This window comes from Streptomyces sp. NPDC039430 (assembly GCF_055639435.1).
This window is the reverse complement of sequence record NZ_JBVKAK010000001.1, coordinates 1,004,988-1,060,533: the sequence shown is the minus strand read 5'-3', so window position 1 is coordinate 1,060,533 and position 55,546 is coordinate 1,004,988. Positions and strand designations below refer to the sequence as shown.

At 69.3% G+C, this 55,546-nt stretch carries 53 protein-coding genes, 2 tRNA genes and 2 riboswitches (1 of these 57 running past the window's edge); of the genes, 37 read left to right on the top strand and 18 right to left on the bottom strand.

The window, feature by feature from the left end; genetic code table 11:
• From ACZ7LS_RS04560 to ACZ7LS_RS04540, 5 genes are all read left to right on the top strand, one after another.
• Window positions 1-1,315, top strand: partial view of a (2Fe-2S)-binding protein gene (locus tag ACZ7LS_RS04560; RefSeq protein WP_385132407.1) — the 3' portion only. The gene continues 290 nt to the left of window position 1, outside the view; the window shows 1,315 of its 1,605 coding nt (coding positions 291-1,605); the start codon falls outside the window, past its left edge; its stop codon occupies window positions 1,313-1,315.
• The gene (locus ACZ7LS_RS04555; protein ID WP_382521149.1) at window positions 1,312-3,624 is read left to right on the top strand and encodes a xanthine dehydrogenase family protein molybdopterin-binding subunit; all 2,313 of its coding nucleotides are present in this window, start codon (window positions 1,312-1,314) and stop codon (window positions 3,622-3,624) included. Before ACZ7LS_RS04560 ends, ACZ7LS_RS04555 begins: the two co-directional genes overlap by 4 nt.
• 250 nt (window positions 3,625-3,874) lie before the next feature.
• Complete coding sequence (locus ACZ7LS_RS04550) at window positions 3,875-4,312, top strand: hypothetical protein (RefSeq protein ID WP_385132410.1); 438 nt, start codon at window positions 3,875-3,877, stop codon at window positions 4,310-4,312.
• 13 nt (window positions 4,313-4,325) lie between these two features.
• Window positions 4,326-6,698: a hypothetical protein gene (locus ACZ7LS_RS04545; protein ID WP_385132413.1), complete on the top strand. Its 2,373-nt coding sequence runs from the start codon at window positions 4,326-4,328 to the stop codon at window positions 6,696-6,698.
• A 16-nt stretch (window positions 6,699-6,714) separates the two neighbouring features.
• Complete coding sequence (locus tag ACZ7LS_RS04540) at window positions 6,715-7,404, top strand: hypothetical protein (RefSeq protein ID WP_385132415.1); 690 nt, start codon at window positions 6,715-6,717, stop codon at window positions 7,402-7,404.
• A gap of 920 nt (window positions 7,405-8,324) precedes the next feature.
• Here the strand turns inward: ACZ7LS_RS04540 and ACZ7LS_RS04535 are convergent.
• Window positions 8,325-8,639 carry a DUF6415 family natural product biosynthesis protein gene (locus ACZ7LS_RS04535; RefSeq protein WP_385132418.1) on the bottom strand — a complete coding sequence of 105 codons (315 nt, stop codon included), beginning with the start codon at window positions 8,637-8,639 and terminating at the stop codon, window positions 8,325-8,327.
• A gap of 154 nt (window positions 8,640-8,793) precedes the next feature.
• Here ACZ7LS_RS04535 and ACZ7LS_RS04530 point away from each other — a divergent pair, with 154 nt between their 5' ends.
• Together ACZ7LS_RS04530 and ACZ7LS_RS04525 are read left to right on the top strand one after the other, a co-directional pair.
• Window positions 8,794-9,588 (top strand): helix-turn-helix transcriptional regulator, encoded by a 795-nt coding sequence (locus ACZ7LS_RS04530; protein WP_385132421.1) that lies wholly within the window; start codon window positions 8,794-8,796, stop codon window positions 9,586-9,588.
• Between the two features lie 119 nt (window positions 9,589-9,707).
• Window positions 9,708-10,292 carry a hypothetical protein gene (locus ACZ7LS_RS04525; RefSeq protein ID WP_385132424.1) on the top strand — a complete coding sequence of 195 codons (585 nt, stop codon included), beginning with the start codon at window positions 9,708-9,710 and terminating at the stop codon, window positions 10,290-10,292.
• 999 nt (window positions 10,293-11,291) lie between these two features.
• On the opposite strand, the gene ACZ7LS_RS04520 is transcribed toward ACZ7LS_RS04525, so the two are convergent.
• The gene (locus ACZ7LS_RS04520; RefSeq protein ID WP_385132429.1) at window positions 11,292-12,005 is read right to left on the bottom strand and encodes a hypothetical protein; all 714 of its coding nucleotides are present in this window, start codon (window positions 12,003-12,005) and stop codon (window positions 11,292-11,294) included.
• A 136-nt stretch (window positions 12,006-12,141) separates the two neighbouring features.
• Window positions 12,142-12,216, bottom strand: a tRNA-Cys gene (locus ACZ7LS_RS04515).
• Window positions 12,217-12,423: 207 nt separating this feature from the next.
• Between ACZ7LS_RS04515 and ACZ7LS_RS04510 the strand changes: the two genes are divergently transcribed.
• The 5 genes from ACZ7LS_RS04510 (at window position 12,424) to ACZ7LS_RS04490 (ending at window position 19,169) form a co-directional block, all read left to right on the top strand.
• Window positions 12,424-13,923 (top strand): MFS transporter, encoded by a 1,500-nt coding sequence (locus tag ACZ7LS_RS04510; protein WP_382521156.1) that lies wholly within the window; start codon window positions 12,424-12,426, stop codon window positions 13,921-13,923.
• 154 nt (window positions 13,924-14,077) lie between these two features.
• Window positions 14,078-14,962 (top strand): aldo/keto reductase, encoded by an 885-nt coding sequence (locus ACZ7LS_RS04505; RefSeq protein ID WP_385132432.1) that lies wholly within the window; start codon window positions 14,078-14,080, stop codon window positions 14,960-14,962.
• 239 nt (window positions 14,963-15,201) lie between these two features.
• Window positions 15,202-16,989 carry a DEAD/DEAH box helicase gene (locus ACZ7LS_RS04500; protein ID WP_382521159.1) on the top strand — a complete coding sequence of 596 codons (1,788 nt, stop codon included), beginning with the start codon at window positions 15,202-15,204 and terminating at the stop codon, window positions 16,987-16,989.
• Between the two features lie 416 nt (window positions 16,990-17,405).
• Complete coding sequence (locus ACZ7LS_RS04495; protein WP_030355108.1) at window positions 17,406-18,047, top strand: IclR family transcriptional regulator; 642 nt, start codon at window positions 17,406-17,408, stop codon at window positions 18,045-18,047.
• Window positions 18,048-18,374: 327 nt separating this feature from the next.
• Complete coding sequence (locus ACZ7LS_RS04490; protein WP_382521161.1) at window positions 18,375-19,169, top strand: S16 family serine protease; 795 nt, start codon at window positions 18,375-18,377, stop codon at window positions 19,167-19,169.
• Here ACZ7LS_RS04490 and ACZ7LS_RS04485 read toward each other — a convergent pair.
• The 4 genes from ACZ7LS_RS04485 to ACZ7LS_RS04470 form a co-directional block, all read right to left on the bottom strand.
• On the bottom strand, window positions 19,123-20,451 hold the full coding sequence (locus tag ACZ7LS_RS04485) for an MFS transporter (RefSeq protein ID WP_385132436.1): 1,329 nt from the start codon (window positions 20,449-20,451) through the stop codon (window positions 19,123-19,125). The genes ACZ7LS_RS04490 and ACZ7LS_RS04485 overlap by 47 nt on opposite strands.
• Window positions 20,448-20,657: a hypothetical protein gene (locus ACZ7LS_RS04480; protein ID WP_382521165.1), complete on the bottom strand. Its 210-nt coding sequence runs from the start codon at window positions 20,655-20,657 to the stop codon at window positions 20,448-20,450. Before ACZ7LS_RS04480 ends, ACZ7LS_RS04485 begins: the two co-directional genes overlap by 4 nt.
• 13 nt (window positions 20,658-20,670) lie before the next feature.
• On the bottom strand, window positions 20,671-21,330 hold the full coding sequence (locus ACZ7LS_RS04475; RefSeq protein WP_385132439.1) for an ArsR/SmtB family transcription factor: 660 nt from the start codon (window positions 21,328-21,330) through the stop codon (window positions 20,671-20,673).
• Window positions 21,331-21,413: 83 nt separating this feature from the next.
• Window positions 21,414-22,355, bottom strand: a complete 942-nt coding sequence (locus tag ACZ7LS_RS04470) for an NAD(P)-dependent oxidoreductase (protein WP_469449097.1) — start codon at window positions 22,353-22,355, stop codon at window positions 21,414-21,416.
• Window positions 22,356-22,480: 125 nt separating this feature from the next.
• Here ACZ7LS_RS04470 and ACZ7LS_RS04465 point away from each other — a divergent pair, with 125 nt between their 5' ends.
• Complete coding sequence (locus tag ACZ7LS_RS04465) at window positions 22,481-22,861, top strand: winged helix-turn-helix transcriptional regulator (protein ID WP_382521171.1); 381 nt, start codon at window positions 22,481-22,483, stop codon at window positions 22,859-22,861.
• On the opposite strand, the gene ACZ7LS_RS04460 is transcribed toward ACZ7LS_RS04465, so the two are convergent.
• Window positions 22,848-23,381, bottom strand: coding sequence for an Lrp/AsnC family transcriptional regulator (locus ACZ7LS_RS04460; protein ID WP_382521173.1), 534 nt, complete (start codon window positions 23,379-23,381; stop codon window positions 22,848-22,850). The genes ACZ7LS_RS04465 and ACZ7LS_RS04460 overlap by 14 nt on opposite strands.
• 156 nt (window positions 23,382-23,537) lie before the next feature.
• On the opposite strand from ACZ7LS_RS04460, the gene hppD reads away from it, so the two are divergent.
• Window positions 23,538-24,677 (top strand): 4-hydroxyphenylpyruvate dioxygenase, encoded by a 1,140-nt coding sequence (hppD, locus tag ACZ7LS_RS04455; RefSeq protein ID WP_382521643.1) that lies wholly within the window; start codon window positions 23,538-23,540, stop codon window positions 24,675-24,677.
• A gap of 186 nt (window positions 24,678-24,863) precedes the next feature.
• Here hppD and ACZ7LS_RS04450 read toward each other — a convergent pair whose 3' ends face one another.
• Complete coding sequence (locus ACZ7LS_RS04450; protein ID WP_385132445.1) at window positions 24,864-26,405, bottom strand: tetratricopeptide repeat protein; 1,542 nt, start codon at window positions 26,403-26,405, stop codon at window positions 24,864-24,866.
• Window positions 26,406-26,503: 98 nt separating this feature from the next.
• Between ACZ7LS_RS04450 and ACZ7LS_RS04445 the strand changes: the two genes are divergently transcribed.
• Window positions 26,504-27,871, top strand: coding sequence for an FAD-binding oxidoreductase (locus tag ACZ7LS_RS04445; RefSeq protein ID WP_382521177.1), 1,368 nt, complete (start codon window positions 26,504-26,506; stop codon window positions 27,869-27,871).
• Window positions 27,872-27,931: 60 nt separating this feature from the next.
• Here the strand turns inward: ACZ7LS_RS04445 and ACZ7LS_RS04440 are convergent, their stop codons facing one another.
• A complete protein-coding gene (locus ACZ7LS_RS04440) occupies window positions 27,932-28,408 on the bottom strand; it encodes an SsgA family sporulation/cell division regulator (protein WP_382521179.1) in 477 nt (158 codons plus the stop codon).
• Between the two features lie 381 nt (window positions 28,409-28,789).
• Here ACZ7LS_RS04440 and ACZ7LS_RS04435 point away from each other — a divergent pair, with 381 nt between their 5' ends.
• Complete coding sequence (locus tag ACZ7LS_RS04435) at window positions 28,790-30,349, top strand: RDD family protein (protein WP_385132449.1); 1,560 nt, start codon at window positions 28,790-28,792, stop codon at window positions 30,347-30,349.
• Window positions 30,350-30,535: 186 nt separating this feature from the next.
• Window positions 30,536-31,276 carry an RDD family protein gene (locus ACZ7LS_RS04430; protein ID WP_382521183.1) on the top strand — a complete coding sequence of 247 codons (741 nt, stop codon included), beginning with the start codon at window positions 30,536-30,538 and terminating at the stop codon, window positions 31,274-31,276.
• Here ACZ7LS_RS04430 and ACZ7LS_RS04425 read toward each other — a convergent pair.
• Complete coding sequence (locus ACZ7LS_RS04425) at window positions 31,262-31,564, bottom strand: hypothetical protein (RefSeq protein ID WP_385132453.1); 303 nt, start codon at window positions 31,562-31,564, stop codon at window positions 31,262-31,264. The two genes, ACZ7LS_RS04430 and ACZ7LS_RS04425, sit on opposite strands and share 15 nt — an antisense overlap.
• A 415-nt stretch (window positions 31,565-31,979) precedes the next feature.
• Between ACZ7LS_RS04425 and ACZ7LS_RS04420 the strand changes: the two genes are divergently transcribed.
• On the top strand, window positions 31,980-34,394 hold the full coding sequence (locus tag ACZ7LS_RS04420; protein ID WP_385132456.1) for an immune inhibitor A domain-containing protein: 2,415 nt from the start codon (window positions 31,980-31,982) through the stop codon (window positions 34,392-34,394).
• 124 nt (window positions 34,395-34,518) lie between these two features.
• A complete protein-coding gene (locus tag ACZ7LS_RS04415; RefSeq protein ID WP_129769066.1) occupies window positions 34,519-34,839 on the top strand; it encodes a hypothetical protein in 321 nt (106 codons plus the stop codon).
• An 18-nt stretch (window positions 34,840-34,857) separates the two neighbouring features.
• Here ACZ7LS_RS04415 and ACZ7LS_RS04410 read toward each other — a convergent pair whose 3' ends face one another.
• Window positions 34,858-35,460 (bottom strand): isochorismatase family protein, encoded by a 603-nt coding sequence (locus ACZ7LS_RS04410; RefSeq protein WP_382521189.1) that lies wholly within the window; start codon window positions 35,458-35,460, stop codon window positions 34,858-34,860.
• Window positions 35,461-35,703: 243 nt separating this feature from the next.
• On the bottom strand, window positions 35,704-37,032 hold the full coding sequence (locus tag ACZ7LS_RS04405) for a nicotinate phosphoribosyltransferase (protein WP_382521191.1): 1,329 nt from the start codon (window positions 37,030-37,032) through the stop codon (window positions 35,704-35,706).
• Window positions 37,033-37,172: 140 nt separating this feature from the next.
• On the opposite strand from ACZ7LS_RS04405, the gene clpS reads away from it, so the two are divergent.
• The 11 genes from clpS (at window position 37,173) to ACZ7LS_RS04350 (ending at window position 46,284) form a co-directional block, all read left to right on the top strand.
• On the top strand, window positions 37,173-37,478 hold the full coding sequence (clpS, locus tag ACZ7LS_RS04400; RefSeq protein ID WP_030355090.1) for an ATP-dependent Clp protease adapter ClpS: 306 nt from the start codon (window positions 37,173-37,175) through the stop codon (window positions 37,476-37,478).
• Window positions 37,478-38,056, top strand: coding sequence for a DUF2017 domain-containing protein (locus ACZ7LS_RS04395; protein WP_129769063.1), 579 nt, complete (start codon window positions 37,478-37,480; stop codon window positions 38,054-38,056). The genes clpS and ACZ7LS_RS04395 overlap by 1 nt, the downstream gene beginning before the upstream one ends.
• Window positions 38,057-38,390: 334 nt before the next feature.
• Window positions 38,391-39,857 carry an amino acid permease gene (locus ACZ7LS_RS04390; RefSeq protein ID WP_382521193.1) on the top strand — a complete coding sequence of 489 codons (1,467 nt, stop codon included), beginning with the start codon at window positions 38,391-38,393 and terminating at the stop codon, window positions 39,855-39,857.
• A gap of 125 nt (window positions 39,858-39,982) precedes the next feature.
• Complete coding sequence (locus ACZ7LS_RS04385; protein ID WP_129769061.1) at window positions 39,983-40,396, top strand: M67 family metallopeptidase; 414 nt, start codon at window positions 39,983-39,985, stop codon at window positions 40,394-40,396.
• 21 nt (window positions 40,397-40,417) lie between these two features.
• Window positions 40,418-40,564: riboswitch (cobalamin riboswitch) on the top strand.
• A 49-nt stretch (window positions 40,565-40,613) separates the two neighbouring features.
• Window positions 40,614-41,612 carry an ABC transporter substrate-binding protein gene (locus tag ACZ7LS_RS04380; RefSeq protein ID WP_382675169.1) on the top strand — a complete coding sequence of 333 codons (999 nt, stop codon included), beginning with the start codon at window positions 40,614-40,616 and terminating at the stop codon, window positions 41,610-41,612.
• A gap of 8 nt (window positions 41,613-41,620) precedes the next feature.
• Window positions 41,621-42,661, top strand: coding sequence for a FecCD family ABC transporter permease (locus ACZ7LS_RS04375; RefSeq protein ID WP_382521196.1), 1,041 nt, complete (start codon window positions 41,621-41,623; stop codon window positions 42,659-42,661).
• Window positions 42,658-43,434, top strand: a complete 777-nt coding sequence (locus ACZ7LS_RS04370; protein WP_382521198.1) for an ABC transporter ATP-binding protein — start codon at window positions 42,658-42,660, stop codon at window positions 43,432-43,434. The genes ACZ7LS_RS04375 and ACZ7LS_RS04370 overlap by 4 nt, the downstream gene beginning before the upstream one ends.
• 69 nt (window positions 43,435-43,503) lie before the next feature.
• Window positions 43,504-43,617, top strand: a complete 114-nt coding sequence (locus ACZ7LS_RS04365; RefSeq protein WP_382521200.1) for a putative leader peptide — start codon at window positions 43,504-43,506, stop codon at window positions 43,615-43,617.
• A gap of 108 nt (window positions 43,618-43,725) precedes the next feature.
• Entirely contained in the window at window positions 43,726-44,028 is a 303-nt protein-coding gene (locus ACZ7LS_RS04360; RefSeq protein WP_382521202.1) for a MoaD/ThiS family protein, read from the top strand.
• A complete protein-coding gene (locus ACZ7LS_RS04355; protein WP_382521204.1) occupies window positions 44,028-44,978 on the top strand; it encodes a PLP-dependent cysteine synthase family protein in 951 nt (316 codons plus the stop codon). Before ACZ7LS_RS04360 ends, ACZ7LS_RS04355 begins: the two co-directional genes overlap by 1 nt.
• A 553-nt stretch (window positions 44,979-45,531) precedes the next feature.
• Window positions 45,532-46,284, top strand: coding sequence for an MBL fold metallo-hydrolase (locus ACZ7LS_RS04350; protein WP_356508654.1), 753 nt, complete (start codon window positions 45,532-45,534; stop codon window positions 46,282-46,284).
• 77 nt (window positions 46,285-46,361) lie between these two features.
• On the opposite strand, the gene ACZ7LS_RS04345 is transcribed toward ACZ7LS_RS04350, so the two are convergent.
• Window positions 46,362-47,645, bottom strand: coding sequence for a PTS transporter subunit EIIC (locus ACZ7LS_RS04345; RefSeq protein WP_382521206.1), 1,284 nt, complete (start codon window positions 47,643-47,645; stop codon window positions 46,362-46,364).
• Window positions 47,646-47,791: 146 nt separating this feature from the next.
• A complete protein-coding gene (locus tag ACZ7LS_RS04340; protein ID WP_385132466.1) occupies window positions 47,792-49,075 on the bottom strand; it encodes a PTS transporter subunit EIIC in 1,284 nt (427 codons plus the stop codon).
• Window positions 49,076-49,301: 226 nt separating this feature from the next.
• Here ACZ7LS_RS04340 and ACZ7LS_RS04335 point away from each other — a divergent pair, with 226 nt between their 5' ends.
• The 4 genes from ACZ7LS_RS04335 to rdgB all read left to right on the top strand — a co-directional run bounded on the left by ACZ7LS_RS04335 (window position 49,302) and on the right by rdgB (window position 51,533).
• Entirely contained in the window at window positions 49,302-49,535 is a 234-nt protein-coding gene (locus ACZ7LS_RS04335; RefSeq protein WP_385132469.1) for a PTS sugar transporter subunit IIB, read from the top strand.
• Window positions 49,536-49,624: 89 nt separating this feature from the next.
• Window positions 49,625-50,356 (top strand): ribonuclease PH, encoded by a 732-nt coding sequence (gene rph, locus ACZ7LS_RS04330; protein WP_030355077.1) that lies wholly within the window; start codon window positions 49,625-49,627, stop codon window positions 50,354-50,356.
• A gap of 126 nt (window positions 50,357-50,482) precedes the next feature.
• Window positions 50,483-50,881 (top strand): hypothetical protein, encoded by a 399-nt coding sequence (locus ACZ7LS_RS04325; protein WP_385132472.1) that lies wholly within the window; start codon window positions 50,483-50,485, stop codon window positions 50,879-50,881.
• Window positions 50,882-50,930: 49 nt separating this feature from the next.
• On the top strand, window positions 50,931-51,533 hold the full coding sequence (rdgB, locus tag ACZ7LS_RS04320) for an RdgB/HAM1 family non-canonical purine NTP pyrophosphatase (protein ID WP_382521213.1): 603 nt from the start codon (window positions 50,931-50,933) through the stop codon (window positions 51,531-51,533).
• Window positions 51,534-51,580: 47 nt separating this feature from the next.
• Here the strand turns inward: rdgB and ACZ7LS_RS04315 are convergent.
• The 3 genes from ACZ7LS_RS04315 to bcp all read right to left on the bottom strand — a co-directional run bounded on the left by ACZ7LS_RS04315 (window position 51,581) and on the right by bcp (window position 54,172).
• Window positions 51,581-51,661: transfer RNA gene (locus tag ACZ7LS_RS04315), tRNA-Leu, on the bottom strand.
• A 423-nt stretch (window positions 51,662-52,084) separates the two neighbouring features.
• Window positions 52,085-53,581, bottom strand: a complete 1,497-nt coding sequence (gene proP, locus ACZ7LS_RS04310; protein WP_382970121.1) for a glycine betaine/L-proline transporter ProP — start codon at window positions 53,579-53,581, stop codon at window positions 52,085-52,087.
• A 123-nt stretch (window positions 53,582-53,704) separates the two neighbouring features.
• The gene (gene bcp, locus ACZ7LS_RS04305; RefSeq protein ID WP_385132476.1) at window positions 53,705-54,172 is read right to left on the bottom strand and encodes a thioredoxin-dependent thiol peroxidase; all 468 of its coding nucleotides are present in this window, start codon (window positions 54,170-54,172) and stop codon (window positions 53,705-53,707) included.
• 138 nt (window positions 54,173-54,310) lie between these two features.
• On the opposite strand from bcp, the gene ACZ7LS_RS04300 reads away from it, so the two are divergent.
• The 3 genes from ACZ7LS_RS04300 to ACZ7LS_RS04290 all read left to right on the top strand — a co-directional run bounded on the left by ACZ7LS_RS04300 (window position 54,311) and on the right by ACZ7LS_RS04290 (window position 55,516).
• Entirely contained in the window at window positions 54,311-54,631 is a 321-nt protein-coding gene (locus ACZ7LS_RS04300) for a DUF3618 domain-containing protein (protein ID WP_382521218.1), read from the top strand.
• Window positions 54,632-54,734: 103 nt separating this feature from the next.
• Window positions 54,735-55,037, top strand: coding sequence for a GroES family chaperonin (locus ACZ7LS_RS04295; protein WP_051746386.1), 303 nt, complete (start codon window positions 54,735-54,737; stop codon window positions 55,035-55,037).
• 58 nt (window positions 55,038-55,095) lie between these two features.
• A riboswitch (guanidine-III (ykkC-III) riboswitch) is annotated at window positions 55,096-55,160 on the top strand.
• Window positions 55,161-55,195: 35 nt separating this feature from the next.
• Complete coding sequence (locus ACZ7LS_RS04290; RefSeq protein ID WP_129769047.1) at window positions 55,196-55,516, top strand: DMT family transporter; 321 nt, start codon at window positions 55,196-55,198, stop codon at window positions 55,514-55,516.
• Window positions 55,517-55,546: the final 30 nt, after the last annotated feature.

Genomic DNA, 55,546 nt, shown 5'->3' with positions numbered 1-55,546 from the left:
CGGCTACGTCCAGGGCGGGTACGCGCAGGGCGGTTACGACCACGGCGGCTACGGACCCGGCGGCGGCTACGACCCGCAGGGGACGGGCCACTGGAACTTCAGCGACACGGGCGCGGGCAACGGCGGCGACGCCGGGGCGGGCGCGGGGCAGACCGCGGCGGGAGACACCGCGGGCGGATCCGAGCTGACCGGTCAGTGGACGATCCCGATCGCCCAGGGTGATCTTCCGGACGAATCCGGCGAGTTCAGCAAATCGGTGCTGGCGTCGCAGTGGAACGGCGGCAGCCCGCCGGCGACGCTGCCGGGCGGCGCCGCCGCGCCGTGGGCGACGGAACCGGCACCGTCCGGCGCGGACACCGGCGGATTCGCCGCCCCGGACAGCGCCGAGGCGCCGGGTGTCCAGGGGATCCCGGGCGTCCCGGAAGCCGTGGAGCCCGAGCCGTCCGCGCCCCTGCCGGACCCCGTACCGGACCTCGCGCACGAGCCCGGCCAGGGGACCGTGCGGGAGGCGGCGCCCGAGGCCGCCCCGGAGATCCCGGCCGGGCCCGACCACGCCTCCGAGCCCGTGGCGGAGACCGCGCCGGAGCCAGGACCGGAGACCGCGCCGGAGTCCGGACCCGAATCCGGCACCGCGCCGGAACCGGAACCGGTGCCGGAGCCCGAACCCGCCCCCCTCACCAGCAGCAACGACAGCGCCGAACACCCCTCCGGCGCCTACGTCCTGCGCGTCAACGGCGCCGACCGCCCCGTCACCGACGCCTGGATCGGCGAGTCGCTCCTGTACGTGCTGCGCGAGCGCCTCGGCCTCGCGGGCGCCAAGGACGGCTGCTCCCAGGGCGAATGCGGCGCCTGCAACGTCCAGGTCGACGGCCGGCTCGTCGCCTCCTGCCTCGTCCCCGCCGCCACCGCGGCCGGCTCCGAGGTCCGTACGGTCGAGGGACTGGCCGCCGACGGCGAACCCTCCGACGTCCAGCGGGCGCTGGCCAAGTGCGGGGCCGTGCAGTGCGGGTTCTGCGTCCCCGGCATGGCCATGACCGTCCACGACCTCCTGGAGGGCAACCACGCCCCCACCGAGCTGGAGACCCGCCAGGCGCTCTGCGGCAACCTATGCCGCTGCTCGGGCTACCGCGGCGTGCTCGACGCGGTGAGCGAGGTCGTCGCCGGGCGCAGGGCGAGCGCGGAGGCCGCCGCCGCGGCCTCGGAAGAAGCCCGTATCCCGCACCAGGCACCCCCAGGCGCCGGCGGCGCCCAGCCCCCGCACGCCGGCCCGCACCCCACCTCGCACCCGCACTCGCCCGACGGAGGCATGGCGTGAGCAACGACGCGGCCACCGGGACCCCGACGCTCGACGGCCCCCAGCAGGAGCCGCCCGCGCACGGCCTCGGCGCATCCCTCCCCCCGGCCGACGCGCGCGCGAAGACCGAGGGCACGTTCCCGTACGCCGCCGACCTGTGGGCCGAGGGCCTGCTGTGGGCGGCGATCCTGCGCTCGCCGCACCCGCACGCCCGTATCCTCTCGATCGACACCGCCGCGGCCGCCGAGATGCCGGGCGTACGCGCCGTCGTCACGCACGAGGACGTCCCGGGCGACTCGGCGTACGGCAGGCGGATCGCCGACCGTCCCGTGTTCGCCTCGGAGGTCGTACGCCACCACGGCGAGGCGATCGCCGCCGTCGCCGCCGACCACCCCGACACGGCCCGGCTCGCCGCCGCCGCCATCGCCGTCGAGTACGAGGTCCTCGACCCGGTGACCGACCCCGAGAAGGCGTTCGCCGCCGAGCCGCTGCACCCCGACGGCAATCTGATCCGCCACATCCCGCTGCGCTACGGCGATCCGGACATCACCGGCGAGGTCGTCGTGGAGGGGCTGTACCGCATCGGCCGCCAGGACCCGGCGCCCATCGGCGCCGAGGCGGGCCTCGCCGTACCGCGACCCGATGGCGGCGTCGAGATCTACACCGCCTCCACCGACCCGCACACCGACCGCGACCTGGCCGCCGCCTGCTTCGGCCTGGACCCCGACCGGGTGAAGGTCGTCGTCACCGGCGTCCCCGGCGCCACCGGCGACCGCGAGGACCCGGGCTTCCAGATCCCGCTCGGCCTGCTCGCGCTGCGCACCGGCTGCCCGGTCAAACTCGCCGCGACCCGCGAGGAGTCCTTCCTCGGCCACGCCCACCGCCACCCCACACTGCTGCGCTACCGCCACCACGCGGACGCCGAGGGCCGGCTCGTCAAGGTCGAGGCCCAGATCCTGCTGGACGCGGGCGCGTACGCGGACGCCTCGTCCGAGTCCCTCGCGGCGGCGGTCGCCTTCGCCTGCGGCCCCTACGTCGTCCCGCACGCCTTCATCGAGGGCTGGGCCGTCCGCACCAACAACCCGCCCTCCGGCCATGTGCGGGGCGAAGGCGCGATGCAGGTGTGCGCGGCGTACGAGGGCCAGATGGACAAGCTGGCGGCCAAGCTGGGCGTGGAACCGGCCGAACTGCGCCTGCGCAACGTCCTGGCCACCGGCGACATCCTGCCCACCAGCCAGACCGTGACCTGCCCGGCGCCCGTGGCCGAACTGCTCCGCTCCGTACGAGACTTCCCGCTGCCCCCCCTCCCCAAGGACACCCCCGAGGCGGCCTGGCTGCTGCCCGGCGGCCCCGAGGGCGCCGGCGAGCCGGGGGCCGTACGCCGCGGCGTCGGCTACGCGCTCGGCATGGTCCACATGCTCGGCGCGGAGGGCGCGGACGAGGTCTCCACGGCCACCGTCAAGGTCCACGACGGCGTGGCCACGGTCATCTGCGCGGCCGTCGAGACCGGGCAGGGTTTCGCCACCCTCGCCCGGCAGATCGTGCAGGAGACGCTGGGCATCGAGGAGGTCCACGTCGCCTCCGTCGACACGGACCAGCCCCCGGCGGGCCCGGCGGCCCACGGCCGGCACACCTGGGTCTCGGGCGGCGCGGTCGAGCGGGCGGCGAAGATGGTCCGTACGCAGCTGCTCCAGCCGCTGGCCCACAAGTTCGGGATGTCCACCGAGCTGCTCCAGATCACGGACGGCAAGATCACCTCGTACGACGGCGTGCTGTCCACGACGGTCACGGAGGCGATGGACGGCAAGGAACTCTGGGCGACGGCCCAGTGCCGCCCCCACCCCACCGAACCCCTCGACGCCTCGGGCCAGGGCGACGCCTTCGTGGGGCTGGCCTTCTGCGCGATCCGCGCGGTCGTGGACGTCGACATCGAGCTGGGCTCGGTCCGGGTCGTCGAGATGGCCGTGGCCCAGGACGTCGGGCGGGTCCTCAACCCGGCGCAGCTGGCCACCCGTATCGAGGCGGGCGTCACGCAGGGCATCGGCACGGCCCTGACGGAGAACCTCCGTACCACCCGCGGTGTCGTCCGCCGCCCCGACCTCACGGGGTACGCGCTTCCGACGTCCCTGGACGCGCCGGACATCCGTATCGTCAAGCTGGTCGAGGAACGCGACGTGGTGGCCCCCTTCGGCGCCAAACCCGCGAGCGCGGCCCCGGTGGTCACATCCCCGGCGGCGGTCGCCTCAGCGGTCCGCGCGGCCACGGGCCGGCCCATCAGCCGCCTCCCGATCCGCCCGCAGGCGGCGGTGGCGGCGCCCGCGGGCTCGTAGCGGGTTCGGCGGCGGGGATTCGTCAGCGTGATGGCGCACCGCGGGAGTCCACCGTCGCCCCGCAACCGCCCGCTGACGCCGGTACAGGGCCGGCACAGTACGTGACGCCGCCGGTCCAGTCGGTGATCGCGGCAGCCGGACCGGAGAGCAACTCGACTCGCCGGTCAACGAGTTGACTTCACTTTCTCCGCTTACTTGGATGGCCGTTGACTTGGACGAATGATCCGGTCGGCAGGGGAGGGGCTCGCCCGTGGTGTGGGAAGAGTGGGAGAATCTCAAGGGCGAGGTCACCGGGGAGAGTTCCGCGCGCATGCGGCTGAACCAGCTGCCGGGCGATCCAGGACCGACGGGCGGTGGCGGTGGCGCCGCCGACCTCAGCGTGAACCAGGACAGCCTTGGGCGGATCGGCAGTGCGGCCTATGACCTGCACGGCAGGCTCACGGCGGATGGCGGCCACGCCCGCACCAGCACGTCCGACGCGGCGGCGGCGCTGTCGGTCAGCGGCTTCGAGACAGGTCCGGCGATGCGGAAGGTGCACGACACCTGGAACGCGCAGCTGAAGACGCTGGTCGACGCCTGCGCGCACATTTCCAACCACCTCGACTACAGCGCCGCGCAGCATGCCAAGGACGAGGACGACATCAAGACCAGCCTCGGTGTGTCCCGGATCTCCGAGTATTTCAAGTAGTGGTGGAGCGCTCATGCCGACCTTCTATGACGTCTACCACGCCCCGCTGGGCAAACTGAAGACGGCGGCGGACGACTGGGCCGAGATGACCACGAAGCTGGAGACGCTCGCCGAGGACGCGCGCACGACGATGGCGGAAAAATCAAAGGACGAATACTGGCGGGGCGCCAATGCCTCGGTCACCAAACCGTTCATCGTCAAGACGGCCAAGGAATTCGATGACGCGGCGAAGGCGGCCAAGGGTATCGGGCTGATCCTGGAGGACGGGTACGCGGTCTTCAAGAAGGCGAAGGACGACCTCGCGAGGATCGTGGACACGGACGCCCCGGCCCAGTCATTGGTTGTCACCGCCTACGGGATGGTGGAGGCGCTGTATCCGCTGGAGGACGAGGTTCGTGGCCGCTTCGAAGCGGACTACGCGAAGAACTCCCGTGAGCAGCAGGCCAGGATCGAGTCCTTGCAGCGGCGTATCAACGCCATCGTGGAGACGTGCGACGAGGCGGATGTGGCGACAGCCAATGCGCTCAGGGCCAACATCACCGGCGATCAGCACAACTTCAGCGCGCCGAAGTACAAGAGCCTGGACGCGGAGGAGGCTCAGCGTGCCCTCGACCTGGCGAAGAAGGGCACCGACCTCACGCACACGGAGCTGCTGCGGCTCAACGAACTACTGAAGGACAATCACTCGTCCCGGGAGTTCTCCCGGACGTTCTACGACGGTCTTGGCGGCCCGAAGAAGTCACTTGAGTTCTTCGGGCAATTGGCCGGTGATACGTACGAGGGCACGAGGCAGGACAAGGAACGTCTCAAGGACATTCAGAGTCTGCAGAAAAACCTGGGACTCAACCTGGCCACAGCGACCGACCCGGCCGGGAAGAACGATACGTGGTCGAAGACCTGGTCGGACGAGATGCGCAAGCTCGGCGCCGAGCGTGTCCCGGTGACCAAGTACGACATGAACCCGCCGTACGGCTATCAGCTGCTCGGCGGAATCATGCGGTACGGGAACTACGACCCGAAGTTCCTCAACCCGATCGCCGAGCACGCGATTCAGCTTCAGCACAAGAACCCCGGCATGTTCGCCGAGACGAAGCCCACGGGCGGCTGGCAGACGAACGGGCTGAACCCGTCGGGCGTGCACGGGGCCGGATACGACCCGGTCGTCAGCATGCTGGAGGCGCTGGGGCACAGCCCGGAGGCGTCGAAGGAGTTCTTTACGAAGCCTCCGACGGCTTACAACGAGGACGGTTCCGTGAAGGACGGATTCCCGCCGGACTTGGGCACGAAGGACGACCGCGACATCGAGAGCTATCTGGACTACTTCGCGAATAAGGACTATAAATCGTTCCCCGATGTCGACGGTTCCTACGACCCGGACAACGCGGCCAAAGCCGCTGCCTATATGCCGGATGCGCTGGGACACGCTCTGGAATCGGCCACACTCGGCTATGCGTGGGACGACCCGAGTCCGAATTCTGTCCGAGACGCGACAACCGCAGAAGTCATGCAAAAAGTCGTGGCGAAGTACGGAGGGGATGCCGAACTTCTCAAGCATCAGGAGGCTCTGTCGGACAGTCTTGGCAACATAGGCGCCGGCTATATCGACGACATCAACTGGGGTTTGAAGGATCACCATCGGGACAGTGTGTTCGCGCCGGTAAAAAATCCCGATGCGCATGTGCTCCTTGCGCCTGACGACGCTCGCAAGTTCCTCGGGGTACTGGGCCAGCACCCTGACGCGTATGCCTCTGTCGCGACGGCGGAACGGATTTACACCGGCAGTGTGCTGGAGGCGCAGGTCGGTTCGGACGGCAAGGTCGATCAAGATCGGCAGGGGGAGGCACGCACGGTCGTGGGCATCGGCGCCGAGGTGCAGGGCATTCTCGATCAGTCGCGAGGCGACCAGATCGAGGCCGAGGGCCTGAAGAAGCACGAAGATTTCGAGAAAGCGCAGGAAAAGCGGTCCAGTTGGGTGGAGTTCGGTGCGACCTCGGTGATCGGTGCCGGCGCAGCGGCCGCCGGAGCGGCATTCCTGCCGGCCACGGCAGCCGCTGCCGGGGCGGCTGCCATTCTGGTTCCGCTCGCGGTCGACACGGGCAGCGGAGCGCTCGAACAGGTCGCCGCACAGATCATCGGTGACTGGTCGGACAATTCAATCGAAGAGCACAAGGAAAAGACTGAGGAGCTGACCGGGGAGCTGCGGGCAGCTGTTTTCGAGTCCGGTGAGTCCATGGCTCTGGCGCCTGGGCTGCATTTCATCGACCACTACGAACTCGATCGAGAAAGTGAATTCGGTGTGGAGTTGCAAGAATCAGCCGCTGCCGGTTATGGCTTCGGTAATAGGCGAGCGATTCAGCGTGGGCCCAGCCCTCAAACCGGTGAGTGAGAGAAGGACGGGACCGATGCGGACATGGAATGCGGTGCGCTCGGCGGGCATGGTGCTGATTATGGCTCTCGGCGTCGCGGCGTGTGGTAGCGACGATGAAGAGCCCCGATATATCAGTATCGAGGAAGTGTGCGATGGCATCTTCTCTGGTGATGCGGCGCGAGCTGCAGAGGTCATGATAGGCGATAAGACCGTCTCCGGGAGCCGTGATGGCACATTGGGAAAAATCGCATCTTCCATCAAGGAACTCTATGCCGATGGTCAAAATATCTACAAGGCTGGAGGTTATTGTAAGGTTGGCGGCAAGGAAGGTGGGGATGGCGAAATGGATATCGACTTCGGCCTCTACCGGGCGGATGACGTGTTGACTCCTTACAATCCAGAAAAGAATCCGTACCAGCTGGGAAAGCTAGCGTTTGCTGGATCCGAGCGTTCGAAGCTCTACTTTGAGTGTATGAGCCCTGAAATAGAGGGTTCGGACGAGCAGCCGGCGCGAGTTTATGCCAACTCAAGACTTGCGAACATCGGCAGCTGGGAAGTGGAGGACACCCGCGCCACGCGGGAAGCCCATCTCACCGTCCTGCACGCCGCCGCCCTCGCCGTGGCGAAGGAGTTGGGGTGCGAGGACAACGGAGGGCTGCCGGAGAAGGTGGTTCTGGAGCCGATAGCCGACCGAGCCGAACCGTCGGGCGCGCCCGCGACGTAGCGGTGGGAAGCAGGAAGCGGCCGCCCCCGAACGCTGGGGGCGGCCGCTGCCGTGTTCCTGGAGGCCGTGGCGGGAATCGAACCCGCGTAACTCGCTTTGCAGTCTGCTACCGCAGCCTGGGACTCGTACCGAGTCTGACCAGGCTCGTCCCCTTGGTCAAGCGGTTCAGAACATGGCAGGCGACTTACCCAGTTCGGGCACCGAGTTGGCCGTAGCCGCTCCTCACTGTGCTCCCAAGACCTTGACGTCACATGACCAACCAGCCGTGTCCCCTGCCTGTCGGCCATGGACGGTGAACGTGATGGTCTTGCCAGGAGCGATGGAGTCCGTAGTCATCCTGACTCCGTCCGCCTGTCTCCCTGTGGTGTCGAACCAATAGAGCTGAACCAGGTACGCCGTGGGGTCGGGGAGGCTGTTGGTTGCCTTGACCTCCATAGAGGTTCCCTGGCCAACGCCACAGTGCGAGACCTCTACCGGCTCGCTCTGCTGCGCCTCGCCGCTGCTCTCGTCTCCAGACCCTCCACATCCGGCGACGGCAACGCCAGTCACGAAGGCAACCCCTGCCATGAGCGCGCGTGTTCTCTTTCTCATTCCCGACCCCCCTACCTTCACTGTTCGACTTCCAGAACGGCCTACCCCGGTCTTTCGAGTGCCTGAGGTTTCAAGGGGGGTAAGCAGTAGCCGGAACGGCTCTAGGACTCCTTAAGCCACTTGGGCATCAGGGGCAGTCAGCTTGGCCACCAGGACGCGCGCCAGAATGCGAATGAGAGCCTCATCCGGCTCCACCAGGTGAGCGTGTTCACGGTGAGCCCATACCGTCCAGCCGGGGCCGCTCATGTCTAGTTCGTGAGCTACGGCTACCGCGTCATCGGGGTCTGTGATCAGTCCATCGCAGTACCGGCAGACGTGCAGTGTCGGCGTCACTTGGCACACCCGAGATTCACGTAGTGATCCGTGAGGGCTCTGACGGACCGTGCGAGCCTCTGAGCGTGGGCGATACCGGCCGGAAGGGTGCCGTTGGACGGCTCCAGCCTCAGCCGCATACGAGCCTCTCCAATGCACGCCAGAGCGCATGCACGGGGAATGTCGTCCTCGGGGAGCTTTCCGGCTGCTGTCTCCACATCGGGGATGGTCACCATGATCATTCCCCGCAGTAGGAGCGTCGTTGTCTCCAGCTCTTCCAGGGAGGGAAGTTCAGCTTCCTCCGAGAGCAGGCGCGCGGCTGTCTCGCGCATCGTCGGCACATCAATGGGCGCGTGGTGAATGGGCATAGCTCACGGTTACCGGGCCATTACAGCTATCCGCGACGACTGACAAGGCGTCAGACGGGCGTCCATCAGGGCGTCAAACCGGTGTCATTGTCGACGTCAGAGGTCTACCGTGATGACCATGACGACAGCCAAGACAGCGGTGAAGCCAGTACCGAACGCCAAGCTCAGAGCGGTGCGCATGGGTCTGCTCATGAGCCAGGATGATCTAGCCCGAGCGATCCGGGAGACGGGCGTAGCAGCAGGGGAGCCCAACGATGCCAGTAAGCGGCTTGTCCAGCGCTGGGAGGCTGGTACGACCACAGCTCCCCGACCTGTCTACGCAAGGGCTCTGGAGAGGGTTACAGGGCTTCCTATCGACTCCTTGGGGTTCGCCCCCGTGGCTCTGGCGAGCGTTCAGAGCGACGGCCAAGGGGGACATGATCTAGAGCCGTCGACGGCCACAGCTCCTACGTCCACCACGCAGACGGCTCAGACGGCCACCAGGACACCGAACGGGAACTACTCGGGTATCTGGCTCAGCCGGTATGAGTTCTTCTCCTCTGGCCGTGACGAGACGTTCACGGGGCTCCACTACGTCGTACTTCTCCAGCATGGCAACAAGCTCACGGTGCGATCTCTGCCTGATGCCTCCCTGAATCCGAACTCCCCTCTCACCATGGATCTCACCGTTGACGGGAACGTAGTCACGGGTACGTGGGTGGAGGAGACAGCATCCGAGGGCTACTACGCCGGAGCGCGGTATCACGGTGCCGTTCAGATGCTCATTGAGCCGACCGGTAGGCGGATGGTCGGTAAGTGGCTCGGGTTCGGCAAGGAGTTCGACGTCAACACGGGTCCCTGGACCCTGGAGTTCAAGGACGCCAGTACCAATAAGGCTGCTCTGGAGAAGTGGAACGTCCGACCGGAAGCCTGAAGAGCCAGCATGATCTAGAGAGCCCCTGGATACGGGACGTCCAGGGGCTCTCTCATGCCCAACCGCAGATGTTCCTCAAGTCAGGGTCCGACAGGGTCTCTACTGGGCATCCTTGGCGCATGTCGTCCAACGCAATAGCTATCGTCGCCGCATCGGTCAGTGCTGTCTGCACAGGAGCCAACATGGCTGCCTCTTGGTTCACCTACAAGCGCGTGAAACCACGTGCCGAGGTAGATGTAAAGTGGGTCATTTTCGGGGCTCATGAGTGGGAAGATCCCATGGGAATTTTCATGGTAGGTATCACCAATACGAGCCAGAGCGAGATCAGGGTCAGGCATATTTCTCTGAGGGTCGATCTGGCACCGCAAGAGTTTGTCCCTATCGATGCCGGACCCTGCTATACGGCACTCGACGTAATCGAGGGTGATACAGAAGAGGCCATCCCGGCAATGGGGGAAATGAATCTCCGAGTCGAACCCAACAACATGATGCAGGAGCTTATTCCCTACGTAAGGAGGGTCAGAGTGGAGGTAAGTCTGACCAAAAAATCAAAGATGGTAAGCAAGTGGATGTCAAAGAAAGATCAAGTCTGGTTTGAATTCAACGACCTGGTGGAGTATGTGAAAGCACATGCAGCATACCTAGGATATGAGCCACCCTTGCACCGACAGCTCTCCTTTGATGAATTGGAAGATGTGGAGTAACCATGGAGCTACCCGAAATTGCCATTGTGGTGTCGTCGGCAAGCGCAGCGATTACAGGCGTCAACGCGTTCGTCTCGTACCGCACGTTCAGGCGTGTCCGACCCAAGATTCAGGTACGGCTATGGCGTACCAACGTATCGGTGCCCGAGCAAGAGAAAAAGGACGCCACTCATGTCTTCGTTCTTCGACTCATCAACAATGGCACGACTCCCGTAACTCTTGAGCGTGTTGAACTCTGCCGTTATGAGTCGGGATACAATAAGCGGCGATTCCAGATGGTGAAGGGCAGCAGAGGGTTCGATCCAAATAACAGATGGGGGACCGTGGCCCCGGTAATCCCCGCCCTTGATGGCACGATCTACCGCTTCTCAGTGGCTAGGAACAGCATCACTCGTGGGGACCATCTTCGCTTTCGTGTCCTGCTGTCCAACGGTCGTACGTCTACCAGTCGTCTCCTTCCCACCAAGGATTGGTCTCTGGATGCCAGCGGGTCGGCAACTGGCGACGGAGAAACCGCTGAGGATTAGCTCTCTTCAGATTTCAGGTTGCAAGGTACTCCGTGCCGCCTTGATGAAGTCTCGTTCCCTGAATACTCGTGCTGTCTCTGCGTCCTGGAGTTCCTTCCTGTATGCCTCCCCAACTCCTGGACCGTGGTCGGCTCACCGGTAAGAAAGCCAGCGAAGAAGTTGAAGGCGGGTGACCATCTGAGGCTCTGGAATGGGAAGACAGTAGAGATTCTGTCCATCGAGCCAGGGACGAACCAGTCAGGAACCAAGTGCTTGATTCTATCGCTCTACAAGATGTCAAAGATGGTAGTGAAAACTCATCGCACGATGACGATGCACTATCCAAAGTAAGGGAAAAGACGGTATCTCCGAACTCGGAGGTATCGGCCTCTTTCATTTAGGGGGTCAACAGTAGTAACTCCTTCTAGCCGAGATACCTACGGAACTACCCAGAAAACCAGGAGTCGCGTATAGATTTCCTTATGAATTCGCATTAAGTAGCCTTGCTCTTGCCTGTCTCGTATGCCAGCACGCCCGCAGAAACGTACTCATGGCGTTCCTGATGTGTGCGGATTACGTGCAGCACGGTAAAGGCGTCGGGGCTGATGTCCCCAATACGGTTGCTCATCCTCGTACCCCTAAAGTCACGGACTTTGGGAGAGCCGTTCCCAGTGGCTTTGAGTACGTCGCTCACGAACTCCTCTGAGAGCGTCTTGGGCTTACCGAGAGGGGGAGCTGTGTACCGGTGGAGCTTGGGGGAGTCGTAGGGGCTCGGGTGGTCGTACTCCTCTGCCAGGTACAGGAAGAGGGGACGGAGGTTCCTTTGAAGGGTGTTGGCCCCTCCCGTATAGCCACCCTTGCCATCCTGAGACTTCGGTACATCGTGCTTCGTGTAGTACCAGCGAAAGAAGCGGTTCAGGGTGGACACGTCACACGTGGTGAAGTCACCTTCCATGCTGCTCTCGGTCATCCAGTTGTGCAGAGCAACACCAGCGAACTTGTACGCGTTGATTGTCTTGCGCTGGTACGGACGGCCGTAGCGGTTGGTGATCGTGCTGAGGTGGAGGTCAAGCTCTTCCAGCATGGCCGTGCGCGCATCCGTGGCTGAGCGTCCGTCGATGACCCTGAGAGGTGCTGTCGGCTGCTGCTGCGCATCGGTGCTCTGAGGCTTCCTGAGCGCGCTCCGGAGAGGTGTTCGTGCCGTCATCGTGGCTCCCTGTGCGCCGTGTGGCGCTACATCAGTCCGTGGAGGACCAAGCGACTGACGTAGCCCTGTCTGGTGTGGGAGTCCCAGACGTTGGAAGCACTCCGCAACGTGTAAACGTGCAGGTCATCCATGTAGTTGGAGGCCGTGGCGGGAATCGAACCCGCGTAACTCGCTTTGCAGGCGAGTCCCTGAACCACTCGGGCACACGGCCGTGCCTTACCTCCTGTTCATGACCGTAGGCCCGTGCCGCGCGGGGCTCAAGGTGTCCGGGCGGGCCGCAACGCGACTGCCACACTCCGTTCATGGTGGGCGGCGGGCCAGGGGTGGGACGGACAGCGGGAGGCGTACGTCCAAGGGACCAGATCCGATCAGCCCTACGACAGGGCCGAATCAGGTCTGTGCCCCTTACGCTGAGTCCATGACCGCCCTGGACCCGCGCGACGCCGATGTCGCCCCCGCCGACATATCCGCCGTAGCGGACCCCCTCACCGAATCCCCGGCCCGCGAGCAGGGCGGCGCCCCCGGCCAGGGCGGTGTGCTCGGGCCCGAGCACCGGGCGCTCAGTATCGGCATCGTCTCCGTCGTCCTGCTCATCGCCTTCGAGGCGACCGCCGTCGGTACCGCGATGCCGGTCGCCGCGCGGGAGCTGAACGGGATTCCGCTGTATGCCTTCGCCTTCTCCGCGTACTTCACCACCAGCCTCTTCGCCATGGTGCTCTCCGGCCAGTGGGCCGACCGCAGCGGGCCGCTCGCGCCGCTCGCCACCGGGATCAGCGCCTTCGGCATCGGGCTGCTGCTGTCGGGCACGGCGAGCACCATGTGGCTGTTCATCCTCGGCCGCGCCGTCCAGGGCCTCGGCGGCGGACTGGTCATCGTCGCGCTCTATGTCGTCGTCAGCCGGGCCTACCCGGAGCGGCTGCGGCCCTCGATCATGGCCGCGTTCGCCGCGAGCTGGGTGATCCCCTCCGTCGTGGGGCCGCTCGCCTCCGGCACCGTCACCGAACACCTCGGCTGGCGCTGGGTCTTCATCGGCATCCCGGTCCTGGTCGTGCTGCCGCTGGCACTCGCGCTGCCCGCGATACGCCGCAAGGCGTCGGGGCCCGCCGATGCCGAGGGGCCCGTTCCCGTCTTCGACCGGCGCCGGATCCGGCTCGCGCTCGGGATCTCGCTCGGCGCGGGGCTGCTCCAGTACGCGGGCCAGGATCTGCGCTGGCTCTCGTTCCTCCCGGCGCTGGCCGGCGTCGCGTTCCTCGTCCCCGCCGTCCTCGGGCTGCTGCCGCACGGCACGTGGCGCGCGGCGCGCGGGCTGCCGTCGGTGGTGCTGCTGCGCGGGGTCGCCGCCGGGGCCTTCATCGCGGCCGAGAGCTTCGTCCCGCTGATGCTCGTCACCCAGCGCGGGCTGTCGCCGACGATGGCCGGCCTCTCGCTCGCGGCGGGCGGCGCGACCTGGGCGCTCGGTTCGTACGTCCAGTCCAGGCCGCGCCTGGAGCCGTACCGCGAGCGGCTGATGGCGGGTGGGATGGTGCTGGTCGCCCTGTCGATCGCGACCGCGCCGAGCGTGCTCATCGAGGCCGTACCGGTGTGGATCGTCGCGGTCGCCTGGTCCTTCGGCTGTCTCGGCATGGGCGCCGTGATCGCCTCCACCAGCGTGCTGCTGCTCAAGCTCTCGGCGCCGGAGGAGGCGGGCGCGAACTCCGCCGCGCTCCAGATCTCCGACGGGCTGTCGAACGTCCTGCTGCTGGCGGCGGGCGGCGCTGCGTTCGCGGCCCTCGGCGGCGGCGCGGTGGGCGGCCACGCCGTCTCCGCCGCGTCGGGCGCCGCGGGGTCCCACCCGGCGGCCTTCGCCGCCGTGTTCCTGCCGATGGCGGCGGTGGCGCTGGTCGGGGTGTGGGTGGCGACGCGGGTACGGACCCGCTGAGCGCGGGTACGGACCTGTCGAGCGCGGGTACGGACCCGTCGAGTCCGGGTACGGACCTGTCGAGTGGGGGTGCGGACCCGCCGGGCAAAGCCCGTGCCCACGCTCAACTGCCCTGTTAGCGTTGCCCCTTGACCGAGGGGGCGGAGACACGGCGATGACAGCGACCACGTTTCGTATCGGCGGGGACCTGAGCGTACGGCGGCTCGGATTCGGAGCGATGCGGCTGCCGACCGAGCCGGGCCCGGCCCGCGAGGCATCCCTCGGCGTGGCTCGGAGGGCCGTCGAGCTGGGCGTCACACTGATCGACACCGCCCATCTGTACGGCGGGGGAGCCAACGAGGAACTGCTCGCCGAGGCCCTGTACCCCTACGCGGACGGGCTGCTCGTCACCACCAAGGTCGGTGTCGCGCGGTCGGCGGAGACCGGCGAGTGGGGGCTCGACGGGCGGCCGGAAGTCCTGCGCGACCAGGTCGAGAACGCCCTTCGCCGGCTGCGGGTCGAGCGGCTCGAACTGCTCCAGCTGCACCGTATCGATCCGGAGGTGCCCCTCGCCGACCAGCTCGGCGCGCTGCGGGAGTTGCAGACCGCGGGCAAGGTCGGCCGGCTCGGGCTGTCCGAGGTCACCGTCGCCGAACTCGAACAGGCGCGGGAGATCATCGACGTCGTGTCCGTACAGAACCGCTACAGCCTGGTCGACCGTGAGCACGAGCCCGTGCTCGTGGCGTGCGAGGCGGCGGGGATCGCGTTCCTGCCGTGGCGGCCCGTCGCCGGAGCCGCGTCGGGCGCGACCGCCGTGTCCGAGGCGATCGCGGGCGTGGCGGACGAACTCGGTGCCACGCCCGCGCAGATCTCCCTCGCCTGGCTCCTCGACCGCTCGCCGGTCATCCTCCCGATACCCGGCACCGCCAGGATCGACCACCTGGAGGAGAACGTCACCGCGGCTGACCTCCGCCTGACCCCGGCGCACCACGAACGCCTCGGCGGTCCCGGGGGCCTCGGAGATCCCGGCCCTCTCGACCGGCCGGCCGCGCACGCATAGCGCCGCGCAGGCGGTAGTACCCGGTCCCCGGCGCGCGGACATGGCGCCCGGTCCTCGCCGCGCACGCATAGCGCCGCGCGGGCACAGCGCTCGGTCCCCGCCGTACGGAATGTGGCGCCCGTCGCACCTGGCCGTCCCCCGCCCCATTTGTACGAGGGGCGCGCCGGGCCACCGGTAGGGTGGCCCGGTTGTCGTACGTACCCCGCCCGACCCGCCAACCCGCGCCCGAACCGGAGACCGTGACTACTACCGCCTCCTCCCACCACCTCTCACCTGCCTTCCCGGGCCGCGCCCCCTGGGGCACCGCCAACAAGCTGCGTGCCTGGCAGGAGGGTGCGCTCGGCCGCTATCTGGAGCAGCAGCCGCGTGACTTCCTCGCCGTCGCCACCCCCGGAGCGGGGAAGACGACCTTCGCGCTGACGCTCGCCTCCTGGCTGCTGCACCACCATGTCGTCCAGCAGGTGACCGTCGTCGCGCCGACCGAGCACCTCAAGAAGCAGTGGGCGGAAGCCGCCGCGCGGATAGGCATCAAGCTCGACCCCGACTACTCCGCGGGTCCGGTGAGCAAGGAGTACGACGGCGTCGCCATCACCTACGCCGGTGTCGGGGTGCGGCCCATGCTGCACCGCAACCGGTGCGAGCAGCGCAAGACCCTCGTCATCCTCGACGAGATCCACCACGCGGGCGACTCCAAGTCCTGGGGTGAGGCCTGTCTTGAGGCGTTCGAGCCCGCGACCCGGCGGCTCGCGCTGACCGGCACGCCGTTCAGGTCCGACACCAACCCCATCCCCTTCGTGGCGTACGAGGAGGGCAACGACGGCATCCGCCGCTCGGCCGCCGACTACACCTACGGGTACGGCAACGCCCTCAACGACGGCGTGGTCCGGCCCGTCATCTTCCTCAGCTACAGCGGCAACATGCGCTGGCGCACCAAGGCCGGTGACGAGATCGCGGCCAAGCTCGGCGAGCCCATGACCAAGGACGCCGTCTCGCAGGCGTGGCGCACCGCGCTCGACCCGCGCGGCGACTGGATGCCCAATGTGCTGCGCGCCGCGGACCAGCGGCTGACCGAGGTGCGCAAGGGCATTCCGGACGCCGGCGGTCTGGTCATCGCGACCGACCAGGACGCGGCGCGCGCGTACGCCAAGCTCATCCGCGAGATCACCGGTTCGAAGGCGACCGTCGTCCTCTCCGACGACACCGGCGCGTCGAAGCGGATCGACGAGTTCAGCGAGAGCGACGACCGCTGGATGGTCGCGGTCCGGATGGTGTCGGAGGGCGTCGACGTACCGCGCCTGGCCGTCGGCGTGTACGCCACCACCATCTCGACCCCGCTCTTCTTCGCGCAGGCCGTGGGCCGTTTCGTCCGTTCCCGGCGGCGCGGCGAGACCGCGTCCGTCTTTCTTCCCACCATCCCGGGCCTGCTCGGCTTCGCCGCCGAGATGGAGGTCGAGCGCGACCACGTACTCGACAAGCCGAAGAAGAACGGCGAGGAGGACCCGTACGCCGAGTCCGAGAAGGAGATGGCGGAGGCCGAGAAGCAGCAGGACGAGGACACCGGCGAGCAGGACACGCTGCCCTTCGAGGCGCTGGAGTCCGATGCCGTCTTCGACCGCGTGCTCTACGACGGCGCCGAATTCGGCATGCAGGCCCACCCGGGCAGCGAGGAGGAGCGGGACTACCTCGGCATCCCCGGACTGCTGGAGCCCGACCAGGTGCAACTGCTCCTCCAGAAGCGGCAGGCGAGGCAGATCGCGCACAGCCGCAAGAAGCCGGACGCCGAGGCGGATCTGCTGGAGCTGCCGGCCGAGCGCCGGCCCGTGGTCTCCCACAAGGAACTGCTGGAGCTGCGCAAGCAGCTGAACACGATGGTCGGCGCGTACGTTCACCAGAGCGGCAAGCCGCACGGCGTGATCCACACGGAGCTGCGCCGGGTGTGCGGCGGGCCGCCGAGCGCCGAGGCGACGGCGGGGCAGATCCGGGAGCGGATCGCGAAGGTTCAGGAGTGGGCCACCCGGATGCGGTGATCCCGGACGTGGTGATCCCGGACGCGGTAATACCGGATGCGGTAATGCCGTGGAGGTTTCCGGCGGGCGCCGTAGCGGAGATCGAAAGAGGTCGTAGCGGTTTTCGTACGGCGTGGTCGCTGAGGGGCGGCTCGGTGGGGCCGCCGGGTGCGGCGGCGGGGCCGTGACGGCCGTCTTCGGCTCCGAAGCTGTCCGATATCGCGCGAATGATCGATCCAGTTCCCTGTTCTGTCGGATTTTGTCCGCGAATAGGGATCAACTCTCTTTCTGTGCCCGGATTCTGGACGAGGTCTTCCGCTGAGCGGTGTCCATGGTTAGTGTCCCCGCAATGTAAACGCTCCGTGGCAACTCCGCCGCGTAGTGCAGTCGGTGGTGCCGATGCCCGTCGGCGGCCTCACTCCGAAGGAGAAGGCGTCGTGACCGCGGAGACCTCCCAGACGCTCGACCGGGGACTGCGCGTCCTCAAGCTGCTCGCCGACACGGATCACGGCCTGACGGTCACCGAGTTGTCCAACAAACTCGGTGTCAACAGGACGGTGGTCTACCGGCTGCTCGCCACCCTCGAACAGCACGCCCTGGTCCGCCGCGACCTGGGCGGCCGGGCCCGGGTGGGCCTCGGCGTGCTGCGCCTGGGCCGCCAGGTGCATCCGCTGGTACGGGAGGCCGCCCTGCCCGCCCTGCGCTCGCTCGCCGAGGACATCGGCGCCACCGCGCATCTCACGCTCGTGGACGGGGCGGAGGCGCTGGCCGTCGCGGTCGTCGAACCGACCTGGACCGACTACCACGTCGCGTACCGGGCCGGCTTCCGTCATCCGCTGGACCGGGGCGCCGCGGGCAAGGCCATACTCGCCGCCCGTCAGGCCGCCCTCACCGAACCCCGCTGCACCCTCACCCACGGCGAGCTGGAGGCCGGAGCCAGCGGCGCCGCCGCCGCGCTGATCGGGGTGACGGGGATAGAGGGGAGCGTGGGAGTGGTGATGCTCGCGGACGCCGTACCCGAACGGGTGGGGCCGCGGGTCGTGGACGCGGCCCGGGAAGTGGCGGACGCGCTGCGCTGAGACCGGCCGGGCTGTGCCGAAACGCCGAGACCGGCCGGGCGACGCCGAGACCGCGCCGGCCGCTGGGGAGGGACGGCCCCCCCGGGAGGGACGGCCGGGACGCCGGTGCGCCCGGCCCGGCGGACCGGCGTCAGGGACCGGCGTCAGGGACCGGCGTCAGGGGCCGGCACCATGGTCCGGGTTCACGGACCGGCAGTACGGATACGCCGTCCGGGGGCCGGCCCGTCGGACCGGCGGCGTGGACACATGTCCCGTGCGCCCGGCCCGGTGTACCGGCGGCTGGGATGCCGTCCCTGGCGGCCGATCGCGCCAGATAGATTGGCACCCGTGTTCTCTCGCTTCTCGCGCCCCGGCGCCCTCGCCCTCTGCGCCGTCCCGATCGTCGCGTTGTTCGCCGTGGTCGGGGCCGCTCCGCTGCCGTACTCCGTGGCACAGCCCGGGATGACCGCGGATGTCCTCGGCGCGGACCAGGGCCGGCCGATCATCACGATCAGTGGCGCGCCCACCCGGAAGACCGAAGGGCAGCTGCGGATGACGACCATCGTGGCGACCGGCCCCTCGGCCGATGTCGACTTCGGCGATGTGGTCGAGAGCTGGTTCCGTACGGACCGCGCCGTGCTGCCGCGTGACGCGGTCTATCCGTCGGGGCAGTCCGACAAGGAGATCGAGCGGCACAACACCCACGACATGGTGGAGTCGCAGAACTCCGCGACCGATGCGGCCCTGGGCCTGCTCGGCAAGGACCCGAAGACCGTCGACGTCAGCCTCCATCTCGCCGACGTCGGCGGCCCCAGCGCCGGACTGCTCTTCGCCCTCGGCATCGTCGACAAACTCGACGGCGACGGCTCGGGCGGCGATCTGACCGGCGGCCGCAAGATCGCGGGTACGGGCACGATCAGCGCCGACGGCAAGGTCGGCGCGGTCGGCGGGGTGTCCCTGAAGACCCAGGCCGCGGGGCGCGACGGGGCTACGGTCTTCCTCGTCCCGAAGGCGGAGTGCGGGGACGCCGGGGCCCAGCTGCCGAAGGGGATGCGGCTGATCCCGGTCACCACGCTGAACGGCGCGGTGTCGGCGCTCAAGGCGCTGGAGCGGGGCGAGACGGGTCGGGTGCCGAGCTGCTGAGGCCGGTGGCCGCGGCGGCTTTCGCCCTCTCCGGGATCCGCTCCATCGTGCGCCAGGCGGGGAAGACCAGCGGGCTCAGCGTCGCCAGAAGATAGACACCGCCGACGGCCAGCAGCGTGCTGCTCAGCCCCGCGCGCTCGACCAGGAGGCCCGCGACCAGACCGCCGAGCGGCATGGTCAGTTCGACTCCCGCCGTGGTCACACTGGACACCCGGCTGCGCAGCCCGTCCGGCACGCGCTCGTACATGACCGTGGTGAGGATCGGGTTGAGCACGCCGGCCGCCAGGCCGCCCGCGGCCATCGTCACGGCCAGGGGGAGGGTCCCGTCCGTGAGCGCCGCCACGGTGAACTTCGGTGCCCCGCAGAGCAGGAAGGCGCCCGCGAACACGACGCGGCGCGGGAAGCGTTCGCCGTACGCCCCGTACAGCAGGGCCCCCAGCAGCGCCGCGCCGCCGAACAGCGCGGTGAGCAGTCCGAGACTGGCCGGCCCGCCCAGTTCCTGCCGGGCATGGACCGGCAGCAGGACCGAACTCCAGCTCTGGTCCAGGCCGTTGGTGATCATCACCATCACGGTGATGCCGAGCAGCAGCCGCGTACGCAGCAGGAAGGCATAGCCCTCGCGGAGTTCGGTGCGGTACGTCGCGAGGGAGACCGGGGCCTGACGCTGTGGCTCAGCCGCGCGTATCCCCCGTATCCCGGCGGCTATCAGCGTCGCCGACGCCAGGAAGGTCACGGCGTCCAGCAGCAGGACGGCCTCCGCGCCCACGACCGCGATCAGCAGTCCGGCGAGCGCGGCGCCGATCATCCGCGCGCCGCGCGAGGCCGCGTCGTACAGACTCGCGGCGCGCGGCAGGGTCGTCCCGGCGCGTTCGGCGAGATCCGGCAGGAGGACATAGCGGGCGGTGATCCCGGGGGCGTGGACGAGGCCGCTGACCGCCATCAGCGCGCACAGCATCCAGAACTCCAGCACGCCGGCGAAGTGCAGGAGCGGGACCGCCGCCACGGCGAGTCCGCAGATCAGGTCGGAGACGATGGAGATCCGCCGTCGTCCGAGCCGGTCGATGACCGGACCGCCGACGACGGCCGAGACGATGACCGGCAGCGTCGCGCAGAAGGCGACGACCCCGGCCCTGGCCGGACTGCCCGTGGTCTGGAGAGCGAACCAGGGCACCCCGATCAGGGTGAGTGAACTCCCGGCGATGGAAATGGTGTTGGCGGTGAGGGTGGCGACGAGGGGCCGCCGGTCGTGGGCGCCGCGTCCGGTGTCGGCCGTCCTGGTCATGCGGCATGGGGCCGTACGGGCCGACGCCCTGGCACGGTCGGCCGGTCGACGAGGCGCAGCCCCAGCTCGACCAGGGACCAGCCGAGCCGGGTACGGAGGTTCGCGCGCGGCGGGCGGAGCCGGAACCCGGCGGCCTCGTGACGCAGTTCGACGGCGCGCTCGGCGTGCAGCCGGAGATGTATGTCGGGATCGGTGGCGGGGTGCATGCCGGGGTCTCCTTCAGCTTCGGCCGGTCGAACCGGTGCGGGGGAAGGAATGCAGATGGACGCGGACCAGTGGGGCCTCGCCGTCGCGGGGACCGGCCGTGCGGTAGCTCTCGACGACTTCGTGCAGCTTCTCGTTCATCTCGTGCAGCTGCTCGGAGGTCAGGGGCAGGGTGAAGTCGCTGAGGTCGGCGGAGTGCGACCACTCCCTGGGCCAGTCGCTCGCCGTCCCCAGCCAGGTGGCGAGCTCCTGGGTGTGGATGCTGGCGATCTCGTGGAGGAAGAGGTCGACCGCCCCGCGTACCGCCGGGTCGGTGTCGCTGTGCAGGTCGGGGCCGAAGATCACGCCCTCGGTGGACGCCTTCCACCACCGCTCGCGGCCCTTGCCCCGGGTCGGGTCGTCCTCGACGAAGCCGTGCGCGGCGAGCTGTCGCAGGTGATAGCTGGTGGCACCGCTGGACTCGCCCAGCCGCTCGGCGAGCTGGGAGGCGGTGGCGGGGCCGTCATGGCGGAGGTTGCCCAGCAGCCGTATCCGCAGGGGGTGGGCGAGACCCCGGAGCGAGCGCGCGTCGAGTGTGCGCTCCCTGGGCTTCGGGGTCTCCGCGGCTTCCACGGGCGGTTCCGCGGGTTCCGCGGGGTCTACGGGGTCTGCGGGCGGTTCCGCGGGCTTGGGCATGTCGCCACCGTAGCCCTGCAAAGACTTCGTTGCAACATATTCTTTGCAACGGAGTCTTTGTATGGCTACGGGCAGGGGCGGCGTCAGCCGTTGTCGCCGGGGGTCAGCAGACCGACGAGCCCCGTGAGGCCCTCCGCCCCATGACCGCCCTCCAGCCGCCGCTTCATCAGGTCGAAGTACGGGGTCAGCAGCTCGGGGCTCACCCCCTGCTCGTGTGCCGTCCCCACGAAGGTCGTGATCCCGGCGACCTGCATCGCCAGATTGGAGACGACATCCGATGTGTAGTCGTCGCTCGTCAGCTGCTCGGCGACCTGCTCGATCGTCGGGGTCATCGACGCCAGCCAGCCGCTCAGCAGCGGTGTGAACTCCTTCAGCGAGATGTCCGCCTCCCCGCGCACCAGCGCGAAGGCGTGCGTGATTCCCGCGAGCATGCCGTACATCCCGCTCAGCAGCGCCACGTCCTGGAGGGCGGCATGGCCGGCGTTCTCGCCGACGTAGCGCGTGCCGGCCGGGACCGCCAGAGCCGTCCTGTGTGTCTCGAAAAGCTCGTGCGAGCCGCTGTAGAAGACATAGCCGCCGGCCTCGGGAACCCCGACCATCGGCGGTACGGCCATGATCCCGCCGCTGAGGAAACGGGCCCCGCGTGCCTCGGCCCACTCGCCGCGCGCCCGTGCCTGGCCCGGGGTGCCGGTGGTGACGTCCACCAGGTCCTTGCCGGTCAGGTCGGCACCCTCCAGCGCGGCCCCGACCGAGGCGTCGTCCAGCAGACACGTGACGACCAGCGCGTTCGCGGCCACCGCCTCGGCCGCGCTCGCGACGGCCGTGGCGCCCTCGGCCACCAGGCCGTCGGCCCGGCCCGGCGTACGGTTCCAGACGGTCACGGAGTAGCCGGCGGCGAGCCAGGCACGGGCGAAGGCCGTCCCCATCGCCCCGAGTCCGAGCAGCGAGAGGGAACGGGAGGAACAAGAACAAGAAGAGGAAGAGGAAGAGGAAGAGGAAAGAGCGTCAGAAACGTTGTCGGTCATGACGAATAAGCTGGTCGATGGCGCGGGGGCCAACAAGTACGCACTCCGAAGTGGGTGGTACCCCCGAGGTATGTGACCAGGTCGGAGTATGTGACCGGGGCGTAGAGAGAGGGGGGCCGAGGACGATGGCGACCGTGGGCAGACCGGGCGCGCCCGACGCGTACCACTGCGGGATCGACGCGGCCATGGACGTGATCGGCGGAAAGTGGAAGGTGCTCATCCTCTGGGCGCTGGACGAGAGACCGCGTCGCTTCGGCGAGCTTCGCCGGATGCTCCCCGGCGTCACGGAGAAGGTCCTCACCAGCCAGCTGCGTGAGCTGGAGACGCACGGCATCGTCTCCCGTGAGGTGTACGACGAGATCCCGCCGCGCGTCGAGTACGCGCTGACCGAGCGCGGTGTCGCCCTGGAGGCCGCCCTCCGGCCGCTCGGTCTGTGGGGGCGGGAACACGTCCTCGGGAAGGCTCCGCGACTCGGGAAGGCTCCGCGAAGCGCTACGCCTTCTTGATGAATCCCTCCCCGGAGGCGCCCCCGGCGGAGCCTCTGGCGGGGTCCACGGCGGAGTCCTCGGCCGCCTGCTCCACCAGCGGGATGATCCGCAGCGGCACGGGATTCTCCATGACGATCGCCGTCGCGGCCCGCACGATGCCCTCAAAACCGACGACGCGGTCGATCACCCGTTGCAGATCGGCGTTGGAGCGGGCCACGAGGCGGCAGAGCATGTCTCCCTGACCCGTGGTGGTGTGCAGTTCGAGCACTTCGGGGACGGTCGTCAGATGGGCCCGTACGTCGGCGCCCTGCCCCTGCTTGATCTCCAGCGTGGCGAAGGCGGTGACGGGGTAGCCGAGGGCGGCCGGATCCACGGCCGGGCCGAAACCCCTGATCACTCCGTTCGACTGAAGCCGGTCGAGCCGTGCCTGCACCGTGCCGCGGGCCACCCCGAGCCTGCGCGATGCCTCCAGCACCCCGATCCTCGGCTCCCGCGCGAGCAGCACGATCAGCCGGCCGTCGAGTCCGTCGATGCTCATGGTCCGCTCCCCAAGGCGTTGCCGAATCAAACGTAGTCATACTGTGCAGATAGCCTCGCCATTCTGGTCATCCGCTCTACATATTGCCCAGTGAATCAGCGAACTATTGCGCACCTTGTGGAACGGCGGGAGGGTGAGGCCATGGCTGACACCTCGATGCACATCGACACCGCTCCCCACACCGCGCGCGAGGCCGACCCCTTCCCGGTCAAGGGAATGGACGCGGTCGTCTTCGCCGTCGGCAACGCCAAGCAGGCCGCGCACTACTACTCCACGGCCTTCGGCATGAAGCTCGTCGCCTACTCCGGACCGGAGAACGGCAGCCGCGAGACCGCGAGTTACGTCCTCACCAACGGCGCGGCCCGCTTCGTTCTGACGTCCGTCATCAAGCCGTCCACCGAGTGGGGCCGTTTCCTCACGGACCATGTCGCCGAGCACGGTGACGGCGTGGTCGACCTCGCGATCGAGGTGCCGGACGCGCGGGCCGCCTACGCGTACGCCACCGAGCACGGCGCCCGCGGCCTCCAGGAGCCGTACGAGATCAAGGACGAGCACGGCACGGTCGTCCTCGCCGCGATCGCCACGTACGGCAAGACCCGCCACACCCTCGTCGAGCGCTCCGGCTACGACGGCCCGTACCTGCCGGGCTTCACCGCCGCGACCCCGATCGTCGAGCCCGCCGCCAAGCGCACCTTCCAGGCCATCGACCACTGCGTGGGCAATGTCGAGCTCGGGAAGATGAACGAGTGGGTCGGCTTCTACAACAAGGTCATGGGCTTCACGAACATGAAGGAGTTCGTGGGCGACGACATCGCCACCGAGTACTCCGCGCTCATGTCGAAGGTCGTCGCCGACGGCACGCTCAAGGTGAAGTTCCCGATCAACGAGCCCGCGATCGCCAAGAAGAAGTCGCAGATCGACGAGTATCTGGAGTTCTACGGCGGGGCCGGCGTGCAGCACATCGCGCTCGCCACGAACGACATCGTCGGGTCCGTGCGGGCCATGCGGGCGGCGGGCGTGCAGTTCCTCGACACCCCCGACTCCTACTACGACACGCTCGGCGAGTGGGCGGGCGAGACACGGGTGCCCGTGGAGACGCTGCGTGAGCTGAAGATCCTGGTGGACCGCGACGAGGACGGGTACCTGCTGCAGATCTTCACCAAGCCCGTCCAGGACCGGCCGACCGTCTTCTTCGAGATGATCGAGCGCCACGGCTCGATGGGCTTCGGCAAGGGCAACTTCAAGGCGCTCTTCGAGGCGATCGAGCGCGAGCAGGAGAAGCGCGGAAACCTCTGATCCGACGGACCGATCCGACGGACCGATCCGACGGTGTGCGTGACGCGTGACGCGTGACGAGTGACGCGTGCCGGGGAGCGGGAGCCCCCGGCACGCACGCGCCCGCACACCCGGACCCGCGCCCTCTCGGACCCGCGCCCTCTCGGATCCGCGGAGCCTCGGACGCGGGGTCCCGGACGCGGGGTCTCAGACCTGCGGCGGAGGCGCCGGCTCTCTCCGCTCAAGCGTGGGCTTCTCGGGCCCCGAGCCGTAGAAGTCCTTCGGCCCGCCCTCCTCCGGTTCGCCGAGCGCGTCCAGCGCCTCCCGGGCCTTCGTCGCCAGCAGCGGCGAGAAGTGCGGATCGGTCCGCAGGGCCTCCTCGATGTGGCGGCGGGCCGGGCCGTACCTCCCCAGCGACCGCTCGATCTCCCCGCGGTGGTACGAGAACAGCGCGCTCCGCCGTCCCGGCTCGGTCGCCTTCGTCGCGTACGCCAGCGCCTCGCGCCCCCGGCCCGCCCGGTAGAGCGCCCAGCCCAGCGCGTCCGCGACCTCCATGCTCCGGTGCGACTGCGCCCACTCCGCCCGCAGCCGCGTGACCGCCGCCTCCGGAGCGCCGTGGTCGGCCTCGAAGCGGCCGAGGACCAACTCCTCGTTCACCCCGTTCCCCTGCGCACGCTCGGCCCGTTCCCGCAGCGTCTCGTACTGCGTCTGCGCATCCCCGTCCAGTCCCAGCGAGTCGTACAACTCGCCCAGTTCCAGGGCGTATTCGGGCCGGGGCAGCTTGGCGAGCGCCGTTTGGTAGTCGCGCGTCGCCTCGTCCGCCCTGCCCAGCGAGGCGAGCGCCCTGGCGCGCCCGGCCAGTGACTGGGCCCGGCCGCGCACCGCCGTCAGCGCCGCCTCGTAATGGCCCAGCGCCTCGGCCGGTTCGCCCCGCTCCAGGGCCAGCTCGCCCAGCGTGTCCAGCGCCTCCGCGCGCTCCGCGGGCGATCCGGCGCGCGCCGCCGCGTCGGTGGCCTTGGCCACCGCGTCCTCGCTCCGGCCCCGGTCGCGGTACACGTCGGCGGCGCGGATCAGCACCGGCGCCCCCGAGTGCAGTTCGCGCAGCTTCTCCAGCGCCCTGCCCGCCGCCTTGTAGTCGCCCAGGCCGGTGTACGCGTCGATCAGCACCGGATATGACGTCCACGCCTCGGGCCGCTGCGCCCGCACCGACTCGCCCCACCGTCTGGCGGCGACGTAGTCATGGCGGGCGTTGGCCAGCGAGGCGAGCCCCATCAGCGCCTCGGGGTTGCCCGCCCTGATGCCCGTGCCGGGCTTGCCGTCCTCCGCGCCCCTGCCGGACCCGGACGCGGAACCGGAACCGGCGCCCTGCGACTGCCCCTCACCCGAGCCGCCCGGCTGCACCGCCAGCGACCGCTGGAGCGCCCGGTCGGCCTTCGGGTAGTAGGCCGGATCGGCCGCCGCCACCCCGCGCTCCACATACGCCGAGCCGAGCACCGCCCACGCCTGCCCGTCCTCGGGGTGTGTCCGCAGCCAGTTCTCCCGCTCGCGGATGAGCGCGGTCAGATCCGACAGCGCGGCCGGCGCCCCCACGCCCACCGCGGCCCTCGCCCGCTCCTCGGGGCCCTGCTGGGACGCCCCGTCCTCGTCGGGGACGAACAGCAGTACGCCCCCGACCAGCATCGCCCCCACGCCGACGGCCAGCGCCGCCCTTCTGACCTGTCTGACCTGCTCCGTTTTCATGGCGTTCATGGCGATTACTGTGCGTCAATACGAAGAGCACACCCCGACTTGCCGTGGTGGATCGCAGACGGGTTCACACCGATGGCCCCGGATGCGAGTCTGGGATCATGGACGATCTCCTCGCACAGCTGCGGGCGGGGCTCCCCGCCGAAGCCCTGATCACCGATCCCGACGTCACCGCCTCCTACGCCAACGACATGGCGAGCTTCTGCGAGGCGGGCACGCCCTCCGTGGTGGTGCTGCCGCGCACGGTCGAGCATGTCCAGCATGTGATGCGTACGGCGACCGCGCTGCGCGTCCCCGTCGTACCGCAGGGGGCCCGTACGGGGCTGTCGGGCGCCGCGAACGCCTCGGATGGGTGCATCGTCCTCTCCCTGACGAAAATGGACCGGATCCTGGAGATCAACCCCGTCGACCGGATCGCCGTCGTCGAGCCGGGCGTCATCAACGCGACGCTCTCCCGCGCCGTCGGTGAGCAGGGCCTCTACTACCCGCCGGACCCGTCCAGCTGGGAGATGTGCACCATCGGCGGGAACATCGGCACCGCCTCCGGCGGACTGTGCTGCGTCAAGTACGGCGTCACCGCGGAGTACGTCCTCGGACTGGATGTCGTCCTCGCCGACGGCCGCCTCCTGACCACCGGCCGCCGCACCGCCAAGGGCGTCGCGGGCTACGACCTGACCCGGCTCTTCGTCGGCTCGGAGGGCAGTCTCGGCATCGTCGTCAAGGCCGTACTCGCCCTCAGGCCGCGGCCGCCCCAGCAGCTCGTACTGGCCGCCGAGTTCGCCTCCGCCTCCGCCGCCTGCGACGCCGTCTGCCGGATCATGGAGCGCGGCCACACCCCGTCCCTCCTCGAACTCATGGACCGTACGACCATCCGCGCCGTCAACGCGATGGCCAACATGGGCCTCCCCGACACCACCGAGGCGCTGCTCCTCGCGGCCTTCGACACCCCCGACCCCGCGGCCGATCTGGCCGCCGTCGGCGAGCTGTGCACGGCGGCCGGCGCCACCGATGTGGTCCCCGCCGAGGACGCCGCCGAGTCGGAACTGCTGCTCCAGGCCCGCCGCCTGTCGCTCACCGCGCTGGAGACCATCAAGTCGGCCACGATGATCGACGACGTCTGCGTGCCCCGCTCGCGCCTCGCCGAGATGCTCGACGGCACGTCGGCCATCGCCGAGAAGTACGACCTGACCATTGGCGTCTGCGCCCACGCGGGCGACGGCAACACCCACCCCGTCGTCTGCTTCGACCAGGCCGACCCGGACGAATCACGGCGGGCCCGGGAATCCTTCGACGAGATCATGGCGCTCGGTCTCGAACTCGGCGGCACGATCACCGGCGAACACGGCGTCGGCACCCTCAAGAAGGAGTGGCTGTCGCGCGAGCTGGGGCCGGTGGGCCTGGAGTTGCAGCGGGGCATCAAGCGGACGTTCGACCCGCTGGGCCTGCTCAACCCGGGGAAGCTCTTCTAGACATCGCCCCTTCTCCCCGCCGCTCATTCCCTCCACCGCTCGTCCATGCCCCGTCGTCTTCTACGCCTCGTCGTCCACGGACTCGTCCGAGGGCCACGGGTCCCGCAGCCACAGATCGTCGGCGGGCGTCGGGGTCAGCAGCGCGGCCAGCCCGTCGTCGAGGCCGAGCTGCTCGGACTCCGTACCCGGTGGCACGATCCGCAGCGTTCGCTCCAGCCACGCGGACACCGCCCCACAGGGCGCCTCAAGCAACGCGTCGCCGTCGGGCGAGGAGAGGGCGACACACAGGACGGTGCGCCCGCCGACCTTCGTCGGCCAGATCCGGACATCGCCGTGCCCGCAGGGCCTGAACACCCCTTCCACCAGCAGCTCGCGGGCGAAGGTCCAGTGCACGGGAGTGTCCGAGCCGATGTGGAAGGTGATGTGCACGGCGTACGGATCGTCCGTGCGGTAGGTCAGCCGGGCCGGGACGGGGACGCCGCGCTCGGGCGACAGCACCAGATTCAGTTCCAGTTCGCGTTCCACCACGGTGTGCATGAGCGGCACTTCCTTTCCTGGCGAGTGGCCCGATGCGAGGGCCGTACCAGTCGAGAGGCGCTACCACGCCGACTATGACGCGACTTTCGGCGATGAGTTTCCGGGACTTCCCACGCACGCGTCCGGGGCAGGGCCGGGCAGGGCCGAGGCGGTGGCCGGACGGTGGCCGGACACGGGGGCTCGCCACGCGGGCGGGCACGTGCGTACGGTGGTCCGTACGCCCTGGCGAACGAATTCCACCCCGTAGCCTCACGCTTCGCATCGGCGTCCGCGGTCCGCCGCCCGAACGCGGCCGTTTCTGCCGGTCTCCTTCCTCAGGGCCTCGTGTTCTTCGTTACTGTCCTCCTTGGACAATGGTGTGAGTGAACGGAGTTGGGGTCAGTGGCTACTCCTCCTGGTGACGGCGGGAACGTACCCCGGGAAGGGTTTTACCCGGACCCGTCCATCCCTGGATATGTCCGGTACTGGAACGGCGCGGCCTGGGTGCCCGGCACGAGCCGGCCCGCGCCGCAGGACGGTGCGGCGTCGCCCGGTGCCACCCCGGCGGGTCAGGCCGCGTCCACGCCGCCCGCCGCCGTCGAGGAGACCGGGCCGGTCTTCTTCGACGAGGACCCTCCCGCGGGGCCCCGCCAGGAACCGGCGTCCGCGTGGCAGGCCGACGCCTCGCGGCAGACCGGCTTCGGCGGTGAGCGCGACGCCCGGGTGTCGTGGGGAGCGGCCCGGCCGGATCCGCGCGTTCCGGGACCGGCGCCCGAGCCCGGCCGTGAACTGCCCGCGCCCACACCGGCCGATCCGACCGGCGGCGCCCTTCCCGGCGTACGCGCGCTGGGGCCCGGTTCGGGCGCCGGAGCCGATTCCGGGCCGGGGTCAGGCACGGGCGACGGTCCGCCGCTCACCGACGGTACGGTCGCGATCCGCGGCCTGCGACGCGGCGTCAGGCCCGGCTCCGGCCCCGGAATCGGCTCGGGCTCGGGCTCGGGCTCCGGCTCCGGAACCGGTTCCGCGTCCGGCTCCGGGGAGAGCGCGGGCGCGGGTGAGACGCCCGCGCCCCGCGAGAGCGGACAGCCGTCGGTCGACAGCACCATGGCCATCCGCGCCCTGCGCGCCGCCCGCCGTGCGAAGGACGAGGACGCCCCGGCCGGCGGTACGGCGCGGCCCGACGGCACCATGACCCTCGGCGCGCTGACGCAGGGCGCCGCCGGTACGGGCCGGGCGGCGGAGCCGTCGCGGCTTCCCGTGCCGCAGCAGTCCCCGCCCGCCGCCGGGCAGAACGCGCCCGTCAGCCCCGGCACCGGCGGCGGAGCCGCGTCCTGGGCCCAGCAGGCGCACCCGCTCGCGCAGCCGGGCCACCTCGGTCAGCCGGGTCAGCACGGCCGCTCCGACCAGCCGGACCAGCCCGTCGTGCCCTGGAAGCCCCCGGTCGACGATCCGTTCCTGCGAGCCGCGCAGGCCCAGGCGAACGCCAGGCCCGCGGCCCTCGGCAAGCGCTTCGCGGCCCGGCTGATCGACACCGTGGTGCTGGGCGCGATCGTCGGCGCCGTCGCCTTCCCGCTCGTGTCCAAGGCCCTCGCCCATATCGACGACAAGATCGCGGCGGCGGAACGGACCGGTGAGACCGTCACGGTCTGGCTGCTCGACGGCACGACCGCGGCCTGTCTGGGCGGCGCGCTCGCCGCGCTGCTGATCGTCGGGGTGCTGTACGAGGCGCTGCCGACCGCCAGATGGGGCCGCACGCTGGGCAAGAAGCTGTGCGGTCTCGACGTACGGGACATCGAGTCCCACGAGGCCCCGGCGTTCGGCGCCGCGCTGCGCCGGTGGCTGGTCTACGGCGTGCTGGGGGTGCTCGTCGTGGGCGTCCTCAATGTGCTCTGGTGCCTGATCGACCGGCCCTGGCGGCAGTGCTGGCACGACAAGGCGGCCCGTACGTTCGTGTCGGGCTGACAGCCGGGCGGCAGCCGGCGATCCCGGCAGCCGACGATCTGACGTCGGGGCCGACGATCTGACGTCCGGGCCGGTGATCCGGCGTCCGGGCCGGTGATCCGACAGCCGGGCCGTCCTCGGCCGGGCGTTCCTCCGAACGGCGGGCAAGCCGTTGCGGGCCCCTGCCCGGCGCGGTGCACTGCCCACATGAGCCATGATCAGCCGCCGCCCGGCGAGCCCCCGGAGGACGACCCGTTCCTCAAGAAGCCGCGGGGGCCCTCGTCCGAGGGGCCCCCGCACGAGGGGCCGCCCCCCGGGGAGCCTCCGCCGTCGCAGGGCCCGCCGCCGGGAGCGCCGTACGACTCCCCGTACGGCGCTCCCTACGGCGGCGCCGGCGGGCAGCCGCCTCCCGGCTCCCCGTACGGTTCCGACGCCTATGGCGAGGGGCCGTACGGCGGCACGGATCCGCTCGCCGGGATGCCGCCGCTCGCGCCGTTCGGTACGCGGTTCCTGGCCCGGGTCATCGACGCCCTGCTCATCTTCATCCCGCTGGGGATCGTGTCGCTGTTCGTCGGGGGCTGGAACACCGCGAACAACACCGGCGCGTGGGACGAGGTCACCAATCAGGTGAATACCGGCACGCAGTGGATCTGGTCGGTGATCTCGATCGTGCTGTTCGTCGCCTACGACACTCTGATGAACCGCAAGTACGGTCAGACTCTCGGCAAGCGCTGGCTGAAGCTGCGCGTCGCGATGCTCAACGACGGCGCGCTGCCCGACACCGGCTCCTCGCTGCTGCGCGCGGTGGTCCTCTGGGTGCCGGCGCTGCTGTGCTGCCTCTGCATCTGGTGGGCCATCATCATCGTGTCGATCGTGGTCAGCAGGCCCTACCGGCAGGGCCTGCACGACAAGGCCGCCAGAACGGTCGTGGTGTCAGCGGCGCAGTGAGGGCTGGCCCACCCGGGCCTCGCCCCGCTGCCCCGGCAGCTGCGCGCTCGTCGCCGGGGGTGTCGCCGGGGGCGCGGCGGACCGCGGCGCGGGGGCCGTACGCGCCGTCGCGGCACGGCTGTTGGCCGGGAGGCTCAGGGCGACCAGCAGCCCCAGGCTCAGAGCGGCGATTCCGATCACCGCGATGCCGAGACCGGCGGTGGTGCCGGAGAGCAGAAGCATGACGAGGGTGGAACAGACGACGGTGGCGGTGCCGTAGGCGAGCTGTGCGGCAGTCGGACGCGGCATGGCGGAATCCGTCCTAGGGGCGTCATATTCGGGGGTGTTGGGGATGCTTCGTCTATCTCGCACGTACGTCGCAGGGCGGGTCGCACTCCCAAGCGACTCTACGACGGTGGATGCCCGAGCGGAGCGAGTAGTAAGCGTGACCTCACCCACGGTGCCGGTGCACGGGGGGCGCATCGAGTCACGCCCCTTGCCGACAGGCCGTATCAGTGCGCCGGTTGTCCGAAATCGTCCAGCTCTGGAGCCATGTCCGCATAACGGAACCGGAAGGCCGCATAGTGCACTTGACCAGTCCAAGTCAAGGTCTGTCTTTTCTCCTTCAACTCCGGTCCAATGTCGTCACTTATGACGCGCATACGCGCGCGGATCCATCACTCCCGGTCCGCGGATCGCGTGCGCCGGGGAGGACAAGCATCAAGTGATCAGCAATCGACGGGCGAGAAGACTGTCCGCGGTGATCGTGGCTCTGGCCGCGACCGCTGCCACGGCCTCAGCCTTCACCACGGCTCAGGCCCAGGACAACCCCGCGTCCGGCTCCGCGGACATCGAGCGCCGTGATCCGGCGCCCCAGAAGGGCCATGTCGAACACGACTTGGACGGCCCGTTCAGCAAGCAGCAGGCGCAGCAGCGCGAGGCGGCTCTCCAGCAGGTCATCGCCGGTGACGCCAGCGTGCAGAAGCGCGGCGGCTCCCAGGTGGTCAAGCTCGGCGACAAGAAGTACGTCGAGCTGGGCCGGGAGAAGACCGACAAGATCTTCACGATCCTCGTGGAGTTCGGCGACAAGGTCGACGACACCACGACGTACGACCCGGACGGCCCCGACGGACCGCGGCCGCCCGTGAAGAAGTACGGCGGCGAGCCCGGCCCCCAGCACAACGAGATAGCCGAGCCCGACCGCAAGGTCGACAACTCCACCGCCTGGCAGGCCGATTACAACCAGGCCCACTTCCAGGACCTCTACTTCGGTGAGGGCAAGGACGCGAGCGGCAAGCAGAAGGAGTCGCTCAAGACCTACTACGAGAAGACCTCTTCCGGCCGTTACTCGGTCGAGGGCGAGGTCTCCGACTGGGTCAAGGTCGACTACAACGAGGCCCGTTACGGCTCGAACTACTGCGGCAGCAGCAACTGCGCCAACGTCTGGGACGCGGTGCGCGACGGTGTCACCGCCTGGACCGCGGACCAGAAGGCGCAGGGCAAGACGGACGCCGAGATCAAGGCGGACCTCGCCCAGTACGACCAGTGGGACCGCTACGACTTCGACAACGACGGCAACTTCAACGAGCCCGACGGCTACATCGATCACTTCCAGATCGTGCACGCGGGCGAGGACGAGTCGGCCGGCGGCGGCGCCGAGGGCGAGAACGCCCTGTGGGCGCACCGCTGGTACGCGTACGGCACGAACGCGGGCAGCACGGGCCCGGCCGACAACAAGGCCGGCGGCACGCAGATCGGCGACTCCGGCATCTGGGTCGGCGACTACACGATGCAGCCGGAGAACGGCGGCCTCGGTGTCTTCGCCCACGAGTACGGCCACGACCTGGGCCTGCCCGACCTGTACGACACCGCGGGCGGCGAGAACTCCACCGCCTTCTGGTCCCTGATGTCGTCGGGTTCCTGGCTGGGCACCGGCAAGAACGAGATCGGCGACCTGCCGGGCGACATGACCGCCTGGGACAAGCTCCAGCTCGGCTGGCTCGACTACGCCAAGGCCAAGGCCGCGACGAACTCCGTCCACAAGCTGGGTGTCTCGGAGTACAACACCAAGAACCCGCAGGCGCTCATAGTCGACCTGCCCAAGAAGTCGACGACCACCACCGTGGTGAAGCCCACCGAGGGCTCCAAGCAGTGGTGGAGCGACATGGGTGACGACCTCAAGAACACCCTCACCCGCTCGGTCGATCTGACCGGCAAGTCGACGGCGTCGCTTGAGCTCCAGGGCTGGTGGGACATCGAGGCCGACTACGACTACCTCTACACCGAGGTGTCGACGGACGGCGGCGCCAGCTTCACGCCGGTCGACGGCACGGCCGACGGCAAGTCGATCCCCCGTGACGCCGCCGACAAGCCGACGCTGACCGGTGTCTCGGGCGCGTACAAGAAGCTCGTGTACTCGCTGGACGCCTACGCGGGCAAGAAGGTCGACCTCCGCTTCCGCTACCAGACGGACGGTGGCGCGGGCGGCAAGGGCTTCACCGCGGACGAGATCAAGCTGGTCGCCGACGGCGCGCCGGTGTTCACGGACAACGCCGAGGGCGACGACGCGGGCTGGACCGCGAAGGGCTTCTCGCGCATCGGTGAGTCGTTCACCCAGGACTACGACCAGTACTACATCGCCGAGAACCGTCAGTACGTCTCGTACGACAAGACCCTCAAGGTCGGCCCGTACAACTTCGGCTTCACCGCGCCGAACGACGGCAAGGTCGAGCACTTCGCTTACCAGCCCGGTCTGCTGATCTGGCAGTGGGACACCTCGCAGAAGAACAACAACACCAGCGAGCACCCGGGCCAGGGTCTGATCCTGCCGGTCGACGCGCACGCCAAGCCGCTGAAGTGGGCGGACGGCACGCTGATGCGCAACAGGATCCAGGCGTACGACTCGACGTTCAGCTGGTGGCCGACGTCCGGTCTGTCGCTGCACAGGGCGGACAAGCTGACGCGGATCGCTCCGCAGCTCGGTGCGCCGGTCTTCGACGACCGCAAGGGCACCTACTGGAGCGAGGAGAACAAGGGCGGAAGCGTCCGGGTAACTGACACGAACACCAGGATCAGCATCATCAGCCAGCCCCTGGACGGGCAGACGATGACGGTCAAGGTGGGGCCTTCCGGTAAGTAACCCCAAGTAACCGCAGGTCAAGTGCATGATCGGCCGTCGCCCTCTAGCGGGCGGCGGCCGTTCGTGTTTAGGTGCGTCCTACGATCTCTTATTGACACGATGTCTCACGGGGGAGATGAAGGACATGGCAGGCGGAGGCTTCAGCAAGCTCCCGAACGGCACGGTGGTGGTGGCACTGACCCTGCCGAGCCCGGCGGCCGAGGGCGGCACGGTGCGCGTTCTGGTGCACGCCGCGAACCGGGCCCGCGCCCTGACCAGGCTGCGGAACCTGGGGCTGCGGGCGGTCTATCTGCGGGGGAACGCGGAGCCCCCGACGCCGGACGAGATCACCGCGGTGCTGCACCACCCGGACGGCCTGCTGTGGCGGACCACACCGGAGTGCCTGGAGCAGCTCTGGCAGCCCATACGAGCGCTGCTGAGGCCCGCGGCGAGGGCGGGGTACTGATGGGTGCGGGCGAACGCCTCAGGCGGCCTGGACGACCGGCTTGCCGGTCAGCTCCGCGCCCGCCTCGCGCAGCTCCGCCATGGCCCGCTCCGTGGTCTCCCGGGCCACCCCGGCGGTCAGGTCGAGCAGTACGCGCGTGACGAAGCCTTCACGGACCGCGTCCAGCGCCGTGGCGCGTACGCAGTGGTCCAGGGCGATGCCGACCACATCGACCTCGGCGACCGCGCGCGCCCGCAGCCAGTCCGCCGGCCCGACGCCGTTCTCGTCGGCGCCCTCGAAGCCGCTGTAGGCCGCCGAGTACGCGCCCTTGTCGAAGACCGCGTCGATCGCGCCGGAGGCGACGGCCGGGGCGAAGTTCGGGTGGAAGCCCACGCCCTCGGTGCCCGCCACGCAGTGCACCGGCCAGCTGTGGACGAAGTCGGGGACGGCCGGCGGCGCCGCGAAGTGATCACCGGGGTCGATGTGGTGATCGCGGGTGGCGACCACATAGCGGTATCCGGGGGTCGCGCGGCCGATCAGGTCGGTGACGGCGGCGGCCACCTCGGAGCCCCCCGCCACCGGGACGCTGCCGCCCTCACAGAAATCGTTCTGCACGTCTACGACGATCAATGCGCGGTGCATGGCGGTCATCCTTCGGTGGGGAGCGGGTGGTACCGGGGGAGGGCGGTACCGGGGGCGCGTGACGGGTGATGTTCGGGGACGTTTTCGAGCCTAGAGACTCCGACCCCGTCGCGGGAGGGCTAAGGCCATTCGGGCATGTCCGTACGGTCCCGTACCCCCACCGCTACCACCGCCCTCTCCGCCTCACACGTACGCGTTCCTCCACCTGCCCGGTACCTGCCCGGCACCGGCACCCACCCGGTCTCACACGTACTCGGTCGGGATCACGGGCTCGCCCCGCGACAGCTGTATCGCCGACATCGGCAGCCCCGCGCGTGCCGCGATATGCCGGTCGCGCACGGCGTCCAGCGGCTCGCGCGCGACGATCTCGCCGCCCTTGACCAGCTCGACCAGCAGTTGCCGGTCCAGCAGCTCCGGCGGTACCGGGCCCGTGCCGACCACCTCGGCCTCCGCGTACCCCTCGGCGTCCCGCCGCCGCGCGGCCCACTTGCGGCCGCCGATGGACGTCTTGCCGCCCAGCGACTTCTTCGCCACGGGGTGCAGCGGGGCCTTCGGGTCGGCCGAGGCCGCGCGGGCGACGATCTTGTAGACCATGGAGCAGGTCGGATGCCCGCTGCCGGTGACCAGCTGGGTGCCGACGCCGTACGCGTCCACCGGCGCCGCCGCCAGCGAGGCGATCGCGTATTCGTCCAGGTCCGAGGTCACCACGATCCTGGTGTTCACCGCGCCCAGCTCGTCCAGCTGCTGCCGTACCCGGTGCGCGACCAGCAGCAGATCGCCGGAGTCGATCCGGACGGCGCCCAGCTCGGGGCCCGCGATCTCCACGGCCGTCCGTACGGCCTCGGCCACGTCGAACGTGTCGACGAGCAGCGTCGTCCCCCGGCCGAGCGAGTCGATCTGGGCCCGGAAGGCGTCCCGTTCGCTGTCGTGCAGCAGGGTGAACGCGTGCGCGCTGGTGCCCACTGTCGGGATGCCGTAGCGGAACCCGGCCGCCAGGTCCGAGGTGGTGTCGAAGCCGCCGACGTACGCGGCGCGCGCGGCGGCGACCGCGGCCAGTTCGTGCGTCCGGCGCGCGCCCATCTCGATCAGTCCGCGCCCGCTCGCCGCCGCCGCCATCCGGGAGGCCGCCGCGGCGATCGCCGAGTCATGGTTGAGGATCGACAGGATCACGGTCTCCAGCAGCACGCACTCGGCGAAGGAGCCCTCGACCCGCAGGATCGGCGAGCCGGGGAAGTACACCTCGCCCTCCGGATAACCCCAGATGTCCCCGCTGAAGCGGTACGAGGCCAGCCATTCGAGCGTCGCCGCGTCCACGATCCCCTGCTCCCGGAGGAAACCCAGCACATCCGCGTCGAACCGGAAGTTCTCCACGGCGTCCAGGACGCGTCCGGTGCCGGCCACGACCCCGTACCTGCGTCCCTCGGGCAGCCGCCGGGTGAAGACCTCGAAGACCGAGCGCCGGTCGGCCGTGCCCGCCTGGAGCGCCGCCCGGAGCATCGTCAGCTCGTACTGATCAGTGAAGAGCGCGGTCGACGGCACGTCCACCGGCAAACCCAGATCCGCAGTGTTCATACGACGATGCTACCCAATACTCGTCACCTTGACGATTTCTCGTGGCCGTTTGTGCGACACGCCGCGACGGGTGGCAGCATGGGTCATGTGAGGCTGTGAATTCCGGCACGCCCCCGCAGAGAAGAAGGTCGTCCCGAACCGTGAGTGTTGCCCCGACTGAGATCGAACGCCCCGAATCGGCCGAGGAGACTTTCGCCGTCCCCGAACCCGACGTGCCATGGGTGACGATCGTGCACAACGACCCGGTCAACCTGATGAGTTATGTGGCGTACGTCTTCCAGACCTATTTCGGCTATCCGAAGGACAAGGCGCACAAGCTGATGCTCGACGTCCACCACAAGGGCCGCGCGATCGTCTCCAGCGGGAGCCGCGAGGAGATGGAGCGCGACGTACAGGCGATGCACGGATTCGGGCTGTGGGCCACCCTCTCGCAGGACCGCGCCTGATGGCCGGGCAGTTCGAGGCGATCCCGGGCGGCGGCGCGGCCGTCGCGCTCGACGAGGTCGAGGTCTCGATCCTGCGCTCGCTCGCCGTACAGCTGCTGGAGCTGATAGGGCCGGGCGACGAGCCGGCCCAGGGCGAGGACCCGCTCGCCTCGCTCTTCAGCGAGGGTCCGAGCGAGCCGCCGGCCGACCCGGCGCTGGCCCGGCTCTTCCCGGACGCGTATGGCGATGACGACGACGAACTACGCGAATTCTCCTCGGAGTTCAGACGGTTCACGGAGAACGATCTGCGCGGCCGCAAGCGCGAGGACGGCCTCGCGCTCGTCCGCACGCTGGACGCGCTCGCCGTGGAGGGCGGGGGCGCCGCCGTACTCAAGCTGACCCCCGACGACTGCCGGCACTGGCTCGGCGCCCTCAACGATCTGCGGCTGACGATCGGCACGCGCCTGGAGGTCACCGACGAGGACGAGGGCGGCGAGCTGTACCGGCTGCCCGACTCCGACCCGCGCAAGCCGATGGTGATGGCGTACCTCTGGCTCGGCGCGCTCCAGGAATCGCTCGTCGAGACCCTCATGCCTTGACCCCCGCGTGTCATATGCCGGTTGCCCGCAAGCCCCCTTCCGTACGCTCAGGTGACGCTCAATTCGGCATAACGATCCCGTCACCGCTCCGGCGACCTTTGCGGTTCGCGGTGCGATTCGTCCGCTTCTCCCTGTGGCCTGTGCCACAGCGCGCTCCGCTGGCCGCCCGGTCCGCCGTGATAGATCTGCACGACCCCCCGGGGACGCCACCCCTGTCCCCGGGGGTGCTTCGGCCGGCCGACCGCCGGCGGCACTCCATCCATATCCGGGGGGATCAGGAACTGGTCCGTGGCCGAGAACGGCGCGGATCTGTATGGAGAAAGGGCGCACGACCATGACCTCTGCGCAGGTCGACAAGGAGTACGGCGGCGACGGGACCGCCGGAGGACCGGCCGGCGGCGGCACCTCGGAAGAGGGCTACGAGCGCGGACTCGGCAGCCGTCAGGTCCAGATGATCGCCATCGGCGGCGCCATCGGCGTCGGGCTCTTCATGGGCGCCGGAGCGAACATCGCCAAGGCCGGACCCAGCATCATCCTCATGTACGCCCTCGCCGGCGTCGTGATCTTCTTCATCATGCGGGCGCTCGGCGAGCTGCTCCTCTACCGGCCGGTCTCGGGCTCCTTCGCGGAGTACGCCAGAGAGTTCCTCGGTCCGTTCTTCGGCTTCGCCACCGGGTGGACGTACTGGCTCATGTGGGTCGTCACCGGGATGGCGGAACTGACCGCCGCGGCCATCTACATCCACTTCTGGTTCCCCGAGATCCCGCAGTGGGTCAGCGCGCTGGTCTTCCTGGTGGTGCTCTTCGGCGTCAATCTGATCTCGGTGAAGATCTTCGGCGAGGTCGAGTTCTGGTTCTCGATGATCAAGGTCACCGCGATCATCGGAATGATCGTCATCGGTCTCGGCGTGCTCACCCTCGGCTTCTCCGACGCCGGTGACACGGCGAGCGCCTCCAACCTCTGGGCCCACGACGGGATCTTCCCCAACGGCATCGGCTCCAGCCTGATGACCCTCCAGGGCGTCATGTTCGCCTACCTCGCCGTCGAGCTGGTCGGCGTCACCGCGGGCGAGTCCGAGAACCCGGAGAAGACCCTCCCCAAGGCGATCAACACACTGCCCTGGCGCATCATCGTCTTCTACGTGGGCGCGCTGACCGTCATCCTCGCGGTCGTCAAGTGGACCGAGTTCTCGGCGGGCGCCAGCCCCTTCGTCCACGCCTTCGAGAAGATGGGCATCCCGCTCGCGGCCGGCATCGTCAACTTCGTCGTACTGACCGCCGCGCTCTCCTCCTGCAACTCGGGCATGTACTCCACCGGCCGGATGCTGCGCGACCTCGCCGCCAACAGCGAGGCGCCGAAGCTCTTCGGCAAGCTCAACTCCCGCAAGACCCCGGCCTTCGGCATCACCGTCTCCGTCGCCCTCATGGGCATCGGTGTGGTCCTCAACTACATCGTCCCGGAGAAGGCCTTCGGCTATGTGACATCCGTGGCCACCGCCGCCGGTATCTGGACCTGGATGATGATCCTCATCAGCCATATCCGCTACCGCCGCGGGGTACGGGCGGGCCTGCTGCCCGCGTCGTCGTTCCCCGCCCCCGGCGGTTCGGTGTTCAGCTGGGTCGCGGTGGGCTTCCTCGCCCTCGTCACCTGCCTGATCGCGTACGACAAGGACGCGCGGGTCTCCCTCTACGTGGGGGCGGTCTGGGCGGTCTGTCTCGTCATCGGCTGGCAGTACCTCAAGCGCCGCGCCCCGCGGACCGCGGCGGGCGACTCCACCCCGGAGTACGCCTCCGCGGAGTAACCGCGCCGAGGCCCCGACGGCCCTGACCAAGCCGAGGCCCCGACGGCCCCTGCCCGACGGCCCCTGGAAACCGGGAAACTCCCTCCCGGATCCGGGGGCCGTACTCGTCCCTTTATATTTTCTCCATGCTCACCATCACGCAGGCCCTGCACGACAAGATCGTCGAGCACGCGCGCGCCGACCATCCCGACGAGGCGTGCGGCGTGGTCGCGGGCCCCGCCGGGACCGGCCGGGCCGAGCGGTTCATCCCCATGCTCAACGCCGCTCGCTCGCCCACCTTCTACGAGTTCGACTCGGCGGATCTGCTCAAGCTCTACCGGGAGATGGACGACCGCGACGAAGAGCCGGTGATCATCTACCACTCGCACACCGCGACCGAGGCGTATCCGTCCCGTACGGACATCACGTACGCCAACGAGCCGGGCGCCCACTACGTCCTCGTCTCCACCGCCGACCACGACGACTCGGGCCCGTTCCAGTTCCGCTCGTACCGCATCGTCGAGGGCGAGGTCACGGAAGAGGACGTCGAGATCGTCTGAGGCCGGGATCGGCCGAGGCGCCGGTCGCGGCGCTCGCCAGGTCTGACACACTGAGCGCCGAAACCGAGGCGGTGGGGATCAGGAAGCCGGTGCGAATCCGGCGCGGTCCCGCCACTGTGACCAAGCCCAGCTTGGCAGCCAGGAACTGACCTGCCGCCCTTCTCCCACCAGCCAGGGGACGCGGAAATCCCCCGGAGGAGGCCCTGCCGTGTCTGTGCTGTCCCGGCGCCGCCGTGCGCTCACGTCCGCCGTCATATCCGCCGTACTGCTCCCGCTCACCGCCTGCGGCGGCGCCGCCACCACGGACGCGAAGGACGGCGCGCGGGCCGCGGCCACCGCGCCCGGCTTCCCGTACACCGTCACCAACTGCGGCGTGAAAACCACCTACCAGGCGCCGCCGAAGCGCGTCGTCACCATGAACCAGCACGTCACCGAAGTGATGCTGGCGCTCGGCCTGGAGAAGTCCCTCGTCGGCACCGCCTGGCTGGACGACCGGATCCTCCCCGCCTACGAGAAGGCGTACAAGAGCGTCCCGGTGCTCGCCAAGGAGTACCCCTCCAAGGAGCGGCTGCTCGCCGCCAACCCCGACTTCGTCTACGGCGGCTACGCCAGCGCCTTCGCCGCCAAGGACGGCCGCGGCCGCGACGACCTCCAGTCCGCCGGCATCCACACCCGGCTCAACGTGGAGAACTGCCCCCGCGGCAGGACGACCCTCGACGACATCTACCGGGAGGTCCGCGAAACGGGCCGCACCTTCGGCGTCCCCGACCGCGCCGAGAAGTGGATCGCCGCCGCGCGCACCACCGTCACCGACACCGCCGCCCCGCTCAAGGGCGTCGAGCCGCTCTCCGTCTTCGTCTACGACAGCGGCGACAAGACCGCCTTCACCGCGGGCGGCACGGGCATCGGCAACGAACTGATCACCCGCGCCGGCGGCCGCAACGTCTTCGCCGACCTCGGCAAGTCCTTCGGCGACGCCACCTGGGAACAGGTCGTCGCCCGCAAGCCCGATGTCATCGTCATCTACGACTACGGCTCCACCACCGTCGCCCAGAAGAAGAAGCGACTGCTGGAGGACCCCGTGCTCAAGGACGTACCGGCCGTCAGGAACAAGCGGTTCGCCGTCATGCCGCTCTCGGACGTGGTCCTCGGCGTACGCGCGCCCGACGCCATCGAACGGCTCGCCGCGCAGCTCCACCCCGAGTCCGTCAAGTAAGCCCCGCCATGACCAGGACCACCCCGCCCGGCCACGGGCGGCTGCGCTACACCCTCGTGCTCGGCTGCCTCGCCGCCGCGCTCGCCACCGCCGTCCTCGCGGGACTCGCCCTCGGCTCCGTACGCATCCCGCCCGGCCAGGTCATCACCATCCTCACCGGCGGCGCCGACCCCAGCCCCTTCCGCACCATCGTGCTCGACGTACGGCTGCCCCGCGTGCTGCTCGGCGTGATCGTCGGCGCCGGGCTCGCCGTCGTCGGCACCGTCCTCCAGGCGCTCGTACGCAACCGGCTCGCCGACCCCTTCCTCCTCGGCATCTCCTCCGGAGCGTCCGTCGGCGCCGTACTCGTCATGGTCCTCGGCGTCGGCGGCGGGATCACCACCACCGTCGCCATGCCCGCCGCGGCCTTCGCCGGCTCGCTCCTCGCGATGGCGCTGGTGTACGGGCTGGCCCGCCGGCGCTCCACGATGACCGGCGGCCGGCTCGTCCTCGCCGGGGTCGCCGTCTCGTACATCCTCTCCGCGCTCACCACCCTCATCCTGATCGTCTCGGCACGCCCCGAGCACTTCCAGGAAGCCGTCTACTGGACCTTCGGCGGCCTCGGCAGCGCCCGCTGGTCCACCCTGCTCCTGCCCGGCGTCGTCCTCACCCTCGGCACCGCCCTCCTCATGGCCCTGGCCCGGCCGCTCGATCTGCTGCTGGCGGGCGAGGAGGGCGCGACCGCGCTCGGCCTCGACACCTCGCGCTTCCGCGCCGCGGTCTTCGTCCTCGCCTCTCTGGTCACCGGCGTGATGGTGGCCGCCAGCGGCGCCGTCGGCTTCATCGGGCTGCTCGTCCCGCACGCCGCCAGAATGGCCGTCGGCGCGGGCCACCGCGCCCTGCTGCCCGTCGCGGCACTGGGCGGAGCCGTCCTCCTCGTCGTCGCCGACCTCGCGGCCCGTACCGTCGCCGCGCCCCAGGACGTGCCCGTCGGCGTACTCACCGCGCTCACCGGCGGCCCCGCCCTGCTGTGGCTGATGCGCCGCCGCCCCGAAGGAGCCCCCGTATGACGGCGACACTCCGGCTCGAAGGACTCTCCTGCACCATCGACGGCCGGCGGCTCGTCGACAGCGCCGACCTGACCGCCGCCCCCGGCGAGACCGTCGGACTCGTCGGCCCCAACGGCAGCGGCAAGACCACCCTCCTGCGCTGCGTCTACGGAACGCTCCGCCCCAGCCACGGACGGGCCCTGCTCGACGGCGACGACCTGCTCGCCATGACCCCCAAGGCCAGGGCACGCCGCGTCGCCACCGTCCCGCAGGACGGACAACCGGACTTCGAGCTGACCGTCCGCGAGGTCGTCGCGATGGGCCGCTCCCCGCACAAACGCTTCTGGGAGGCCGACACCGCCGCCGACGCCGCCCTCGCGGAAGCCGCACTCGGCCGCGTCGGGATCGCCGGCCTCGCGGACCGCGCGTTCCCCTCCCTCTCCGGCGGCGAACGCCAGCGCGCGCTGGTCGCCCGTGCCCTGGTCCAGCGGCCCGCCCTGCTCGTACTCGACGAGCCGACCAACCACCTCGACATCCGCTACCAGCTCGACATCCTCACCCTGATCAGGGAGTCCGGGACCACCAACCTGCTCGCCCTGCACGATCTGAACCTCGCCGCGTACTACTGCGACCGCGTCTACGTCCTGCAGGAAGGCCGGATCGTGGCCTCCGGCACACCGCACGAGGTCTTCACCGCCGAACTGCTCGCCACCGTCTACGGGGTGACCGCCGAGGTCAGCACGCACCCCGCCACCGGCGCGCCGACCGTCGTCTATCTCCCACCGTCCGCCTGACGGATAGGGACCGTCCGGGATACGAGATCACATGCCGGAGCGCCGACCGGGAATCGTTACGATGACCGCATGGTTTTCCCTGACGTGAGCGACAAGACGCCGAGCACCCCGCTGCTCGTGGCGCGGCTGCACGTCGACCTGTGCCGCCTCGCCAGTGCCATCTGTCCCAGCGCCGCGAGCTGAGCGACACCGCTTCCTGCCGCGATCCGGCTGTCCGCACCACGTATCCCCTCGCGCGGGGGCCCGAGCCGCGCGCCCGTCACGCCCTCTCCCGACACAGGAGTCCATGCCATGGCCATCGAGGTCCGCATCCCGACCATCCTCCGCACCTACACCGACGGCGCCAAGGCCGTCGAGGGCAGTGGCGACACGCTCGCCAAGCTCTTCGACGACCTCGAAACCCGGCACGCCGGCATCCGGGAGCGGCTCATCGACCCGGCCAAGGACAACCAGCTCCGCCGCTTCGTGAACGTCTACCTCAACGACGAGGACGTCCGCTTCCTCGATGGCGTCTCCACCAAGCTCGCCGACGGCGACAGCGTCACCATCCTCCCGGCCGTGGCCGGCGGCGCGCTCGACACGTACACGGTCTGATGCGGTACGACTCCCCGCTGGCGGCGGTCGGCAACACGCCACTGGTCCGGCTCCCACGGCTCTCGCCGGCGGACGACGTCCGGATCTGGGCCAAGCTGGAGGACCGCAACCCGACCGGCTCGGTCAAGGACCGGCCCGCCCTGCATATGGTCGAACAGGCCGAGAAGGACGGCCGGCTCACCCCGGGCTGCACGATCCTGGAGCCCACCAGCGGAAACACCGGCATCTCGCTCGCCATGGCGGCCCGCCTCAAGGGCTACCGCATCGTCTGCGTGATGCCGGAGAACACCTCCCAGGAGCGGCGCGACCTGCTCGCCATGTGGGGTGCGGAGATCGTCTCGTCCCCCGCGGCGGGCGGCTCCAACACTGCCGTACGGGTCGCCAAGGAGCTGGCGGCCGAGAACCCGTCCTGGGTGATGCTCTACCAGTACGGCAACCCGGACAACGCGGGCGCCCACTACGCCACCACCGGCCCGGAGATCCTGGCCGACCTGCCCTCCATCACGCACTTCGTGGCGGGCCTGGGCACGACGGGCACGCTGATGGGCGTGGGGCGCTATCTGCGCGAGAACGTCGAGGGCATCCGGATCGTCGCCGCGGAGCCGCGCTACGACGACCTGGTCTACGGCCTGCGCAACCTGGACGAGGGCTTCGTCCCGGAGCTGTACGACGAGTCCGTCCTCACGACGCGCTTCTCCGTCGGCTCCGCCGACGCGGTCACACGCACCCGTGAACTGCTTCAGCAGGAAGGTATCTTCGCGGGCATCTCGACGGGCGCGGCGCTGCACGCGGCGATCGGTGTCGGCCGCAAGGCGGTGAAGGCGGGCGAGAGCGCGGACATCGTGTTCGTGGTGGCGGACGGGGGCTGGAAGTACGTGTCGACGGGCGTTTATACGGCGGCGACGACGGAAGAGGCGATCGAGAGGTTGCAGGGCCAGCTCTGGGCGTAGCGCGTAGCGCCTTCCGGCGGGGGCGCGGGCGGGGGTTCGTTTCGGCTGGGGCCGGTGGGTGGGTGCGGGTGGTCGCCGGGTGGCGCGGTGCGTTTCGGCGGGTGCCGGTGGTCCGGTGCGGGTTGTCGCCGGGCGGCGCTCCGGGGCTCGCGCCCGGGACGGCATGCCGTGCTTTCCCGGGGGACACCCCCGGACCCCCGTACGGCGCGCAGCCGGCCACAGTCAGCACACGGGCGCTCGCGCGCCACACATCACGCTTCAGTGTCCCGGACACGACCCCTGCGCGCCCCCCTTTCACCGCCCGCGCAAGCCACCGGGCCGTGCGCGAGGGAGCGAACCATCCCGCTCACTCCCGCTGAGAACGGCGCACCACGACCGCCCCCGGGGGAGGCGCACCGCCGGGGGGCGACACCCCATCCGAACCGGTGACAGGCCAGGTGAGTTCCCCCACAACGGCCCACTGTGGAGGAGCGACCCGCCCTTTCGCGCCTTACGCTCGACGAACCGCACGACCCCCGTCGCCCCCCTTCCATGCCACGGAGGTTCTCGCTCCATGAAGCTCACCGTCGTCGGCTGTTCAGGCTCGTTCCCCTCCGCGGGATCGGCCTGCTCCAGCTACCTCGTAGAGGCCGACGGCTTCCGGCTGCTCCTCGACATGGGTAACGGCGCCCTCGGCGAGCTGCAGCGCCACGTGGGTCTCTACGACCTCGACGCCATTTTCCTCAGCCATCTCCACGCCGATCACTGCATCGACATGTGCGCCTACTTCGTCGCCCGTTACTACCGGTTCGACGGCGGCCGCTGTGACGCCATCCCCGTCTACGGCCCCGAGGGCACCGAGCAGCGTCTCACCACGGCGTACGCGGACACTCCCTCCGACAAGTCCATGAGCGAGGTCTTCGACTTCCACACGCTCAAGCCGGGCTCCTTCGACATCGGCCCCTTCTCGGTACGTACGGAGAAGGTCGCGCACCCCGTCGACACCTTCGGTATCCGGGTCGAGCACGGCGGCCGGTCGCTCACGTACTCGGGGGACACCGGGGTCTGCGAGCCGCTGGTGGAACTGGCGGAGGATACGGATCTGTTCCTCTGCGAGGCGGCCTTCACCCACGGCAAGGAGGATGTCGTGGGGCTTCATCTGAATGGCCGTGAGGCCGGTGCCCATGCCGCGCGTGCGCGGGCGCGCAGGCTGGTGCTCACGCATATCCCGCCCTGGACGGACGCCGAGCGGAACCTGTCCGACGCCCGTGATGTGTACGCGGGCCCGGCGGAGCTGGCCGTTCCCGGCACCGTGTACGAGATCTGACCCGTCAGCCGGACCCCGCACAGCCGTGGGCCCGGCCGTTCCTGACGACGGCCGGGCCCACGGAGCGTGCGGTGAGGCTACTTCGCCTCCGCCTTCTGCAGCTCGGCGAGTTCCTCGTCGCTCTCGCGGCCGGGCGTCGGGATATTGAACTTGGTGATCGCGAAGCGGAAGATCACGTAGTAGAGCGCCGCGAAGCAGAGGCCGACCAGCGCCAGGCCCCATGGGTTGGTCGCGATGCCCAGGTTGAGCGCGAAGTCCACCGCACCGGCCGAGAAACCGAAGCCGTCCTTCATACCGAGTGCCCAGGTCAGCGCCATGGAGACACCGGTCAGCACGGCATGCACCGCGTACAGGGCCGGGGCGATGAACATGAAGGTGAACTCGATCGGCTCCGTCACGCCCGTGACGAACGCGGTGAGCGCGAGCGACAGCATCATGCCGCCGACGACCTTGCGGCGCTCGGGGCGGGCGCAGTGGACGATCGCCAGACAGGCCGCGGGGAGGGCGAACATCATGATCGGGAAGAAGCCGGTCATGAACTGTCCGGCCGTCGGGTCGCCCGCCAGGAAGCGGTTGATGTCGCCGCTCTTGCCCTCGAACGTACCGGCCTGGAACCACGGGAACGAGTTCAGCAGGTGGTGCATGCCCACGGGGATCAGCGCGCGGTTGGCGACACCGAAGATGCCCGCGCCCACGGCGCCCGAGCCGACCAGCCACTCGCCGAGGTTGTGCAGACCGGCGCCCAGGACCGGCCAGATGTAGCCGAAGACGATGCCGATGATCAGGCCCGCGAAGGCGGAGAGGATCGGTACGAGGCGACGGCCGCCGAAGAAGCCCGCCCAGTCCGGCAGCTTCGTCCGGTAGAACTTCTGGTAGAGCAGTGCGACCACGATGCCCATGACGACGCCGCCGAGCACCTTCGCGTCGACGGGCGCGCTGTTCATGACTATCTTGCCGTCGACGACCGTCGCGACCTTGGGCAGGTTCGAGTCGGTGAAGGTGGCCAGCACGTTCTTGAAGACCAGGTAGCCGGTGACGGCGGCGAGCGCGGTGGAGCCGTCCGCCTTCTTGGCGAAGCCGATCGCGATGCCGACGGCGAACAGCAGCGCCATGTTGTCGAGGATGGCGTTGCCGCCCGCGGCCATGAACGAGGCGATCTTGGTGATGAACGCCGGGAACGAGTCACGGCCGAGCATGTCGGTGTTGCCGAGGCGCACCAGCAGGGCGCCGGCGGGCAGGACGGCGACGGGGAGCATCAGGCTGCGGCCGATACGCTGCATCACGGCCATCGCGCCGCTGCCCTTGCTCTTGCCCGCCGGGGGCTTCTTGTCCGCCGAAGCGGTGGCGCTGGCCGTGGACATCAACTTCCTCCAGGGGGAACACGGCACGCGGCCGTGTGGTCTACACCATCAGTGGTGTAGACCAGTTGTAGCACGGTGTGATTCATATAAGGAACCTGCGAAATCTGTGGCCTGGGCCATAGTCCGCGTCAGCCGCCGAGCCCCTCCTACGGCTGGGTGTTCTGCTTCTCGACGGCCTCTTCCAGCTCCTCGGGCTCACGCCCCGGGGTCGGGATGTCGAACGCCCTGATCGCGACGCGGAACACCACGTAGTAGATGATCGCGAAGCAGAGGCCGATCGGAATGATCAGCCAGGGCTTGGTGTCAAGGTGCCAGTTGACCACGTAGTCGATCAGACCGGCCGAGAAACTGAAGCCCGCGTGCACGCCGAGCGCCCAGGTGATCGCCATCGAGGCGCCGGTCAGCAGCGCGTGAGCACCGTACAGCAGGGGCGCCGCGAACATGAAGGAGAACTCCAGCGGCTCGGTCACCCCCGTGACGAACGAGGTCAGCGCGAGGGAGGCCATCAGACCCGTCACCCTCTTGCGGTGCTCGGGGCGCGCGCTGTGCGCGATGGCGAGCGCGGCGGCCGGCAGGCCGAACATCATGATCGGGAAGAACCCGGACATGAACTGGCCCGCCGAGGGGTCCCCGGCGAAGAACCGGGTCAGGTCACCCATCACGACGGTGCCGTCCGGCTCGGTGTACTCACCGGCCTGGAACCAGAAGAACGTGTTCAGGAACTGGTGCAGGCCGATGGGGATGAGCAGCCGGTTGGCGACCCCGAAGATGCCCGCGCCCCACGCGCCCAGATCGATCAGCTGCTTGGCGAACGCGGTCAGCGCGTCCCCGACCGGCTGCCACAGCAGCCCGAAGGCCACGCCGAGGATCGTGCAGATGAAGGCCATCAGGATGGGCACCAGGCGGCGGCCGTTGAAGAAGCCGAGCCAGTCGACCAGTCTCGTACGGTGGAACCGCTGCCAGACGACCGCCGTGAGCAGCCCGATCAGAATGCCGCCCAGCACACCGGGGTTCTGCGGGGTGCCGTCTGGCGTCGCCTTCGTCACCGAACCGCCGACCGGGAAGGCGGCCAGCACGCCGTGGTAGACGAGGAAGCCGACGACCGCGGCGAGCGCGGTGGAGCCGTCCGCCTTCTTGGCGAAGCCGATCGCGACCCCGATGCAGAAGAGCAGCGGCAGCCCGAACGCGCCGTCCAGCACGGCGCCGCCGCCGAGGCTGAACACCCTCGCCGTCCTGTCCCAGAAGGGACCGTGCAGATAGGCGGCGAAGAGGTTGCCGAGACTGACCAGCAGCCCCGCCGCGGGCAGTACGGCCACCGGGAGCTGGAGGCTGCGCCCGATCTTCTGAAGCCCCTGGAACAGCCCGTTCCACCAGCTCTTCCGCGGCCTCGCCGGCCCCGGCCGCGGCGCTGCCGTGCTGTCGGAGGTCATCGGCGCTCTCCCGTCCTTCCCGACTGGTGTAGACCAGTTGCGATAGGCTCCCGGGGGCCGGTCGCGGACGGGGCGCCGTTGATCGTCATCATTGGGTACGCGGTGAACGCGCGCCCGTGAAGATGGTCCAACCGTGCGTTACCGTGGCGAAACGGTTCAGAAGGTTGGACGGGACAGGCCCGGGGCCGGGCCGGTACAGCGCTTTTCGATAGTCAGGGAGAAAGACATGGCCACCAAGGCTGAGAAGATCGTCGCCGGGCTCGGCGGACTCGACAACATCGAAGAGGTCGAGGGCTGCATCACCCGCCTGCGGACCGAGGTCGTCAACCCGGACCTCGTCGACGAGACCGCCCTGAAGGCCGCCGGCGCCCATGGCGTCGTGAAGATGGGCACCGCGATCCAGGTCGTCATCGGCACCGACGCCGACCCCATCGCCGGTGAGATCGAAGACATGATGTGAAGCGCTGACAGCCGGCGGCGGAACCACCAAAGGGCCTGATCCGGACCACCGGAACAGGCCCTTCGCGCAGGCCCTATAGGCTCAAGCCCATGTCTCGTATCGACGGCCGAACCCCCGAACAGCTCCGTCCCGTCACCATCGAACGCGGATGGAGCAAGCACGCCGAGGGCTCCGTCCTCATCTCCTTCGGCGACACCAAGGTCTTCTGCACCGCCTCCGTCACCGAAGGCGTCCCCCGCTGGCGCAAGGGCAGCGGCGAAGGCTGGGTCACCGCCGAATACTCGATGCTGCCCCGCTCCACCAACACCCGCGGCGACCGCGAATCCGTACGCGGCAAGATCGGCGGCCGTACCCACGAGATCAGCCGCCTCATCGGCCGGTCCCTGCGCGCCGTCATCGACTACAAGGCGCTCGGCGAGAACACCATCGTCCTCGACTGCGACGTCCTCCAGGCCGACGGCGGCACCCGCACCGCCGCCATCACCGGCGCCTATGTCGCCCTCGCCGACGCCGTCGCCTGGGCGCAGGGCAAGAAGATCGTCAAGGCCGGCCGCCGCCCGCTGACCGGCACCGTCGCCGCCGTCAGCGTCGGCATCGTCGACGGCACCCCTCTCCTCGACCTCTGCTACGAGGAGGACGTCCGCGCCGAGACCGACATGAACGTCGTCTGCACCGGCGACGGCCGCTTCGTCGAGGTCCAGGGCACCGCCGAGGCCGAGCCCTTCGACCGCAAGGAACTGAACGCGCTCCTCGACCTCGCCACCGGCGGCTGCGCCGACCTCGCCGCGCTCCAGCGCACGGCGCTCGACCAGACCCTCTGAGCCGGACCCGCTGAGCGGGCCCTCCGGGTAAAGAAGCAACCAAGCAGACCCCCCGAGGCGTCTCCACACGCACGGGCGCACGGACAGAACCGTGCGCCCGTCCACACCTCGGGGAGGAACCGCGCCATGTCCGCCGTGCCGACACGCCGACGCCGTATCACCCTGGCACTCGCCGCCACCGCCGTACTCGCCCTGCCCCTGACCGCCGGCTGCGGCGCGCTCGACAAGGCGCTGGACTGCGTCAAGACCGCCGACGCGATCGCGGGCAGCGTCAACGACCTCCAGCAGGCCATCTCCAGCGCGGGCGACAACCCGCTCCAGCTCGACGAGACGCTCGACGACATCGACAACAAGCTCGACAAGCTCGCCGGCCAGACCGACAACGCGGACCTCGGCAAGGCGGTCGACGACCTGGGCAAGGGCGTCGACAACGTCCGTACGTCCGTCAAGAACGGCGACAACGCCCCCGACCTCGCCCCTCTCACCGACGCCGCGTCCGAGATCGGCAAGATCTGCACGCCCTGACCGGGCCCCTCCCGGCCCGGTCAGGCACCCCCGTCCGATACTGGGGAGCATGACCCGCCTGATCCTCGCCACCCGGAACGCCGGGAAGCTCACCGAACTCCAGGCCATCCTCGCCGACGCAGGTCTGCCCCACGACCTCGTCGGCGCGGACGCCTACCCCGACATCCCCGACGTCAAGGAGACCGGCGTCACCTTCGCCGAGAACGCGCTCCTCAAGGCCCACGCCCTCGCCGACGCCACCGGCCTCCCCGCCGTGGCCGACGACTCCGGCCTGTGCGTGGACGTCCTCGGCGGCGCCCCCGGCATCTTCTCCGCCCGCTGGGCCGGCACCCACGGCGACGACACCGCCAACCTGAACCTGCTCCTGGCCCAGCTCTCCGACATCGCCCCGCCCCACCGCGCCGCCCACTTCACCTGCGCCGCGGCCCTGGCCCTCCCGGACGGCACGGAACGCGTGGTCGAAGGCCGCCTCCTGGGCACCCTCCGGGAATCCCCGTCCGGCACGGGCGGCTTCGGCTACGACCCGATCCTCCAGCCGTCCGGCGAAACCCGCACCTGCGCGGAGCTGTCCCCGGCCGAGAAGAACGCGATCAGCCACCGGGGCAAGGCGTTCCGCGCACTGGTCCCGGTGGTACGGGAACTCCTGGGCTGACGTCACGGAGGGGCCGCTCACCGGTGGTGAGCGGCCCCTCCGTCATGTGCGGCCGGTGGGAGTCGAACCCACATGGGCGAACCCAGAGGCACCTAAAGCCCCCGCTTATACCATTCAGCAACGGCCGCCAGCCGCCTGCCATAGTAGCGGGCCGGTGGGCGGGGCGGGCATGCGAGTGCCGGCCGGACAGGCCCTGCGCCCCGGTGCGGCCCCTCTCCCGGCGGTCGCCACCACGGCACCAGGTACTGGTGACGGCATGACAGTTGGGGCAGAGATAGCGCGGATTCCGGGCGCGGTTGTCGAGACGGTCGCCGCTGATGTGATCGATGTGGAGGGTGATCGGCCGGTTCAGCCACTCGCCGGTGTTTCCGCGGGACACACAGCGGTGGGGGACGCCGATCTCCTGAAGCGCACGGTGCAGCCGGAGCCGGTTCGTACGGGGAGATCCCTCGGGCAGGACGACGAGCGTTTCCACGGCGACGGACTTCGGTGCGCGTGTGCGCACCGAACGTATGCCCCGGTGGCAGCGGTCCGTGCGAGACACCCGTCCGTCAGAACTTGGGCTCCGGGGACTGCGATTCCACCAGTCGCACCGCTTCCGCCTCCGTCGCGACCGACGGCGGCGAGCCCGCCAGTGGCCGCTGGGCCGTCTCCTTCATGCAGGCCACCGCGATCACGCCCACCAGCGCCGCCGCCATCGAGTAGTACGCCGGCATCAGGTTGTTGCCGGTCAGACCGATCAGGCCGGTGATCACCAAGGGGGTCGTGCCGCCGAAGAGGGATGCCGAGAGGTTGTAGCCCACCGAGAGCGAGCCGTACCTGACCTCCGTCGGGAACAGCGCGGGGAGCGCTGCCGACATGGTGCCCAGGAGGCAGACCAGGGACAGCCCCAGCATCAGTACGCCCGCCGTGATCGCCAGGATGGCGCCCTGCTTGATCAGGAGGAACGCGGGCAGCGAGAGGAAGAAGAAGCCCAGCATGCCCGCCATCAGCAGCGGCTTGCGGCCGAAGCGGTCGTTGAGCTTGCCGACCTGGTTGATGATCAGCATGAGGAAGGCCATCACGGCCAGCAGGATGAGCAGCCCGTGCGTCTCGCTGTAGCCCAGCTCGTCCGAGAGATACGTCGGCATGTACGACAGCAGCATGTAGTCCGTGACGTTGTACGCGCCGACCAGCGCGATGCACAGGATCAGCGTGGGCCAGTGCTGCCGGAAGATCTTGGCCAGGTCGTCCTTCGTAGTGATCTCCACCGAGTCCGCCGCCTCGGAGGCGTGCGCGGTGTCCGACTCCAGTTTCTGGAACGCGGGCGTCTCGTCGAGCCGCAGTCGCAGATACAGGCCGACCAGCCCCAGCGGCCCCGCGATCAGGAACGGGACGCGCCAGCCCCATGCCTCCATGCTGTCCGGGCCGAGCGCCGCGGTCAGCGCGGTGACCAGGCCCGCCGCGCCGATGTATCCCGCGAGGGTGCCGAACTCCAGGAAGCTGCCGAAGAATCCCCGGCGCTTGTCGGGGGCGTACTCCGCGATGAACGTGGACGCGCCGCCGTACTCGCCGCCGGTGGAGAAGCCCTGGACCAGCCGGAAGAAGATCAGCAGGACCGGGGCCCAGAACCCGATCGAGTCGAACGAGGGGATCAGCCCGATGGCGAAGGTGCCGATCGCCATCATGATCATGGTCAGCGCGAGGACCTTCTTGCGGCCGAGCCGGTCACCCATCGGGCCGAAGAACATGCCGCCGAGCGGCCGTACGAGAAAGGCCACGGCGAAGGTCGCGAAGGAGGACAGCAGCTCGACCGTGGAGTTCCCCGACGGGAAGAACACATGCCCGATGGTGACGGCGAGATAGCTGTAGATGCCGAAGTCGAACCACTCCATGGCGTTGCCCAGGGAGGCCGCCTTCACCGCCCGCTTCACCGCCGCCTCGTCGGTGACCGTGATGTCGGACCGCCGCAGCTTGGGGTTCTTGCGCTGCCTGATGGTGCGGAAGAGGGCCGGGTGGCGCTTGACCGCGGCGGGGTCGGCCTGCTCTTCGTGCTCCTGGCCGGCCATGGCGTGGTCCTTTCCTCGGGTGAGTCAGTCCAAGGGAACCTTCTGCACGGTCATGGCGATCGCAAACCGAAGTCCCACGCAAGTGGGACCCCGGTCACAGCGAATCGCCGGGCGCGGGGACCGTCAGATGCCGAGGTCCTTGATGATCTTCGCCACATGGCCGGTGGCCCGCACGTTGTAGAGGGCCTGTTCGACCTTGCCGTCCTCGTCCACGATGATCGTCGAGCGGATCACGCCGGTCACGGTCTTGCCGTACATCTTCTTCTCGCCGAAGGCCCCGTACGTCTCCAGGACGGCCTTGGAGGGGTCGCCGACCAGAGTGACCCTGAGGTTCTCCTTGTCGCGGAACTTCGCGAGCTTCTCCGGCTTGTCCGGGGACACGCCGATGACGTCGTAGCCCGCGCCGGCCAGCAGGTCGAGGTTGTCGGTGAAGTCGCACGCCTGCTTGGTGCAGCCGGGGGTGAGCGCCGCCGGGTAGAAGTAGACGATGACCTTGCGGCCCTTGTGGTCGGCGAGCGATACGTCGTGGCCGTCGGCGTCGGGCAGGGTGAAGGCGGGGGCGGTGTCGCCGGGCTGGAGGCGCTCGCTCATGGTTCTCCTCGGTGGAGCGGGGGTGGACGTCGTGCTGTACGCCGCCGAGCGTAATCGGGGGTGCCGCCGGGTGCGGTGACGGCGGAGCTGACAGACTGTCGGCGAAGGACTACCGGACACGACGACGGAGGCAGCGCGGTGTCGGATTCCAGGACCCCGGCGCAGATCGAGGCGGACATCGTCCGCAGGCGCGGGCAGCTCGCCGAGACGCTCGACGAGATCGGGGTGCGGGTGCACCCGAAGACGATCGTCGGCGACGCCAAGGCCAAGATGGTCTCCACGGTGGATCAGACGGCCGGGCGCGCGTTCGAGACCGTGAGAGTGACACTGACCGGCGTACGGGCGCCGTTCGTCAGGGACGACGGCGCGCCGAGGATGGAGCGGCTGGTGCCGGTGGCGCTGGTGGCGGTCGGGCTCGTAGGGCTGCTGGTGGTGTCGACGCGGCGCCGCAGGCTTTGATCCGCCCCTGTGGCGTGCCGCGGCGGCGCGGGCAGGTAGGTTCTGGGGCGTGAGCGACAACTCCCACAACCAACGCGAGCAGCACGACAAACTGCCCATCCGGATGCTCCATGACCGCGTGCTGGTCAGGACGGACATCCCGGAGGGCGAGCGGCGTTCGTCCGGCGGCATCCTCATCCCCGCGACGGCGGAGGTCGGCCGGCGGCTGGCCTGGGCCGAGGTGGTGGCCGTGGGGCAGAACGTACGGACGGTGACGCCGGGCGACCGGGTGCTGTACGACCCCGAGGACCGTGCCGAGGTCGAGGTGCGCGGGGTGGCGTACGTACTGATGCGCGAGCGCGATCTGCACGCCGTCGCGGCGGACCGTTTCGAGGGCTCCGAGGACTCCACCGGGCTCTATCTGTAGCCGCCGGGCTCTATCGGCAGCCGTCCGTGCCAGGGGTCCCCGGCAGCGGTCCCCGCCGCTTTGCTACCGTGGGAAGACCCCGACGAGACGCGCCGTACCGGGTCAAACGAAAGACGACGCACCTGTTGTCCGTGTTTTTCGTGCCGGAGGTGCTTGTCGTGGCGTGGGTTCTGTTGATTGTCGCCGGTCTGCTTGAGGTCGGCTGGTCGATCGGGATGAAGTACACCGAGGGGTTCACCCGGCTGTGGCCGAGCGTCTTCACGGGCGCCGGGATCGTCGCGAGCATGCTGTTGCTGTCGCATGCGGCCAAGACGCTGCCGATCGGTACGGCGTACGGCGTGTGGGTCGGTATCGGCGCGGCCGGTGCGGCGGTGCTCGGCATGGTGGTGCTCGGGGAGCCGGCGACCGCCGCCCGGATCTTCTTCGTCTGTCTGCTGCTCGTCGCCGTGGTGGGGCTGAAGGCGACGTCGGGTCACTGACGGGTGCTGCCGGGCCCGCCGCTGTCGGAC

What these genes read in the sequence shown, in the direction of transcription:
- ACZ7LS_RS04450 (WP_385132445.1), bottom strand. Translation starts at nt 26,405, where the DNA reads ATGAACGCCATGAAAACGGAGCAGGTCAGACAGGTCAGAAGGGCGGCG.
- ACZ7LS_RS04345 (WP_382521206.1), bottom strand. Translation starts at nt 47,645, where the DNA reads ATGTCCACGGCCAGCGCCACCGCTTCGGCGGACAAGAAGCCCCCGGCG.
- ACZ7LS_RS04370 (WP_382521198.1), top strand. Translation starts at nt 42,658, where the DNA reads ATGACGGCGACACTCCGGCTCGAAGGACTCTCCTGCACCATCGACGGC.
- ACZ7LS_RS04440 (WP_382521179.1), bottom strand. Translation starts at nt 28,408, where the DNA reads ATGCACACCGTGGTGGAACGCGAACTGGAACTGAATCTGGTGCTGTCG.
- ACZ7LS_RS04405 (WP_382521191.1), bottom strand. Translation starts at nt 37,032, where the DNA reads ATGAACACTGCGGATCTGGGTTTGCCGGTGGACGTGCCGTCGACCGCG.
- ACZ7LS_RS04520 (WP_385132429.1), bottom strand. Translation starts at nt 12,005, where the DNA reads ATGACGGCACGAACACCTCTCCGGAGCGCGCTCAGGAAGCCTCAGAGC.
- ACZ7LS_RS04540 (WP_385132415.1), top strand. Translation starts at nt 6,715, where the DNA reads ATGCGGACATGGAATGCGGTGCGCTCGGCGGGCATGGTGCTGATTATG.
- ACZ7LS_RS04485 (WP_385132436.1), bottom strand. Translation starts at nt 20,451, where the DNA reads ATGACCAGGACGGCCGACACCGGACGCGGCGCCCACGACCGGCGGCCC.
- ACZ7LS_RS04470 (WP_469449097.1), bottom strand. Translation starts at nt 22,355, where the DNA reads ATGACCGACAACGTTTCTGACGCTCTTTCCTCTTCCTCTTCCTCTTCC.
- ACZ7LS_RS04335 (WP_385132469.1), top strand. Translation starts at nt 49,302, where the DNA reads ATGGCCACCAAGGCTGAGAAGATCGTCGCCGGGCTCGGCGGACTCGAC.
- ACZ7LS_RS04375 (WP_382521196.1), top strand. Translation starts at nt 41,621, where the DNA reads ATGACCAGGACCACCCCGCCCGGCCACGGGCGGCTGCGCTACACCCTC.
- ACZ7LS_RS04360 (WP_382521202.1), top strand. Translation starts at nt 43,726, where the DNA reads ATGGCCATCGAGGTCCGCATCCCGACCATCCTCCGCACCTACACCGAC.
- ACZ7LS_RS04505 (WP_385132432.1), top strand. Translation starts at nt 14,078, where the DNA reads ATGACAGCGACCACGTTTCGTATCGGCGGGGACCTGAGCGTACGGCGG.
- rph (WP_030355077.1), top strand. Translation starts at nt 49,625, where the DNA reads ATGTCTCGTATCGACGGCCGAACCCCCGAACAGCTCCGTCCCGTCACC.
- bcp (WP_385132476.1), bottom strand. Translation starts at nt 54,172, where the DNA reads ATGAGCGAGCGCCTCCAGCCCGGCGACACCGCCCCCGCCTTCACCCTG.
- ACZ7LS_RS04535 (WP_385132418.1), bottom strand. Translation starts at nt 8,639, where the DNA reads ATGCGCGAGACAGCCGCGCGCCTGCTCTCGGAGGAAGCTGAACTTCCC.
- ACZ7LS_RS04445 (WP_382521177.1), top strand. Translation starts at nt 26,504, where the DNA reads ATGGACGATCTCCTCGCACAGCTGCGGGCGGGGCTCCCCGCCGAAGCC.
- ACZ7LS_RS04295 (WP_051746386.1), top strand. Translation starts at nt 54,735, where the DNA reads ATGCTCCATGACCGCGTGCTGGTCAGGACGGACATCCCGGAGGGCGAG.
- ACZ7LS_RS04425 (WP_385132453.1), bottom strand. Translation starts at nt 31,564, where the DNA reads ATGCCGCGTCCGACTGCCGCACAGCTCGCCTACGGCACCGCCACCGTC.
- ACZ7LS_RS04510 (WP_382521156.1), top strand. Translation starts at nt 12,424, where the DNA reads ATGACCGCCCTGGACCCGCGCGACGCCGATGTCGCCCCCGCCGACATA.
- ACZ7LS_RS04430 (WP_382521183.1), top strand. Translation starts at nt 30,536, where the DNA reads ATGAGCCATGATCAGCCGCCGCCCGGCGAGCCCCCGGAGGACGACCCG.
- ACZ7LS_RS04355 (WP_382521204.1), top strand. Translation starts at nt 44,028, where the DNA reads ATGCGGTACGACTCCCCGCTGGCGGCGGTCGGCAACACGCCACTGGTC.
- ACZ7LS_RS04365 (WP_382521200.1), top strand. Translation starts at nt 43,504, where the DNA reads ATGGTTTTCCCTGACGTGAGCGACAAGACGCCGAGCACCCCGCTGCTC.
- ACZ7LS_RS04465 (WP_382521171.1), top strand. Translation starts at nt 22,481, where the DNA reads ATGGCGACCGTGGGCAGACCGGGCGCGCCCGACGCGTACCACTGCGGG.
- ACZ7LS_RS04475 (WP_385132439.1), bottom strand. Translation starts at nt 21,330, where the DNA reads ATGCCCAAGCCCGCGGAACCGCCCGCAGACCCCGTAGACCCCGCGGAA.
- ACZ7LS_RS04390 (WP_382521193.1), top strand. Translation starts at nt 38,391, where the DNA reads ATGACCTCTGCGCAGGTCGACAAGGAGTACGGCGGCGACGGGACCGCC.
- ACZ7LS_RS04530 (WP_385132421.1), top strand. Translation starts at nt 8,794, where the DNA reads ATGACGACAGCCAAGACAGCGGTGAAGCCAGTACCGAACGCCAAGCTC.
- ACZ7LS_RS04395 (WP_129769063.1), top strand. Translation starts at nt 37,478, where the DNA reads ATGGCCGGGCAGTTCGAGGCGATCCCGGGCGGCGGCGCGGCCGTCGCG.
- ACZ7LS_RS04340 (WP_385132466.1), bottom strand. Translation starts at nt 49,075, where the DNA reads ATGACCTCCGACAGCACGGCAGCGCCGCGGCCGGGGCCGGCGAGGCCG.
- ACZ7LS_RS04460 (WP_382521173.1), bottom strand. Translation starts at nt 23,381, where the DNA reads ATGAGCATCGACGGACTCGACGGCCGGCTGATCGTGCTGCTCGCGCGG.
- ACZ7LS_RS04350 (WP_356508654.1), top strand. Translation starts at nt 45,532, where the DNA reads ATGAAGCTCACCGTCGTCGGCTGTTCAGGCTCGTTCCCCTCCGCGGGA.
- ACZ7LS_RS04480 (WP_382521165.1), bottom strand. Translation starts at nt 20,657, where the DNA reads ATGCACCCCGCCACCGATCCCGACATACATCTCCGGCTGCACGCCGAG.
- hppD (WP_382521643.1), top strand. Translation starts at nt 23,538, where the DNA reads ATGCACATCGACACCGCTCCCCACACCGCGCGCGAGGCCGACCCCTTC.
- ACZ7LS_RS04325 (WP_385132472.1), top strand. Translation starts at nt 50,483, where the DNA reads ATGTCCGCCGTGCCGACACGCCGACGCCGTATCACCCTGGCACTCGCC.
- ACZ7LS_RS04385 (WP_129769061.1), top strand. Translation starts at nt 39,983, where the DNA reads ATGCTCACCATCACGCAGGCCCTGCACGACAAGATCGTCGAGCACGCG.
- ACZ7LS_RS04545 (WP_385132413.1), top strand. Translation starts at nt 4,326, where the DNA reads ATGCCGACCTTCTATGACGTCTACCACGCCCCGCTGGGCAAACTGAAG.
- proP (WP_382970121.1), bottom strand. Translation starts at nt 53,581, where the DNA reads ATGGCCGGCCAGGAGCACGAAGAGCAGGCCGACCCCGCCGCGGTCAAG.
- ACZ7LS_RS04525 (WP_385132424.1), top strand. Translation starts at nt 9,708, where the DNA reads ATGTCGTCCAACGCAATAGCTATCGTCGCCGCATCGGTCAGTGCTGTC.
- ACZ7LS_RS04410 (WP_382521189.1), bottom strand. Translation starts at nt 35,460, where the DNA reads ATGCACCGCGCATTGATCGTCGTAGACGTGCAGAACGATTTCTGTGAG.
- rdgB (WP_382521213.1), top strand. Translation starts at nt 50,931, where the DNA reads ATGACCCGCCTGATCCTCGCCACCCGGAACGCCGGGAAGCTCACCGAA.
- ACZ7LS_RS04415 (WP_129769066.1), top strand. Translation starts at nt 34,519, where the DNA reads ATGGCAGGCGGAGGCTTCAGCAAGCTCCCGAACGGCACGGTGGTGGTG.